General features: G+C 45.3%; 38 protein-coding genes and 2 tRNA genes. 8 read left to right on the forward strand and 32 right to left on the reverse strand.

Features of this window, described 5'->3' with window-relative positions; genetic code table 11:
- Nucleotides 1–35 precede the first annotated feature (35 nt).
- Nucleotides 36–109: transfer RNA gene (locus tag DWW91_RS08885), tRNA-Arg, on the forward strand.
- 37 nt (nucleotides 110–146) lie between these two features.
- Nucleotides 147–220, forward strand: a tRNA-Arg gene (locus DWW91_RS08890).
- A gap of 64 nt (nucleotides 221–284) precedes the next feature.
- Here DWW91_RS08890 and DWW91_RS08895 read toward each other — a convergent pair.
- The 31 genes from DWW91_RS08895 to DWW91_RS09045 all read right to left on the reverse strand — a co-directional run bounded on the left by DWW91_RS08895 (nucleotide 285) and on the right by DWW91_RS09045 (nucleotide 44260).
- The gene (locus DWW91_RS08895) at nucleotides 285–1571 is read right to left on the reverse strand and encodes an ATP-binding protein (protein ID WP_122327499.1); all 1287 of its coding nucleotides are present in this window, start codon (nucleotides 1569–1571) and stop codon (nucleotides 285–287) included.
- A gap of 9 nt (nucleotides 1572–1580) precedes the next feature.
- On the reverse strand, nucleotides 1581–2180 hold the full coding sequence (locus tag DWW91_RS08900; RefSeq protein ID WP_122327532.1) for a DUF4157 domain-containing protein: 600 nt from the start codon (nucleotides 2178–2180) through the stop codon (nucleotides 1581–1583).
- A 25-nt stretch (nucleotides 2181–2205) separates the two neighbouring features.
- Entirely contained in the window at nucleotides 2206–6369 is a 4164-nt protein-coding gene (locus tag DWW91_RS08905) for a contractile injection system tape measure protein (RefSeq protein WP_122327500.1), read from the reverse strand.
- Nucleotides 6356–8599, reverse strand: coding sequence for a hypothetical protein (locus DWW91_RS08910; protein ID WP_122327501.1), 2244 nt, complete (start codon nucleotides 8597–8599; stop codon nucleotides 6356–6358). The genes DWW91_RS08905 and DWW91_RS08910 overlap by 14 nt, the downstream gene beginning before the upstream one ends.
- A gap of 30 nt (nucleotides 8600–8629) precedes the next feature.
- Nucleotides 8630–9316 carry a hypothetical protein gene (locus DWW91_RS08915; RefSeq protein WP_007656714.1) on the reverse strand — a complete coding sequence of 229 codons (687 nt, stop codon included), beginning with the start codon at nucleotides 9314–9316 and terminating at the stop codon, nucleotides 8630–8632.
- Between the two features lie 5 nt (nucleotides 9317–9321).
- Complete coding sequence (locus tag DWW91_RS08920) at nucleotides 9322–12486, reverse strand: hypothetical protein (protein ID WP_233584442.1); 3165 nt, start codon at nucleotides 12484–12486, stop codon at nucleotides 9322–9324.
- Nucleotides 12487–12623: 137 nt separating this feature from the next.
- Nucleotides 12624–13043 carry a GPW/gp25 family protein gene (locus tag DWW91_RS08925; RefSeq protein WP_007656712.1) on the reverse strand — a complete coding sequence of 140 codons (420 nt, stop codon included), beginning with the start codon at nucleotides 13041–13043 and terminating at the stop codon, nucleotides 12624–12626.
- Between the two features lie 6 nt (nucleotides 13044–13049).
- Complete coding sequence (locus tag DWW91_RS08930; RefSeq protein ID WP_010803126.1) at nucleotides 13050–13352, reverse strand: PAAR domain-containing protein; 303 nt, start codon at nucleotides 13350–13352, stop codon at nucleotides 13050–13052.
- An 18-nt stretch (nucleotides 13353–13370) separates the two neighbouring features.
- Nucleotides 13371–15146, reverse strand: a complete 1776-nt coding sequence (gene vgrG, locus DWW91_RS08935; protein ID WP_122327503.1) for a type VI secretion system tip protein VgrG — start codon at nucleotides 15144–15146, stop codon at nucleotides 13371–13373.
- 4 nt (nucleotides 15147–15150) lie between these two features.
- Nucleotides 15151–15813, reverse strand: coding sequence for a hypothetical protein (locus DWW91_RS08940; RefSeq protein WP_007656705.1), 663 nt, complete (start codon nucleotides 15811–15813; stop codon nucleotides 15151–15153).
- Between the two features lie 34 nt (nucleotides 15814–15847).
- Nucleotides 15848–16027, reverse strand: a complete 180-nt coding sequence (locus DWW91_RS08945) for a hypothetical protein (protein WP_007656703.1) — start codon at nucleotides 16025–16027, stop codon at nucleotides 15848–15850.
- Nucleotides 16028–16038: 11 nt separating this feature from the next.
- Nucleotides 16039–16506 carry a phage tail protein gene (locus DWW91_RS08950; RefSeq protein WP_007656700.1) on the reverse strand — a complete coding sequence of 156 codons (468 nt, stop codon included), beginning with the start codon at nucleotides 16504–16506 and terminating at the stop codon, nucleotides 16039–16041.
- 1 nt (nucleotide 16507) lies between these two features.
- Nucleotides 16508–16969: a phage tail protein gene (locus DWW91_RS08955; RefSeq protein ID WP_010803130.1), complete on the reverse strand. Its 462-nt coding sequence runs from the start codon at nucleotides 16967–16969 to the stop codon at nucleotides 16508–16510.
- Between the two features lie 46 nt (nucleotides 16970–17015).
- Nucleotides 17016–18584, reverse strand: a complete 1569-nt coding sequence (locus tag DWW91_RS08960) for a phage tail sheath C-terminal domain-containing protein (RefSeq protein WP_122327504.1) — start codon at nucleotides 18582–18584, stop codon at nucleotides 17016–17018.
- Between the two features lie 32 nt (nucleotides 18585–18616).
- Nucleotides 18617–20386, reverse strand: coding sequence for a phage tail sheath subtilisin-like domain-containing protein (locus tag DWW91_RS08965; protein WP_122327505.1), 1770 nt, complete (start codon nucleotides 20384–20386; stop codon nucleotides 18617–18619).
- Nucleotides 20387–20411: 25 nt separating this feature from the next.
- Nucleotides 20412–21191 (reverse strand): hypothetical protein, encoded by a 780-nt coding sequence (locus DWW91_RS08970; protein WP_122327506.1) that lies wholly within the window; start codon nucleotides 21189–21191, stop codon nucleotides 20412–20414.
- A 15-nt stretch (nucleotides 21192–21206) separates the two neighbouring features.
- Nucleotides 21207–21743 carry a Pvc16 family protein gene (locus DWW91_RS08975; RefSeq protein WP_010803134.1) on the reverse strand — a complete coding sequence of 179 codons (537 nt, stop codon included), beginning with the start codon at nucleotides 21741–21743 and terminating at the stop codon, nucleotides 21207–21209.
- Between the two features lie 191 nt (nucleotides 21744–21934).
- On the reverse strand, nucleotides 21935–22210 hold the full coding sequence (locus tag DWW91_RS08980; RefSeq protein WP_044214445.1) for an HU family DNA-binding protein: 276 nt from the start codon (nucleotides 22208–22210) through the stop codon (nucleotides 21935–21937).
- A gap of 84 nt (nucleotides 22211–22294) precedes the next feature.
- Nucleotides 22295–24592: a hypothetical protein gene (locus tag DWW91_RS08985; RefSeq protein WP_233584443.1), complete on the reverse strand. Its 2298-nt coding sequence runs from the start codon at nucleotides 24590–24592 to the stop codon at nucleotides 22295–22297.
- A gap of 13 nt (nucleotides 24593–24605) precedes the next feature.
- A complete protein-coding gene (locus tag DWW91_RS08990; RefSeq protein ID WP_122327507.1) occupies nucleotides 24606–27494 on the reverse strand; it encodes a hypothetical protein in 2889 nt (962 codons plus the stop codon).
- Between the two features lie 124 nt (nucleotides 27495–27618).
- Entirely contained in the window at nucleotides 27619–28365 is a 747-nt protein-coding gene (locus DWW91_RS08995) for a DNA-binding domain-containing protein (RefSeq protein ID WP_122327508.1), read from the reverse strand.
- Between the two features lie 261 nt (nucleotides 28366–28626).
- The gene (locus DWW91_RS09000; RefSeq protein WP_122327509.1) at nucleotides 28627–31416 is read right to left on the reverse strand and encodes a hypothetical protein; all 2790 of its coding nucleotides are present in this window, start codon (nucleotides 31414–31416) and stop codon (nucleotides 28627–28629) included.
- Nucleotides 31417–31465: 49 nt separating this feature from the next.
- Nucleotides 31466–32425, reverse strand: a complete 960-nt coding sequence (locus tag DWW91_RS09005; protein ID WP_007656681.1) for a FimB/Mfa2 family fimbrial subunit — start codon at nucleotides 32423–32425, stop codon at nucleotides 31466–31468.
- A 56-nt stretch (nucleotides 32426–32481) separates the two neighbouring features.
- Entirely contained in the window at nucleotides 32482–34071 is a 1590-nt protein-coding gene (locus tag DWW91_RS09010) for a DUF3868 domain-containing protein (RefSeq protein WP_122327510.1), read from the reverse strand.
- Nucleotides 34072–34082: 11 nt separating this feature from the next.
- Entirely contained in the window at nucleotides 34083–34619 is a 537-nt protein-coding gene (locus tag DWW91_RS09015) for a DUF3575 domain-containing protein (RefSeq protein ID WP_122327511.1), read from the reverse strand.
- A 619-nt stretch (nucleotides 34620–35238) separates the two neighbouring features.
- Complete coding sequence (locus tag DWW91_RS09020; protein WP_122327512.1) at nucleotides 35239–36480, reverse strand: site-specific integrase; 1242 nt, start codon at nucleotides 36478–36480, stop codon at nucleotides 35239–35241.
- 233 nt (nucleotides 36481–36713) lie between these two features.
- A complete protein-coding gene (locus tag DWW91_RS09025; protein ID WP_233584444.1) occupies nucleotides 36714–38609 on the reverse strand; it encodes an AraC family transcriptional regulator in 1896 nt (631 codons plus the stop codon).
- 8 nt (nucleotides 38610–38617) lie between these two features.
- Nucleotides 38618–38842, reverse strand: coding sequence for a 4Fe-4S dicluster domain-containing protein (locus DWW91_RS09030; RefSeq protein ID WP_010803143.1), 225 nt, complete (start codon nucleotides 38840–38842; stop codon nucleotides 38618–38620).
- Between the two features lie 44 nt (nucleotides 38843–38886).
- Nucleotides 38887–40428, reverse strand: a complete 1542-nt coding sequence (locus DWW91_RS09035) for a DUF6850 family outer membrane beta-barrel protein (RefSeq protein ID WP_122327513.1) — start codon at nucleotides 40426–40428, stop codon at nucleotides 38887–38889.
- A gap of 4 nt (nucleotides 40429–40432) precedes the next feature.
- Nucleotides 40433–41605, reverse strand: a complete 1173-nt coding sequence (locus tag DWW91_RS09040) for a DUF4876 domain-containing protein (RefSeq protein WP_010803145.1) — start codon at nucleotides 41603–41605, stop codon at nucleotides 40433–40435.
- A gap of 30 nt (nucleotides 41606–41635) precedes the next feature.
- Nucleotides 41636–44260, reverse strand: coding sequence for a TonB-dependent siderophore receptor (locus DWW91_RS09045; RefSeq protein WP_122327514.1), 2625 nt, complete (start codon nucleotides 44258–44260; stop codon nucleotides 41636–41638).
- A gap of 152 nt (nucleotides 44261–44412) precedes the next feature.
- On the opposite strand from DWW91_RS09045, the gene DWW91_RS09050 reads away from it, so the two are divergent.
- The 4 genes from DWW91_RS09050 to DWW91_RS09060 all read left to right on the forward strand — a co-directional run bounded on the left by DWW91_RS09050 (nucleotide 44413) and on the right by DWW91_RS09060 (nucleotide 46877).
- Nucleotides 44413–45528: a helix-turn-helix transcriptional regulator gene (locus tag DWW91_RS09050; protein WP_122327515.1), complete on the forward strand. Its 1116-nt coding sequence runs from the start codon at nucleotides 44413–44415 to the stop codon at nucleotides 45526–45528.
- Nucleotides 45529–45723: 195 nt separating this feature from the next.
- Complete coding sequence (locus DWW91_RS09055; RefSeq protein ID WP_122327516.1) at nucleotides 45724–46128, forward strand: LytTR family DNA-binding domain-containing protein; 405 nt, start codon at nucleotides 45724–45726, stop codon at nucleotides 46126–46128.
- 71 nt (nucleotides 46129–46199) lie between these two features.
- On the forward strand, nucleotides 46200–46337 hold the full coding sequence (locus DWW91_RS27810; protein WP_010803149.1) for a hypothetical protein: 138 nt from the start codon (nucleotides 46200–46202) through the stop codon (nucleotides 46335–46337).
- A gap of 12 nt (nucleotides 46338–46349) precedes the next feature.
- On the forward strand, nucleotides 46350–46877 hold the full coding sequence (locus DWW91_RS09060; RefSeq protein ID WP_122327517.1) for a contractile injection system tape measure protein: 528 nt from the start codon (nucleotides 46350–46352) through the stop codon (nucleotides 46875–46877).
- Nucleotides 46878–46993: 116 nt separating this feature from the next.
- Here DWW91_RS09060 and DWW91_RS09065 read toward each other — a convergent pair whose 3' ends face one another.
- A complete protein-coding gene (locus tag DWW91_RS09065) occupies nucleotides 46994–47737 on the reverse strand; it encodes a NigD-like protein (RefSeq protein ID WP_010803150.1) in 744 nt (247 codons plus the stop codon).
- A gap of 226 nt (nucleotides 47738–47963) precedes the next feature.
- Here DWW91_RS09065 and DWW91_RS28305 point away from each other — a divergent pair, with 226 nt between their 5' ends.
- Nucleotides 47964–48086, forward strand: coding sequence for a hypothetical protein (locus tag DWW91_RS28305; protein ID WP_255420027.1), 123 nt, complete (start codon nucleotides 47964–47966; stop codon nucleotides 48084–48086).
- Between the two features lie 265 nt (nucleotides 48087–48351).
- On the forward strand, nucleotides 48352–50775 hold the full coding sequence (locus tag DWW91_RS09070) for a DUF4906 domain-containing protein (RefSeq protein WP_233584445.1): 2424 nt from the start codon (nucleotides 48352–48354) through the stop codon (nucleotides 50773–50775).
- Nucleotides 50776–50894: the final 119 nt, after the last annotated feature.

Consider the following 50894-nt stretch of genomic DNA (forward strand, 5'->3'; position numbering starts at 1 on the left):
CATTCGAGATTACAGTTTAAACAGAAATAAAGATTGGCCGCGTAGCTCAACTGAATAGAGTAGCTGACTACGGATCAGCCGGTTACAGGTTTGAATCCTGTCGCGGTCACTATCCGAATTAAAGTTTAAACAGAAATATAAAGATTGGCCGCGTAGCTCAACTGAATAGAGTAGCTGACTACGGATCAGCCGGTTACAGGTTTGAATCCTGTCGCGGTCACATAAAAAGAAAAGCGTTGAGATACTATCATTTCGACGCTTTTCTTTTTATACCTACCTTCTTATCATTTCAGTTTTTCCTTTTGCAGTGCATTTTTTAATATAAGTTTATCCAGAGATTGATTTTTCTGATTTACTGTTGCTAATGCACACCGTCTGACTACGTTGGCTATCGAACCTCCCGAAAGTTCTGTTCTAGCAGCCATGGTAATCAGGTCTTCGTCTACATCCTCCGGCCAACCTTTCAGCATCTTTCGCCATATTTCAGCGCGTAGTTCTTCAGTCGGCATTGGAAAGTAAATTACTGATTGGAAACGGCGGGAGAATGCTTCGTCGATGTTCGAACGTAAGTTTGTTGCCAGAATGACTATGCCGGGGAAGTCTTCTATACGCTGTAAGAGATAAGCCACTTCCTGATTGGCATGGCGGTCATTGGAGGTGTTGGTGGAAGTACGTTTGCCAAACAGGGCGTCTGCTTCATCAAAGAAGAGAATCCAGTTCCTGTTTTCAGCGAGATCGAATACTTTTGCCAGATTCTTTTCCGTTTCCCCGATATATTTGGAAACGATCATGGATAGGTCTATCCGGTATACATCCATATTATTCTTCTTACCCAGCAATGTCGCTGCGAGTGTTTTCCCTGTACCTGGAGGACCGTAAAACAGCGAACGATATCCGGCTTTTAGGATACGCGACAACCCCCAGTCTTCCATGATGATCTTGCCGGAAGAAATCCATGTATTGATCTCTTCCAGTTCAGTCGTCACCTGGTAGTCCAGTACCATATCTTCCCAGTCCAGTTCTGTGGTGATACGTTTGGCAGGGAAGCCGGTGGTATAATCGGGCTTATATTCTACATCGAGTTGTACGCGGCTCAGGAATTCCTCAGATACACGGAGTTGGCTGCTGAGCAGCGGCTCTCCTTCGCCTGCGCCTTCCAGCCGCAGGATATTTTTTCCGTAGAACCAGTGGCTTTTTGAGAACATATGGATGACCTCCTTCCGCTTCTCCACGTCCTCCCCGGCAAGGATGAATGAAGCGGTTTCACCCGTAGGAAGGAATCCTCCGTGCGACAATCCTTTCCAACCGCCGAACTCGGTGTACTGGCGGTCAAAGTTCTTGTTCTGCACAAAGAAGATGTCCAGTATTTGCGGACAGATATGGGGCATCAAGGCAAGCATAATAACGATTCGTTCTTCAAAATTGGTGGCCGTTTGTCCCGTCACCGCCTCCATCCAGCCGTTTCGGGGCGGATACACATCCTTTAGCTGCTTGTACTCGGACTCCTGATGGAAGTAAAGCTGGATGGCGACAGTTAATACTTGGTTGAACCATTCGATATACTCACGCATAATTCTTCATTAAAGACTGTTCGCTTTTGCGCCCATCATGTCGGCTTCGTGTTCCAGTGCGACATTGTCATTCACCGGCATTCCGCCTACTTCGGTGGTAGGTTCCACACGACCGGCCATCTGCTGGGCCACGTGCCATGCCTCATGGGGCAGGTGTTGTTCCTGTCCCGGAGCTACATGGATGTCTGTACCTTGTGTATAGGCGAGCGCCTCTACTGTAGCCGGCTTGTCCGAATTATAATGTACCTTTACATCATCCATCGCGAGGCCGGAAAGTTCTTCCACGCCGACTTTCAAGTGGTCGGGCATGCCGGTTTCATTCTTTTTCTGAACGGGAGCTTCAAACCGGCCTTGCAGGGCGGCTTCGTCTTCATCTACTTCGCGCTGGACTGGCTGTTCGAATTTACCTTGAAGCATGTCTTCTTCATCCTCTTCCCGCTGGAGAGCTTGATTGAACTTGCCTTGCAGGGTATCTTCTTCGTCTTCTTCCACCTGTTGCAAGACCGGGTTCATCGGACGGTTATCCACGAATTGCATTGTGCCGCCACCATCCAGTTTCTGCTGGATGGTGCGTGCTGTCTTCTCTTGATATACTTTTTCAGTTGCCATTTTATATATTTTATGGTCCGTCAATTTATTGGAATTTTTGTTTCTCGTGCCACATGACCTGTACATATTTCTTTAGCCACGGGAAGCGTATCTGCCTGAAGCTCCACGGGATGGATTCAAGCAGGATGTCATGTGTCTTTTCTTTCATCGTAAGCAGCCACCGTTCCTCCTGCTGTTCCAATGTACCACTGCGGGCAAGGAAACTCTGGCGGAAGCCCCTTACCGATGTGCCGTCCATACTTGGCCAGTTAGCCTTTATGCCTGCCACCATGGAGTCGACGGTCTGCTTTTCTTCACTGGTAAGAGGCAGCTGTTTCGGGATCGGTATATGTTGGAGCAATCCGACAAGTAGCCGATTGAAGACCAGTTCTGTTTCTCGGTATTCCCGTTCCTCTCCGTAGACGATATATTGAAGTAGGAATACGGCGCGGATTTTCAAAGCCGTATTCCTGAGCGATTTCCGTTCATCATCCAGATAGTCGAGTATAGCGAACAGTCGGCTAAGCCAGGGGGCGAGCAGGCAAAGGCCTGCATTTTCCACCAGAAGGAATTCCGGAGTTTCTGTCGCTTCGTCCGTTCCGACTCTCCCGTCCTTTGACAGCTGCAACATCTCACAGAGTTGCAGCAATAATTCCTCCTTCACGACTTCCTTCTTTTCCGGCAGTGACTGCACCCATGAACGGACCGTTTCTTCGGGACCTCCATATATCCATTCATCCGTACGGCTCTTTATGATGTAGGTAGCCAATGCCTGTCGCAATTCGCTCTTCTGAAATGTATTCCTTTTTGACAAGTGTTCCAGAATCTGCCGGAAAAGCTCTGCGTCGGAAAGAGAAAGGCTTGCCGCCAGACGCAGCCAGTCTTCGATATCCAGCCATGCTATCCATTTGTCCGGCGGCAACATATTTTGCGATACCGTTTTTTGTATATATTTCAGCAATTCTTCCGGTTGGAAACGCATGTAATTGCGCAGCCATCTTTTTCGGGTATCTTCCGGTAGGCCGTTGTCCGCGATCTTCTCCAAAGGTAACGAGATATTGGATTTACCGAACAGACGGGAAAAGAAAAACGCTTCCATTTCATCCGGTGTCTGCCTTTTCCAGTCCGTTTCTTTAACCCATGACAGCAACGCCCGGATAAATCCGGTGACAGATATCCTGTCGGAAGGACCATCAAGAAACCAGGAAGTCAATCGTTGGAACACACCGGCTTGTTCGAATCCGGCTGTAGTAGACAAACAGACTGTCCATCTCTTTGCCATTATCTGGTCCGAAACGAAAGCAATCCGTTCTATTTCAGACAGGTTGGCATCCTTCTCTAACCAAGTCAGCAACTTTTCCGGTTGTTGGTCTATCAAGAAGTTGACAGATTGCTGGAATGTCGCATCACTGTTGCTTGCATTCGACAATATTTTGTTTATATCGTCTGAAGCCATGTTGTTTTCACTACTACTCATATTTGAAATAATTTTATTGGTAAATGATATCCATAATATATTATTGTGATAATCTGTTTTGCCGGTTTGTATGAAATAAAAGAAGGCAAGGAACTTCCCTGCAATCTCGTTAGCTGTCAGTGTTCTGCCTGATGTATCGCGGTCCTGCAAGTAAAGCAGCAGAGTTTTCGAGAGTGCAAGCGGCAGGGAAAGACTGCTTCCGACAATCCGTGACAATTCCTCCTCCTGATGTTGCAGCTGCTCCATCAACTGCGATAATACGGAGGTCTGGTAGAAATCCGTCTTCGCCATGCCCTGTAGCATAAGCGGGGCAGGTACATATCCGGCAATTGCCGTTATGTATTGACTCTCATGCGGCAAATCGCGGAGCAGGTGTATCCACTTCGCCGGTTGTTCCGTTATGGTGTGTCGTAACAAACCGGATTTATTCTCATAGGGTATGGAAGTGTCATTCAGCCATTCAATAAAGCCATCCGCTGTATTCCAACGACTTTTAAACAGCATTTGAACGGCATTTGAATCGTTTTCCGCTTGTCGCAGCCATTCCTTGTAATCGGTTTTCATAAGCCGGATTTGCCGGGATTCATTATCCACCAGCAGATGTAGGATTTCTTCTGTGGCAGGAGAGTCCGTATGTCCCATCTCTCGCCAAAGAGCAAGAATGACTTCCGATATTTCTTCTCTGCCAACAAGGTCTGCGAATAAAGAACGGATATATTCCACTACCGGTTTCTTATGTGTATCTTGTAACCGTATCGTTTCGACCAACCATACAAGCAGGCGAGCTTTCAAAGGTTTTGTACCTCCTTTCCAATAAGAAGACAAAGCACGTTCGTGTGCTATCAACCCATCGAAGAGGGACAATAACAGGGCGGTATTTTCGATTCCTACCAGCCGGACGGTGGACTGTCGAAGTACTTCTTCCCATATCGGTTGGCTTATCAGGCGGCAGAGGGAGTTCGATAATCCACATGCATGGAGCTGTCGTACCGCTTCAGCGTAATCCTTTGACGATTGTTCCAGAAAACAGACAAGTAATTTGCGTTTTATATCATCTGTCACGACAGACACTGATAATATTTCTTGTAGTCTCTGAATACTCCATCTTCCGCTCTGTTCGAGACCTAGTCCTTTTTTTATTTCCTTCAAAGGCTGGGAGGCGGATAATCGGGTAACGATTGCTTCATCCTCCTTGCCTGTCAATTCCTGATAAAACAGATTCAACAATTGGTCGAATCTGTTTGGTAGCCGGTAGTATCCATTCCGAATCCACAGCAGTACCGATTGTCGGAGCAGAAGTTCCAACTGAGTTTCGGTTGTGCCTTTTAACCAATCACTTTCTTCTGAAAATTGTTGCCGCAGGTAATTCCTCATCACTTCTACTGCTTGCAGGGTGTTAAAAGAAAGAGCGGCAAGCATACAGTTCATTGTATCAACCTCGATCAGAGCAGCTACAATAGCTATTCCTGTCATATTTGGGGTTATTCCCAATCGGAGCCATTGGATGAGTCTCTCCGGTTGTTCTTTGACGATTGTGCGGATGAACATTCGTTTGTCCGCATCGCTACATTTAACATCTTGTAATATATCCATAATGTCTGTCGGATCTTTCAAACCGGACGATGCTTTATCTTCAACGGACAAAGTGTTTTCCTTTGTTACGGCTGGTTGGTGTAGCAGGGACAACTGCAAGAAGATGCGGTACAGTTCCTGACTGAAATACCCGTCATGCGTAGGCGAACCATCCACACGGTAGGGTTGGAGATAGTAGATAGTATTCAGTACATCGATATAATAAGTCGGACCAAACACTTCCAGAAGGAAGCTAACGGTCAACTCCGCCTTCGAAAGGTAGAAAGAGTAGTTACGTTTACGTATAAATATCAGCAGCCGATGATGCAGGTGGTTAGTAAACTCCGCCTTGCCACCGAACATAGCAATGCCGTTATAGGGATAATAGCGTATCAGCCACTCATACAGATAGTGCCAATAGGGAGGCAGGTCCACCTCGGCGTGCTCCTCTGCTTCCGTCACCATGATTTGTTTGACGGATACGCTGTCGAGCAGTTCCGCCATTCCCCCCAGAGAGGCATCATCTGTTGCTTCATGGATGAAACGTACGGGAATACCAGGTTTTGCCTCCAGCAACCGGGTTAGGAAGCGATGTTTTCCATGCAGACCGGCGGAGGGTTCGGATAGTGACGCGGCATAGATGCGGAGAAGCACGTCCGCATTGTTCGTCTGCCAGAGCAGTCGGTGAAAGACGCGTTCCTTCTCTAAGCAGAGACTAGCTATCCGGATGATATACTGCTCCGGTGCGGAGTGGGACAGTAGCCAGCCTAATTCTTCCGACAAGCTGAAATCTTCATCCGCCCATTCTGCTTTCGGGTAGCCGTATTCCAGATAGAAGAGCAGATTGTCCAGTCGGGATCCTCCGTTTTCCTCCGTTTCGCTCTTCCTTTGGAGCCCCCCTGTCGGTAACGCCTTCAGCAATACCTCTTTCAGTCGCCTAGGAAATTCCCGGTAGAAATATTCTTCGGGGATGCTTCCCAGATCCAACTCCAGTTGTTCTATTTCGTATAATACCTTTTCCTTGTCGTAGGTTGAAAGGCATTCCTCCACCACTTGCTCGAAGCAGTGGCGGCAAAAAACATCCCAACCCGCATATAGTTCGTGTGCGAATTTTTCATCCGGAGTGGTAAACTCAAACGATATGTTGTCAATTCGTATCATCTAACAATTGTTTATATTCAGCTTTTTCCAATATTTCGTCTATATGGCTTTGGAGGATTTCCGCATCATCCTTGTATTGTCTCGCCAATGCTTTCTTCCATAATAAATAGCAGTCTTCAAACTCCTGCATAGAGGCAGTATCCAGCCAATAAACCGTGCCTGTCAGATGAGCCGGTAACAGGGAACGTAACAGTTCACGACACGATTCGCGGAATCGGGGGGCATGAAAACGTGCTGTCCATCCCGGTAATACCAGTTGTAATGTGAACGGACGTTTGATGTCCGACAATACAGGTTCTATAATATAAAGCGTTTCCGAGGCACGGTTCAACTCCAGCAGGTAACGGCGCAGGATATTGGCGAGCAGGTTCAATTGTTCTTTGTCATCTGTACGTCCCAGGTTCATCCAACTCTCTTCTTCCCGGTCGTGGAATACAAGCATGTATTCATTCTCGGCAGCCTGAACAATGCGGTAATTGTCCAGGCAGATGCCACCACGGAATAAACCGCTACTGATGAAGTTATGGTTGAACACGGGCAACTCCTTCCGCAGCATGCTATATTGTTCCAGTTTTTCTTTTTTATCTTCCGGTAAAAGCACAGGATAGACTACCTGTACATTTTCTGTATAGGACATTTTCTCATAGATAAGTCTGGACGTCAGTTTGTCACGGAACCGTTTGTCTTTTTCGTCGGTTTTCATCAGAATGAGATTGTGTCCGGGTAAAACGTTGCCTACCGGCCGGTTTTCATTCCGGTTGATGCCCATCATACGGCAAAACCATTCCTTTACCACGATGATATTCTCTTTTCCGTCCGAATCGGTTATATTTCTTGCTCCGGCACGGTTCTTTGTGAGACGTGCTATGTTTTGTAAGAAATCCATACGCCGGTGCAGGGTTTCTTCTTTAGTTTCACCGTATCCACCGTATTCTTTCATCCAGTCCGGATAGCTTTCCACTCCATACAGCCGGTCAAGAAAATCCAGGTAGCGGCTTTTCCGTTCATAGATAACCTTTGCCGGAAGTTCTGTTCCGTTTATTATCGACAATAACCGGGGAAGTTTCTTTACTTCTTCCAGTCCGTCTTCAATCACCTTGTCGTACAATTCCAGATAGGTTTCAAAAGAGGATGAACCGTCCTGATTACACGAAAACCGATAGCAGGCGGGAAAGTCTTTTGCCAGGGGATAATGGGAGAATATATCCCGGTATGTACCTTGGGGGATTCCCCAGTCATATCTCTTTTGCACGTTTTTCATCTCTCGGTTACGTCCTTTCGTATGGTAGAAGCTTTCCAGTAATGCCCGGAATTTCTCCACATCCACCCGCATAACGGACCGGCCACAATGGATACATGCCGTGAGTTCTTCTTCTTTCTTCGGAATTTTGAGGCTGAACCCCTGTGTGAAATAGCTCAACGGCTCGCCTTTCTTCATCAGGTAGCAGGTGCTGAAAGACCGAATGCCATCCACCGCACGCAGTTGTCTGTAAAGTTCGTATTCCGTATTTTGTAGTTCCGGTATTTCGACATGTATGGCATCCGCCGAACCTTCCAACCAGTTCTCGGGAGATATACCGGCTGCTGTCTGATCATCCGGTGTCAAGATACGTACTGCACCGGACAGGTAACATAGGATGGTCCAATATACTTCAGCCAACATGAGTGTAGCGTCTTTGCCCGGTTCTATCTCAAAATCAGCATGAAATTCCAACTCTTCCGGTTGTGAGATTTCAATCCGGTCAAGATGTTCACACAGGTTCCGATGGCTTTGATAGATCGTTTCTATCTGCTGCCTGATTGTTTCAGGATTACCCTCGAACGGAGAAAGGACGGCTCTGATGGTATAGCCTCCGGTGGCCCGATCAGCATCCAGCCAGATGTTTTCCAGATCAGGGATATGGGAAAAGAACAGTTTCCGGTAATCTTCAGTAGTGACAGGAGCGGTGGTATAAACCTCTACAGGACGGTAAAGTCCAAACCATTCCGGATTAAACTCTCCGTTCTCCCCTGTCAGATAATCCTGATGGGGGAAACTGAGTTTGTAGTCGGTTTCAGCTAATGCATAGGAGGCTATGTCCATCAACGTCACGCCAGGGTCATGGACATTATAATCGGTCCACACCATTCCTGACATCCGTTGTACGTCATCCAGCATTTGCTGCCATAATCCGGAGTAGAGACTTTCGCCTTCTTCCAGCTGCTTGATATAGGGTCCTTTTTCATCCATAATTCCCGTGTTCCTGATGATTCGTTCGTCTTATCCTTTGTACATCTCCACAATCCGACAGTGCAGTTCTCCGGATGGAAGCCGCTTGTTGGTACGTATTTGCAGGTGGAGTTTCTTTTCCTGTTGCAACCAGCGCAAACGGATATTGCCGGACCATCCCCACCAGTGCTTCTCCGGCGATTCGATGCGCTGGTCCATATAATTCAGCCAGATGGCAGTAGCGCGTGTCAGCCTGCACAATCCGGTTCCTTGTTCCCGGAAAGAAGCATGGATGCTATACACACGGCAACCGAAGCCTTCGTGCGAAATGTCCACCGGCAGGTCGTACCACTGTTTGTTGGCTGGAAAAACCAAATAATCATCTCCTGAAGGTACCGGCGTTTCCCCACCTTCTATATGCAGACTACCGTACAGGGTAACGTTTTTGTCCTGCCTCAGGCAAAGTATCATTTCATCTTTTCCGTTTTTAAAAAGCAAGTCTTTTTCCGGCGTGACACTCAACTTCCATGCTGCAGGTTCCCCTATAGCCGTATGAAGGTCGATGTCGAGCTTCCCGTCCTGCGGAGGATAAAAAGCCCAGCCATTCCCGGTGCGGATTACCTGCCCGTCGTCCACTATATTCGGTACGGAGTCTATCAGCTCGGCAAATTGCTCCTCGGTGGGAACATCGCCTTTCTCGAAATAGCTTTTCAGCGTCTTTCTGTTTTTCTGTTCCATATTCATTATCCTATTATGAAGTTTCCTCCGATTTCTGCTTCCTCGATACCGTCGTGAGGAGAAAGCGCTTCAATCTTTTTTATATCCGGTAGCAAAATGCTCCAGGGCATGTCCCCTTTAATGAGGATGTCTTCTGTGTTATAGTCCACATGGGGCAGGCTCTTTCCGTTTACTTCCAAAAGCGACAGCCGCATCACATCCTCGTGGTTCGCCAGCCTGGCATGCATCTCCTTGTAAGAATAGCTTTGCCGGAACGTGGGGAGATCACCTTTCCTTTGCCATGGTGCAAGGTAGTTCCATACGATTTGGGTCAGTTGGCGAAGTGTCCTGGCTTCATCCTTCACTTTGTCCCATAAAACGACTTTGCAACGGACCTCCATTCGCAGGTAGGAGGGATTGACTACTTTCAGCCGTACAAAGGGAGATACGTACCTCCGGATCAAACGTTGTATCTCTGCCAGTTTCCAGGGAGAAGAAAGGAAATAGCGGCTGTCTTCCATCCGGCTGAATACCATCAGGTTTACTGCCGCCGGATTTTGTCCCGGTGGGTAGCTGACACATTGGGCCTTGTCTATCTCCGGGAAATGTTCCAGCACGAGTTGTTCGTAGTCTTTCATTGTGACAGCACGGTGGCGGTTATGGAAGCGTGCGCTTTGATGTGCGGCGAACTGTGTTTCTGTTTCTTCCGGTGTACCACCAAAACCGGATAGAGGTTGGACGACGGAGGCTATCCGTTGATCCTCCTCTGCCATTTCCCGGATCGTTCCGGCTGGGAGTGGTGTGCCGTTGCCGTTTTGTGCTTTTACCCGGATGCAGTTCGTCCGGATGCTGCGTATGGCAAGACAGGCGGAAATGTCGCCCGTCACGGAGGCACGGAGCCAGATTCTGCCTTGCTTGTCCATCCGGTCATCGGTTACTTTTTCCGGCAGTTCGATTTCAATGAAACCGCTTTGTGTCAGCCCTGCGGTTTCTTCCGCTACCACCATTTCCACAGGGAGGGTTCCCCATCCCGTACCGTTCCACTGTTCCCATGCCAGTTGGGCCGACTGATCGGGTTGCGGAATATCATACGGTATCCTTTCTTCGGGCAGTACCATATCTACATACATTCTGATGGTCCGTTCTTCCTTTGCGTTCAGAAAGGCAAAGTACAACAAATGGTCTGCGGGAGATGCGGGCAAGAACGGCTGCGTCATGTTTCCGTCCAAAGGGAATGCCTCCTGGTCCGACAATGCCGTAATGTGCTCCAACCGTGTGGAAGATGTTCCGGTATCGGTCAGTGTGATTACTTCCGAAGCGATGTAAGATAACTCCACGTCCGCAAGCATCGGGACGGTAGGTTCTTTAGGCAGAGGCTTGCGTTTTTTCTCTTTGCAGCGGCTGTTTTCTATCATGATGGAGGTGAACCTATTGCGGTAAGCATCTGTACCAAAGCCTATAGAGGGCGCTTGCAGGGTAACCCGGAAGAAGCCGTCACGCTCACGGCTATATTCATAAGCGGCTTGTGCATCCGTTGAAAAGTCAAACAGGATATTCGCCTGGGCAAGTGAATGTTTTTCCTCGCTATCGGAGACGAACAGAGGCTGTTTGTTTCCTGTATAGGAATGCCACGAGCCACCTTTTTGGTATTCGGTTACCACAATAAATGAACTTGCATCTACGCCATATTCCTGATATAATTCGTTAAATTCCGCCTCCGTTCCGGCCATCTTCTTCCAGTGACCTTTCAAGCGGACTTCCTGCAAAGGTTTCAACTCTAGTTCTTCATGACCGAATAAGAACCATGCACCACAATCTCCCTGTATGCCGAATGGTGAAAATTGTTGTTCGGTATCCACTTCGCCTAATTCGTTGCAAAAGGTGAAGTTGCGGATGCCGATAACTTTCGTCTGTATCTCCACGGCTTCAAAATTCAGTTTTTTCGCCCACAGGTAAGGACTGTTTGTATTATTCGTCAGGATACGGAGAGCGGGATATTCTGTGGTTGCACCGTGTATTTCTTCGATGCAGGAAGCGGATGCTATGTCCTTGCTACCTATCGTGAAGGTGAAGCAAAGGCAGTGGCCGTCGATACGGCAGGTGGCGGACTGTTGTGTCCAGCCCTCTGCTGTGGATAGTTGCAGGAAGAAGCTGTTTTCGACAAGTATATTCGGTACAGGACTGTCGGCTGTCAGGCGGAAACGAATGTTGACCTCTCGTTCTCCTTCACTCAGCACCAACATGGGGGAGGTTATCTGCCAGCCAATACGTAGTTCTTCGCCATGAGCGAACAGCGATCGGGCAGTCGTTATATTCTGGAGCGGAATGGATTGCTTGTATAATCCGAAAGCCTCTTTTACGGAAGCATATACGGCATTTACCTCCGTGCATTGCATGGGGCAGATGTAGGCTTCTTTCTCCGTGCGGTAAATCAGGTCTTCTCCGGCAGCGTTCTGGCCGGCGGGGAACGACATGCCTTGGGGGAGAGTGAAGGCTTCAGCTTCGGCTGTCGGAGTGATGACAACGTAGGTGCGGTCTTGCTCGATAGCTTTCGGCACGGCGTGCAGGATGTCGCGGCGATAGATGCCGGGCAGGTCGGCAAGCCGGCTGTTGAAGGCATCGGCAACGTTACCGTAGTTTTTGAGATAGGCTATCAACAGGGACAGGGCCGGTTCCGTGTCACCGCTTTCTTCCGCCTGTTTCAGGTAGCGGTCGGTATTCGACTGAAGGTCGGTCACGGTACGGAGCATCCGGTAGTAGCTACGTTTGTCCGCTTCGTTTCCGTTGGGTAACGATTGCTCCAGGAGTTCTTTTAACTGTCGGGCTATCTCGACGGCGGAGTTGCTGTTGCTATCGGTTTGCCATGTGTTGTTCAGGTAGTTTTCCAACCGTACCACCCATCCTTCGATGTCTTTTTGCAGCTTTGCGGCATAGTAGATCTGCTTTGCGGTGCCTTGTGCATCAGCAAAGGTGTCGCCATAGCCTGACAGTTTCTTGCGTCGGATGTCGGCCATCACGGTTAGCACGTTGTTTGCCAGCAGGGGCAGGAGGGGACTTACCCGGCTCGCCCGTATCAGCCGGTGCAGGAGCGTACGCCAGTCGGCGGTCAGTGCCGGGAAGTCGTCTAGCCTCGCCAGATCGGCTTCGTAGTCGGTGCGGAGCGTGCCGCTGTGTTCGTTGTCCGTTGTCATATATATCGATCCTCTTTGAAAGACAACCGCCCCGATAGCGGGGCAGCTGTCTTTAGCATGTAGATTCACTCTGTTCCCGGTTGCTTTTTGTTAAACATCTTTTTCCAGAATGGCATATAACTCTGCATTTTTTATGGTTACACATTTGTTCCTTCGTTAATGTAGAACGGATAGACCATGTTGTTGCGGTTGTTGGTACGGATAACGGTATAAGTCAGCTGTATCAGCAACAATCCCTCGTCAGCCTGTTCCTCAAACGACACATCTTCCAGCGAGATGCGTGGCTCGAAGAGGATGATGGCCCGGGTGATGTCGTTGCGCATTTTCGTAATGGTTTCCGTAGTTATCGGCTCAAAGGCATACCGGCGAAGCGGACAGCCGTAGTCGTAACGGTTCACACGCTCGCCCGGCGATGTGCTGAACAGTATGCGCAGGCTTTCCTCGATGTCCTGTTCGTAGGCAGACATCTTTATACCACTGTCCGTCAGTTCGGGCGGAAAGCTCCATCCGCGCCCCAGGAACGCATCGGCATTCAACAGATTTTTCTGTTCGTCCATATTCTTTTATCCTCCTATCATTACCGTGGGGCATCCTATCACTATTGTACCTCCGTGTGCCGTGGAGTCACCCATACGTGCGGCAGGTTTACCACCTATCATAACCGTGGACGAGCCTTTCACAATCGTGTCCGGCGGACCGACGCAGACACACATATCGCCTACTGTTGCGGCGGGCATTTTCCCTATCAATACATTGGGCACACACGGACCTGTTACGGGGCCACCCACATGTGGTATCGGCGAGGGAAACGCCGGGGTCTGCATGGGGCAGGTGTGCATATCAGTTATTCTTGCTGCCGGTGGCATATTATTCTCCTTTCTTTTTTAGTTTATCATTACCATGGCTCCTTTCACGGTGGTCTGACCGCTGGCGGAGAGTTCCGCCGTAGCATTGCCTTTTACCGAGGCACCGATTTTTGCCTGCACTTTCACGTTCAATCCTTCCAGGCTGACGTCCTGCTTGGCAGTTCCGCTGAGCTTCATCGTGGCATCCATATTGATGTTGCCTTTAGCTTTCATCGTGATATCTTTGGAAGACGAGAGCGTAATGCCGCCCTTGTCCATCGTGATTTCGTTCTTATTTTCGTCGGTCAGCTTGATATGCTTCCCGTCATCACTCATCTGCACCGTGTTCTTGCTGGGGGTAGAGATCGTTATCACTTTCTTTTCCTCGTCAAACTCGATCCGCATCTTCTCGCGGGTGACAATGGCTTTGGTGTTGTTCTTCGCCTCGTATTCGTAGGGAGGCTTGTGCTTTTGGCCGTAGATCGAGCCGAGGATGACAGGATGGCCGGGGTCCTGATTCATGAAACCCACCAGTACCTCGTCGCCCGGTTCAGGCAGAAAGAAGGTGCCCATGCCTGCGGTGGCGTACATCGTGGAGAGGCGTGCCCAAAGCAGCTTGCTCTTGCCATCCATCCACGGCAGTTCTATCTGGATACGGTATTCTTTCAGAGGGTCGCCGTCCAACTTCCGGACTACCGCAGCATGCAGTCCCTGCAATCCGGGAAGAAAACCTGCTGCGGAGGGAGATACCACGTCCGGCTCGTCAGTAATGTTCACAGGCGATATGCCTGCACCTGCTTCGATTGTCCATTCGTTGTCCTCGATGGTATGCGTCACCGAACCGACGAACAAATTACCGTTAAACCGATTGCCAAAGCCTTTCAACTCAATGAGGCAACCCGGTTTCGCCTTCGCAGAGCCGTAAAAGCTGACAGAACCCTGGTAGCGGGCCAGTCCGGCTTTCAATGCCATGCCGTCTGCCCATTGCTTGAGTGCCTTTTCGTCCGTCGGCGCGTCGGTCTGAAGCAGCAGGCTATCACCCGAAGCGATGTTCTTAGGCTGTAAATCTCCCTGCTTGTTGAGTGAGGGCGTGGAAGCGGACACTTTGACTGCCTTCTGCGTTTTGGGGCACCACGATACTGCCTCGTACTGTGTGAACTGATCGTCTGAGGAGAGTTCGAGATCGAAGGCGGTGATATCCGTGCCGTAAGTAACTGTTAGAACGGGAGATGCGTTTACTTCCGGTTTCTTCACTTTAATCTTACTGCCTTCGGTGTAAACGAACAGTCCGTTGGCGTCGGCACGGGAGAGGGCAAAGTCCCAGTCAGAGCAGTAATACTGCACCAGTGTAGGGTGCTGGTAACTCGTAGCATCTACATCTACACTGCCATAGGCGGCGAGCACTTCCTTGATGATGTCATTGTCGTTCTTCTTCTCGAAGATGCGGTTTTTGCGTCCCTGCGTTGCGGAATAGGTGTTGTTGCGGCACTCCACCACCATACAGGAGCGGAAGTCTTTGTCTGCGAGGATACGCAGTCCGATGATTATGCCTTCAAACAACGTTTCCTCCTTATTTACGCCACCTGCATCCAGTCGTATGGTGTTACCTGGTTTGAACAATGAGTCGTCACTTTCATCGAAAGTCTGCTTGTCCATGTTGCCTGCGTTAAACTTGAGTGTCGCTTTACCGATTCGATTCAGTTCCAGCCGCACGGTAGCAGACACTAACAAATAGGTGTCTTTCAGTTTCGTTCCGTTGCAATAAACGGAACAAGATAGTACACGGTCTTTATTTACAGAGGGTGATTCTGCCATATTCTTATGCTTTTTTTAACATCGGCAACAGAATTTCCGTACCTGCCGGTATATTTCTGTAGCCGTTCAAATTATTAAATCTTGCAACTTGCCCCACCAGGAGCGGGTCGCCGTAAACTTCGTAACAAAGGGCAGACAATGTCTGTCCTTCTTTCAGTGTGACCAGCCGTGACACATCGGGCGAATGTTTGGAGAAATGCTTCTTCTCCTCCTTTTGGCTGCAATAGCCCGTCAGCGTCACTTTCAGTTCGGCACGGAGCGGGATGCTGTCCGGATCAAACAGGGAATATTCCGTTTCCAGCGTCTTGAGTTGGCCGAAAAAGGTGATGTCACCGTATTGTACCTTAACGAACGAAGGGCGGTGTCCTTCGGTGTTGTAATCGTAAAGCCGTTGTTCGAGTTCGTTTACCGCATCATGCACGGGTTTCTTCTCGTCATCGTCCTCCATGGCGTTGGTCATGTCGAATAGACAATCGAAACTGAAGGTTTCGGGCTGGTAGCGCACATAAACGTTCGATCCGTTCAGGCTCCCCAACTGCTTGTCCTCTGCATAGCGGATCCCTTTGGAGAGCTTTACCTTGGCCGGGTTGACAGGCAGTTCCAGCGCGGATTTACATTCACTGTTGAAATCGCCGTCCGTATAGGCTGTAATGATCATCTTCCCCATGTTACACCTTTTTTATTATTTCCGTCTCCTGTTGTTACCGCTCATTTCTTTTCCGTCGCTGTCCGACAGGCCAGCCAATTCTTTCTTCTTTGGATATCCTATCCAATATGCGGTCTTCTACCTTCCGGAGAATTTCTTCCGGAAGTTCAGCTTCCGTAACAACGCGTTTCTCTACCACGGTACGGATACGCATTTCCTTGATGATAACAGCCATAATATCAAATATTAAATTTTTATACGATCCATCCGGTTACAGCTTATTATGACCGATTCTGTGGCCAGACCACTTTTTTCGGCATTTAAAGCATCCAGGTTCCACTGTGTGGGATAGGCATGCGAACATTTCCATCCCACCAGGGGATTTCCGTCTTTCCCCAGCAACTTTACAATCATATCGTATGGAATCATTCTCTTGCCCTTGTCAGCCTGTAAGCATTCATCTACCCATTCAGTGAAAGTATCATCACTCTCTAGTGGAACAGGGCGTTTGAGTGTTATGGTTCCATATTTGACTCCACCAGGCATTTTAATCCACATTCCTGAATCACTGGGTTTTTCTTCGGTACTCAGCTGCATATTCAGACCGGACACTTCCGTAAATGAGGCCTGGAAGCGATCAAACTTACTCTGAAATTCCACCAGAAAGTAGAAGTTCACAGGAAGTGTCCAGTCTGCTGCAGCGTTGTCTGCCATACTACTTGACAGTTACTCCTTCGTGTGCCAGAATCAGGGTTTCTATTGCCGCCGTGTTGCCGTCGGCCTTGAAACCTTCCACCGTAATTTTCTTGGGCCATGCATTGGTCAGTTCCCAGGTCTTCACAGGTTTGCCCGATTCGTCCAGCAAGCTGATCGTTACCGTTGCACGTTTGATCGTATTCAACTTGATGCTGTTAATCCAGTCCCACATCGCCTTGTCATCTTTAAAGATGCCTTTCTTCAAGGTTACGTCGCTAGCCTTTCTCATTCCCGGCATTTTCTGTTTAGTGAAAACCGGACTGTCGCCTGCACGATATTCTATCATATCATATTCTGTTTCAAGACCTGATACTTCGCTACATGAAATATCTCCTACATCAGTAACTGATACCTTGAAGTAAAAACTCGGTAACGGCCACGCCTGTGTAGTCCCGCTTTGTGCTGCTCCATCTTCTGCCATAATATTCTATTTTTTTTATTGTTAATTATTTAAATCCCGATTAATCTCAGCTTTTTTGCATCTGTTGCTGGAAGGTGATTTCGATGAACTCTGCCGGATGCGAGATAGCAACCAGCACTGTGATGCGCATGATACCTTCCAATATATCTTCCGCTGTCATGGTGTCACCAAGTCCGACATGTACTTCATAAGCATCTTCGGGACTGGCACCGGCCAGTCCTCCGCGTTTCCACACGCTGCGCAGGAAATTCTCAATCATGCACTTCATGTTGATCCATGTATTGGCATCATTGGGTTCGAACACGTAAGCACGGGCAGCATTTTTAACTGATTCTTCCAGAAAAGTCATTGTACGGCGTACATTAATATAACGCCAGTCCAAAGAATTTCCATTCAATGTACGTGCACCCCATACTTTGATACCTTCGCCAACAAAAGACCGGATAGCATTGACTGCTTTCCCGTCCATCGGCACATTCATCTCTTCCTGGGTCTTATTATCGATCACTTCCGAAGGCTTATTCACATAGTTGACCGAAACGTTGGCCGGTGCTTTCCATACACCACGTGTATTGTCCACCATTGTATAAATGCCTGCCATAGCAGCAGAAGGAGGTAACAGGTTCAAATAGTCTTTCACCTTCTTCGCCAGTAGCTGGTATTCCGGCCAGTTCTGCATCAGGGCATTGTGGAGGTCATTCTCTATTTGAGACAGTTCATTCTTTGTGAGAGGAACTTCTTGCGGAGTTTTCCCATCTTTATCCAATACCGTTTTTGTCCCTTTTTTGATAGCAGATAAAGCGTCTTTTATAAATTTATAAACATCTGAATCTACATTATAAAAAGGTGCTAAACTGAATGTATCCGGATTAAAATTCTCAATATCCCATGTCAATGTTTTTCCTGTAATATCATTGTCTGAGAGTACAGATGTTTCCAACCACGGATAATAGGCTGCCGCATACGAAATATTATTGGTACCAATTGCCTCACGAAATGTTTCTATCGGTTTATCTATAATCTTATTCCCTTTTTTCAAAGGAATATCCAGAAGAACAAAATACTTTTTACTGTCACACAGATTCAACAGGTCAGTATAGATGTTCATACAAGTATCTACATTCACCGCTTCAGGAACAACCAGCATAGTTATGTCCTGTACTTTCTTGATATTGGAAAATATGGTTTCTTTGCTTTTATCCGTATAAACGTCTGATAAATTCTTTTCGTAATTGCCAATAGATATTACATAACAAGTACCGCCACCATTAGCAAAAAACATTACCATATTGTAATATAAGGTGCATAATTTACTTTTCAGTGTTGCTTTCAGACCGCCATTTATTGTCGCATCATAAACTGATAAGGTTTTATCGGCCTCCTCTGTTTTTATGACCGACAGTGTAAACTGCGGAGTCGGGGCACCACCGAAATACTTTCTATATTCCGTTATCGATGAAATTCTCATCGGTTTGAAATCCAAAGAGTCCGTTCCGTTCAATGCCTTTTCTGTAAGGCCTATGAACACAGGAATAGCTGTTTCGGCTTCAACTATAGAATTAGGGAAAGCGTTCTTCTCTTTGATATAAACGCCAGGGGTTTTGTATTCTCCCATGATCTTCGATATTTTAGTTCAACAATCGGTTATTAACTCTTTTGTGCCTGCTGCTGGAAAGTAATCTCAATAAATTCCGCCGGATGTGTAACGGCGACCAATACTGTGATTCGCATGATGCCTTCCAGAATATCTTCAGCCGTCATAGTGTCACCAAGTCCGACATGTACTTCATAAGCATCTTCAGGTGTAGCTCCAGCTAATCCACCACGTTTCCATATGCCACGCAGGAAATTTTCTATCATAGATTTCATATTGATCCAGGTACCGGCATCATTCGGTTCGAACACATAAGCACGGGCGGCATTCTTCACGGATTCTTCGAGGAAAAGTAATGTGCGGCGTACATTGATATAACGCCAATCCAAGGAATTACCGTCCAGCGTACGTGCTCCCCATACTTTGATACCTTCACCCTGAAAGGCACGGATCACATTAATGGCCTTGCCGTTCATCGGGGCATTTAAATCTTCCTGTTCCTTGTCGTCTATGTTTTCAGCCGTACTTTCCACGTAGCTTACAGATACATTTGCCGGAGCTTTCCATACACCACGTGTATTGTCTACCCTGGTATAGATACCAGCCATAGCAGCGGAAGGAGGGAGGAGGTTCAAATACTTTTTCAATCCCTTCATAGCATATTGGTAAAGAACAGAACCATTAAATAGAGCCTGGTGGAAACCGTTTTTATCCGTCACATAACGAGAAGAGAATGTAATAACTTTCTTTTCCGGAGTAGGATCTACCGCAGAGATAGTTTCAACAGTTGCTATTATCCCTTCCCCTAAATCTTTTTCCAGAAGTTCCTTTGTTATTATATCATACGCATATTCCTTTCCTCTGATTGTCACCTTCTTGTCCTTTTCAACTTCTATGGACTGGAACATGAACTTTTCTATTATTGCCTGGAGATTTCGATCTACATCGGAGAATTTGTCTCTATAGGTATAGAATGTCTCCGACCATGTAAACATTTCACCGTCAATACCCCTGTCGCCCAACACTGAAGTATTCAGCCATGGATAGTAAGCTGCCCCATAAGACATATACTCACTGCCGATACTTCCCTGGAAGGTTTCCATCCGGGTATTCAATTGATCGTTATTGGGATATTTAGGCGCTACATCCAGAATTGTAAAACGGTTAGCCATTTCCCCGCAATGTTTCAGCATATTCTGTTGTATGTTAGTACAAACACCTGTATTCTCTACTGCTTCCGGAACAATAATCATTGTAATTTCCTGTTCTTTCTCTAAATTTGTCAAGGCAGTGGTTACTTTTGTATCATCCAATGTATCTTTGCCATACGTTCCGACAGATACAATATAGCATGTTCCACCGCCATTGGCAAAGAATAATGACATATTGTAGTACAAAGTATATAAATTTGTTCCGTCAAGATAAAAGGCATAGCCGACAGGCGTATCTGTAAGATCCTGTTCATTTTCATCTTTCGCTGTAGCTGTCTCACCTGGAGGACATATACAATATTTGCAGACCTTGGATTCGGGTTCCATTAATTCCTTCGCTAATACCTTTTGGGCGTCTTTTGGGGCTTTAGACAAATAAAAGTATTGTTTTATATCCACCGTGAAACTCAGCTCCGGTGCCCCACCAAAATACTTTATAAACTCCGTCATCGACGAAATTTTCCATGGCTTATTCTTCAAGTCATCGTTTCCATTCATCGCTTTTTCGGTAATACCGATAAATGCGGGGATGGCGGTCGGTGCTTCCACCACCGAGTTAGGGAAGGCGTTCTTCTCTACGATATAAACGCCGGGTGTTTTCATGCTTCCCATGATTATTCGTTTTTAAGATTAATAATTATTGTTCTCTAATAACACAGACCTCTCTTACGGTATAAGGAGATTCTGATTGGTATTTACCTATTTGCGGCGGTGAAATGAACCGACTTTCCAACCGTGTACCAATGAAAAGTTGTATTGTAATGTCGTAATGCTCTTTCAGTCTTATCCGCTCTGCAGAAACAATTCTCCATACATTTTTTCCCAAAGTTGTTTTCTCATACTTTTCCGGTGGACAGAAAGCCATTATGTTTTCACGACTTTTCAGGTTGAGCTCTTTTCCACGCATGTCATTCTCATCCCTGAATACACAGAGATATTCCCAATAATAAGCGGGTGAACTAAACCGGATGGTGAATTCCGGGTACCAGAGCATTCGCAATTTCTCCGGTGCAGTTTCCACCGGTTTCAGCGTTATACGGCAGAACTCATCTTTCAGTTTTTGCCCGTTCGTTTCCTTTTTCCAGACATAGTCGGCATTCACTTCCACAACTCTGTTTTCTATATTGAACTTGTACAAGCTCCCCAAATCATATCCCTTATTCTCTATCTGTTGCAGAAAACAGGGATCCTTCACAATCATTGACAACTCCAGTACATCTTCATCCATAAATCCCGGCAAATCATCGAGCATTATCCATTGCCACTCGTTCGCGGAGACTGCTCTAAACATTACTCCCCGCCGTTTCATCAACTCTTTGGTCTCAGGCGTCGGCTGCAAACTCACAAATCTGTTTACAGACGGATTGTAGTAATCGTGTTCGATACGTATCGTGGCTATAGCAATATATCGGCTCATCTATTTTCCTCTGTTCTATTTTGTTAAACGCACATTCGGTTCACGGGCAATACTGCTGCTGCCACTGGCTTCTTGCGCATCGATGGTCAGGCGACGCAGCTTACACATTACAGACGGGTAATATTGTCCGCCCAGTGTAGTCCAGAAGTTATTGATGTCCTGTGCGGACAGTGTTACGATTTCTACCGTATATTTCTGCCCGTCCAGTTCAAAAAAGGGATGCGACTGAATGAAAAGTAACGTTTCAGATAAGACGGATAATGACTCGGCATAGCGTTTTTCATCATATACAGCGGCTAGCATCAAATCCAGATTCAGCAACAGCGACGGATAATTTCGCATATACTCCGAACCGCTACGACTGAGACCAGCCGAGATCCCTCCGGCGGCTTCCCGCTCTATATTGACTAACGAGACAATCAGCTTGCAAGGTCTTTCTTCCGGACCGTTGCCTATAAAACCCGCTTCTGCCACACCTTCAGGCTGGGGAAACCTTTGCCGTAAATACTCATCCAAACGAGCAGCAAAATGTGTCAAAATCTTTTTTATCATGGCTTCTTTAGATTTATTGAAGCGGAAAGGTATAAAAAAGGCTGAAAGAAACGAAGAGAAATCCGCAGACGACAGAAAATCGGTGATGAAATGCATGAAAAAGGGCATGAACAGAAACCAGTAGTAAAACCGGAATTCATTCATGCCCGTACAGAGTTGGAATTTAAGACTATCGGTCAAAGGCCATTTTTTTACGTATTCAGTTTCTGCAGCAACATTTTGCCGGGTCTGAACTTTACACTTCGGCGTGGTAATATCGGAACCGTTTCTCCGGTGCGCGGATTCCGGCCTTCCCGTTCGGTTTGTTTCCAAAGGTTGAAGCACCCGAATCCCTGGAGTATGATGCCGTTACCTTCGTTCAACTCTTCAGCTATTACTGTTTGCAACGCTTCCAGATGCTCGCGACACTCCTTCTGCGGAACAGAAAGACGGGCGGCTATTTTATTTATCAGATCTGCTTTATTCATATATCCAATTCTCCCTGGTTTAAAGAAAGCCCGGTAAAACAAGTCCACCAGGCTTTCATAAGTTTATAAAAACGGACAGTTCATTCACGGTACGACAACTTCGGCCGGTTTGGTCGTTACAACCTCCACTACGTATTTATCAGTAGCGTCGAGCTTGTTTGTCACAGTGATCTTACCGCCTGTCTGAACATTGCCGATAGCCGTTTTGACTTTACCTGTGATGATTGTCTGCTTCCAGCCGTTGGCTTGTGTCGAACCGTTTCCGGCTTTGGTTTCAAACCAACTGCCATCTGTTGCAATATCGACTCCTTCCGGCGAAGAGACGGTCAAGGTGAAAGAGTTATCTTCCACATCTGCCAGACTTACTAACGGAATACTGCCTCCTGTACCTCCGGTCATGTTGACCGTGTTATCGCTGCGGGTTCCCATTTTGAAATCGTCCTGCGACAAATCTTTCAAGGCCGGGTCTTTCAATACGACTTTCACTACAGTCTCGCCCTTGGAGGCAGTCGAAGCGAAAGTAACGGTTGTAGTAGCAGGGAGCGGTGTTTTGACAGCCGGAAGAGTCAGGGTATAATCGCCTTCGGCAGTAGTAACAGGACCGTCTGCCTGTAGCCAGGTATCTCCTGACTTTACGGTTGCTGTACTGCCCGTTGTCTCTGCCTTGCTGTCCGGATCGATACGTGTTTCGGCTACGGCATGCAGTTTGATCGTCTGGGCTGCTACATTATATATAGTAGCGGTCAGTGTCGACGGGTCGAACTTATTATAATTACCTTCGACGGTTGTCAGGCTTATGACAGGACCCGGTGTGGCGATTACCTTGATCTCTTTGTTCATGCCACTGGCCGGATTGGTCAGGCGGATAATGATATCTTCCTGTTTGCCGTTTCCCAGCACTGTCTCATCCACCTTATAAACATATTTGGTTTCCTGCGAGGCGGCTTTTGTTACAGGGCCGCTGTTCTCTTCGTCTTTGACCAGCCATTTAACGGCAGTCGCCGAGTGGTAAACCAATTCGTCTTCCAATTCCGTATTCGAACCCATTGTGAACGCAAACTTGCTACCGTTTGCTGCTAGGACGGAGACACGTCCGTCGCCCATGACATAAGCATCCTGGCTTTCGGCTGCCAGAAGCGTTACCGGCGTTTTCTTATCGAACTCATTATCCGGTTTATACGGATCGAGGTCGCCTGGCTCATCCCATTCGGCAACCTTGAGGTTGAAGTCCAGATGGTATTTGTCCGCTTTCGTTATAGCGATCGTGTAGCGGTGGTTGTATGCTACTTCGATATAAGTACCCACGCCGTTAACCATCTGCTGGAAAGGAATCTTATAGGAAACATCCGTACTTTCAGTCTTGTTGACGGCATATTTACCTTTCAGCATCAGATAGCCGTTATCCTCTTTCGGGCTGGGGTAGGTATAGAAAGCACCCTGTGTGAGACTGGTGGTTCCGGCCGCTTCGTCGTCAGCCTGCTGGTTTTCGGCATCAATTTCCCTTTCCGGGTAAGTGATCAGCTTATCGGCATCCGTTACCAACGTCTTGATGGGGAAGAACTGGGCTGCGCTCTGGCCTCGTCCCATCGAAATCTTCTCGACCGTGAATTTTGATTTTTCCGCATCATTGATAACATCGAAACGTGCCACCATACGCGACAGTTTCAATCCGATCTGGGTACGGGCGGAAGTTCCGAAATCAGTCAGGTCGAGTGGTGTCGTGTAAGCGCCCGACATCGGCAGGGGAGATTCCAGCACGTCGTCGACAGTCGGAGGATCAGTTGTTACATCGATCAGCTTCGTGTGCAATGTTTTAAACTCATCCTCGGTAGGGATTCCTGCCGTCACGACATTGTCCGGCATGCCGGGTTTACTCTGTTCGAGCGATTTGAAATTATTGAACAGGGTCACGGCATCGCCATCTGTTTTATATAACTTACTACGGTTTGCCACGCAATAGAGTTTTATGAATAATCCTTTATTGAGTTTCAAAAGTCCGGAGGTCGTACCTGCGTTCACGTCACCTGTCAGATTGAAGCTGTATGCCTTTCCGTTGGGTAAGGTCACAATGTCAGCCTCATCGCGGAAATAATGAAGTTCCTGGAACGTATAGGTACCATTCTCTTCTTTCGATCCGAAGACATATACATCCAACGAATAGATATAATTCTCTACAGCTGTCGCAATCTGTTCGCCGGCTTTTGTACCGGGAGCTTTCAGGACCAGATTATTTTTCAGTGTCAGAAGCACTTCCCTGCGTGTAGGATCATCCGTCCCTCCCTGATCGGGAGGGGTCGGATTTACTACCTCATTTTCCTCGGAACAACCGGCGAGGATGAACAGGCCGGTAGTGAGGATAGAAAATAGATATTTTATATTCATGTCCTGTCAATTATTATTGTTTTTTCAATGTGATCGTTCTGCTTCCGCCATTCGGAATTGCACTGGTGATCGTGATCGTTATGTCTGCTGTTTCATCGCTATTTCCACAACCATTTTGTGTAAATTCGATTGCAGCAGTTCCGCCTTCAGCAATTTCGGTAGGCGATTCCGTATGATTCAGCCAGGTCGATGTATTTCCTGTGTAGGCAATCGTACTGCCCTTGTATCCTGTAACAGCGATTGCAATAGGTACATATTTATGAGTATTGTCAGATGCGCTCGTATAAATCACATTTATCTGATCCTTATTACTTCCGTCCAGCGTAGCGGCATCATTATCTGCACCCAGTGTAAACGCCGGTATCGGGTCTAACCAGGTAATCGTCAGCGTCGCATTACGGCTTTCAGCGCCTGCTGTTGTATTTTGGGCGATGACTTCCGTTGTTGCGGCTGTGAGTGCAGTGGCATTGTTTACTTCAATTTCATAAAGACCTTCACCTTTATTGGAAATCGTTAATCCGGAGGTTGTCTTTTCGAGGAAAGTCATTGCTTCCGGACAAGTTACTTTGATCGATATCTTACTGCCGTTTGCTTTGTACATGCTGGCTGTTGAAGCATAATCGGCGATAACCGGTGCTTCATTGAAATCACTTTTCGCCCCACCGGTGGCTTCTGCAAACTTCGGTTTGCTTGCTGCCTTGTGCATAGTAACCGTCAAGACTTCGCTTGTATTCAGCTTATTGGTGAATGTGATGTCGAAGTCTGTAAAGTCAGTGACTCCGCTGGTTGCTTTGACAGTATAAGTCATAACGCCATCGGTAACCGTTTCACCATCTATTGTCAGCCATTTACCGCTGGGGATATTGGCTGTTGCGCCTTCCGGAGCAGCGATCTTCAGGTTGTATGTGTTGGCTGCCAGCAGGTCGATATCTGTTTCTACCTTATAGGTCGAAGCATCCGAATGACTGATTGTTGCATACGTGGAATTATTTTCCAGTGTGGCGGATAATCCTGCAGCTACCGCTGTGACCGTCAGAGTTGTTTCGGCAGACGCTTCCTCGCTGTTCTGGAATTTGATTGCGTATTCATTACCGTCAGTCAATGCCTTTGCCACCTTGATCGTAAAGGTCGAGTAATAGCCTTCTTTTACAGCTTCGCCTTCCTGTACAAACTCTCCGTTTTCCGGCAATACCAGCTTGGTGCCTTCGATACACATCGCTTTTACTTTAATATAGCTGCCTACAACATTATACATATTGGCTGTAAACAGGTTATAATCGACCGTATTTCCGGTGCTGCCGTCTCCGCCTGTTGCCAGGGTCGGTTTAGCTTTCGGTCCGTAGAAAGTAAGTGTTGTCCAAAGAGCCGGATCGTAAGAGGCAGCTTCGTTGATGAAGACCACATTGACAGGCAGTTCGCCTGTCGCTTTATCTACAGTCATTTCGAAAGTAGTGTACCATACACCGTTCTCTTCTTTATATTCAGGCTTAGCAATTTCCAGCCAGTCGGGAGAGGCTGTTTTTGTCTCGGCGGCCGATTTTTCTACACGCACTTTACCGGTAGCGGCAATCGTTGTTTTAAATACGCTGCTTTCTTCTACGGTAAATGCTGTTTTTGAATCATTGATTGCTACCGGGATATTACCGGTTGTTGCCTCAAATCCGGTAGCTGCTTCAAACACCGGAGCATCATTATCCGGTTTCACTACAATACCGCCGCCCGATGTCCAGTCCACAACTTCAAAAGTACCGAATATATTACTCTGGGTCACATCCGTGATACGGAGTTTATAGCGGTTGTTGGCAGCTATCGCGATATATTCACCCTTATCGGCTCCTTCGGGGGTGCGGACGATAGGCACATGGTAAGTGACGTCTACCTGTTTGGAAGTTGCCGGACTTTTATACGTACCGTCAATGATCAGGTAGGTCTGATCCGTACTCAGGTTAGGGTAGGTGTAGAGCGCACTCTCGGTCAGACCTTCGTTGGCCCCGGCCAACTTGTCGAACTCGACGGCGGCATAGGGGGTGAGGGTTGTTTTCAGATCGGCTTCTTCTACCTTTTCAGGTGCCGTTCCCCAAAAAGCACCGACTTTACGGCCCTGTGCCAGCGTCAGTTTCTGAATCGTGAGGTTCGACTTGGAGGCCGTGTTGTCGATATCGAAACGGGCTACGATACGTTTCAGGTCGATATCGACTTTAGAGACACTGCCGCTGATCTTGGTCTGTCTCTCACTGGTCATCAGAAGCGGTGTAGCGATGATACCGCCGGTAGCGGCATCCGTACCCAGCACTTTGGTGAATGAGGCGCGGAAAGCAGTTTCGGTAGTTGCTGCTGCCGCATTGTTAATTTCAAAAACACCATCTCCGTTATCGGCCGTAGTGGCAGCAACCAGGGCACCGTTCCATGCGGTTTTTGCCGTACCGTCTTTCTGGTAAAATTCCCCGTCAGTCGTGGCATGACCTTGTGCGTCGATAGCTCCGTTGTTTGCGATGCAAAGGAGTTTGATGTAAGGCAATCCTTTTAACTCGTTCGGATAGATGGAGGCTTTCCATCCCGTTCCGGCGTCCTGCTTTTTGAAGTTGGTCTTCGGGTTACCGGAGGCGTCTTTGTCTTCTGAATCGAAAGCGGTGCCTTCGTCCCAGGTTTCCATGTAGTAGTAGCTGCCGGCTTGTCCGGTAGCAGAAGCGAAGAGATAGACCTGGAGTTTGTCTATCTTGTTTTCACCTTCAGAAGCAGTCGCCTTGGTATACTCCTGGCTCTCTCCGGTTCCGCTGAAGACGATCTGCAACTCGGAACGTCCGGCAATACCACTGGTGTCGCCTCCGTTTGTTTCATCGTCTGAACAGCTTGCTCCCAGTCCCGCGAAGGCAAGGAGCAGCATTAAACTTTTTACGTTCATGTTCGTTTGTTTTTTTGTTAAACAATATATGATTAATAAAATTTCGGGTTTTGTACAGGGTGGTTGTACAGTACTGTACAAGGAGGTTGTATAGCGTTGTACAATCACTCTGTACAGGGTTATACTATTCGATCTCCGGACGGTCGCCGCCACCTCCACCGCTTTCGCCAACATGGACCTCTACCGACGCCGAACGGGGGTCTTTGAGCAGCGTGCGGCCGCTATATTGGGTGGTGACGGTCAGTTCGTATTTACCGTCTTTCAGGTCGGAGGGGAGCAGCAAGATCAGTTCCGACGGATTGTTGGTGGTTATCTGGTCGGCATCGAGTTTAATCACGGCTTTGTCTTCGCCGGTCAGGGTAACGCCTATCGCTTCGTTGGTACCGACAACTTTGAGGTTGGCACCGCGCACGAAGAAGTTGCGTCCCGGTGTCATGGTACCGTCTTTCAGACCCGTCTTCCGGTCTTCCGTTCCGATGATGTACATCACGTCGGCCTTTTCGCCCAGGATAGCGATCGACGTTTTGGCACTTTCCTCACGAACCACCTTGTTCTGGGTAAAGGCCACGTAGATGCTGTTCTTTTCGGGATTCCACCGGCCATCTTCTGCCAGTCCCAGCAGGCGGGGCACGGCGTAGAACAGTCCGGTGTTGAGTTGCCAGCCGTTCATCAGCAAACGGGCACAGATGCGTTCGAAGAGAGTAACTACGTGTACGATCGTTTCAGGTCGCAGGCCGGTGTCTTCGGCACGCATTTCTTCGTAGATCTTGTTGATGTCGGCTTTACCGGTGGTTTCAAGGATAAAGATCTTGTCTTTGGGATCAGGGGTCACCGTATTGGGGGCCATCCATACTTTCAGTGTATTTGCCATATCGTTTAATATTGTGGTCCGGCACAGATAAAGTGCCGGACCGGTTTATACCAGTGTTTTATTTGTTTCAATTTCATATATAAATGCACACGAAATGCGGCACAACCCTTTGTCGGGGGCTGTGTAACGATCGGTGCATCTGTTATAGGTTACAGATGCGATTGCTAAAAAAACAATCCCATCATGTCAAAGAACACTTTTGTCAGAAATATAGCTGAAGCCTATTTCTGTTTACTTTCAATTAGTTGCCAGGTACTTATACTATTGTTTGATACAACGTACTTGACGCCTATCTGTTTTAGGATCGTATCCAACAGCGCCACTACTACTTCCAACAAACATATAGTATGCTAAACTCTCATTGTATTCATTTGATGACCAATGAGTGTGAGCTGTATTGAATACTTTGTTATTTTTTAACTCTTGATATCTACTTCCTGTATTCGTAGTAGGAAATGTACTATTTACCCCTACGATTTTAAACCATTCCGTATGAGTCGGTACACGCCATCCAGAGGGACATTTAGATGATAAGTTACTATTCCATTGACAACTTTCATCTGCATTTACTGGAGCAATATAATATCCTGAATATTTCCAAACATACTGACCTTTATAATCGCGTGATACATTTATGGAATAAGTGGCTGTTTTACTTTCATCCGACTTGTTTTTCACTCGGATGGTCGTAGAACCGGTATATTTAGCTGTAAATGTGAGTCTATTACCATTTTGAGAGATACTGGCAATATTGCTATTTTCAATCGTATAAACGAATCCGCCGGCAGGAGGTGTAACCGTAACATCTACCGATGTTGAATTTTCATTCTTTATATTAGCCAGCGTTCCACTGGTAGAACTCAACTTGGGTGCTGTAAATCCGGTGGGGATTACTTTTATTTCTTTATTTTCTCCGTTCGGTATCTTATTCGTTAGCAGGATAGTGGCCGGTTTCATGACACTACTTGTATTCGTACTTATTTGAGTAATCAAAATACTGCCATCTCCTTTTATTTCAGGGGTTGTAATATTGAACCATGGGGCGCCGCCTCCCCAGTCTTTTACTGAAGCCTTAACTCCTATAGCTGATGAATGTACACTAATCGCAGTGTTTCCACTGGTTGCAGCCTGTAGGGATATTTCATTATTTGCCGTAATCTCACTACTCAGTAAATTGATTGTAATCGCCGTTGTCAGATCGCTTATTCTGTTGTTTTGAAAAACAACACTACCTTCGCTATCACCAATGCCTGTATTTAATGATTCTTCTTTTATAGTAAGTTCGTAGGCGTTTTTTAATAGGGTTGTTTCAGTATTTTTTATCTCCAACCAGTCCGGTTTGCTTTTGATCGTTATTCCGTCCGGGCAGGTTATGCTTACATTAATTTTACTATCGACTACTTTATACATAGTTGCTTTTTGTTGCTTCACATCCAATGTATTGCAATTACCGGGAGCCTGCTGAATATCGTTTAATAGCGGTGAAGTGACTGCTTCAACAAACAAAACAGTTTCCGCCCCATTCATCGTATTGGTAAATCTTACAACGACGCGAGGAAAACGGGGTTTGTCATAATTCTCTTTTATAGTAAATTGGTAAGTGCAAACGGGTATGGTGGCTTTTGTTGTGTTTGTAATTGAAGGCTCAGAAATTTCCAGCCAATCGTATTGTTGCGACTCCGGACCGCCAGCATATGTTTTTTGTATATTCAATGCTGAATTGGTCTTGATGTTGATATCGATACTACTCCCAGTCTTGACCGACATATTGATGGTACGGGTATCCGGATCGTATACGGTTTCATCGGTGAATGTGGGAGGGATGGCCACGTCAAGTTCTCCGCTACCGTCTTCCGGTTTGTATTCGTCGATGTTTCCGTCATCCGCCCAATCAGCGACTGTTAATGTGAAATCCAGATGATAATCGTCTGCTTCGGTGATGCCGATCGTGTACCGGTGGTTATTATTTATTTCGAGAAAAGAGGAACTGCCATCAGCCGCCTGCTGTGTAAAAGGTATCTGGTAAGAAACCTCTTTGCTTTCTGTTTTATTTATTCTGTACAATCCTTTCAATGTGAGGAAACCGTGATCGTTTTTAGGCGAGGGATAAGAATAGAAAGCACCAGTCTGCATACCCTTATTCGCTTTTTCTCCGCTGAAAGTACGTGAGGGACAGGTGATGAGTTCAGCTGTGGCAGCTTCGGGAACCGTGCCGTAAATGCGTATAGGGAAGAAGGTCGCGCCGCGGCGGCCGTTGCCCATCGAGATCGATTGGATGGTGAAACGGGAAGTTTCCGCATTATTAACGATATCGAAACGTGCGGCGAGACGGGTGAGTTTGAATCCGGTCTGTACCCGGGCAGAAGAGCCGAGATCGGTCAGGTCGAGCGGTGTTGTCTGTGCGCCGCTCATAGCCAGCGGAGTGCACAGCGTATCGCCGGGTACCGTAGCCGACAGCAGTGCGGTATGATAGGTTTTGAAAATGCTTTCCGAAGGTTGTCCGAGTGCCACTATTTTCGCGGGATTATTGCCATCTGCTTCCGATAAGACCAGCGGTGTGAAGGCAGCATCGGTCAACGGTGTACCGTCGCCGCTGGCCGGGTCGACCAGCATCGTGTTGTTGGCGATGCAGTACAGTTTTACGAACAACCCCTTTTTCACTTTGAGCAGTCCTGTTGTCGTTTCGTCGTTATCGCCGTCTACCGCCAGTTGCAGTTCTTCAGCTCCCGCAGGCAGTGTAGCTTCTGCTTCTGCACGATAGGCGAAACGTTGGAGGAGGGTGTAGTTGTCACCGGCTTCGCTCTCGGAGGCAAACACATAGACATCGAGTGTTTCGATCGCATTCTCATCCGCCGTGGCAATGGTTTCCGCCTTGGTGGCGACCGGCTTCAGGGCCAACTTGTTTTTTAAAGTGAGCAACACTTCACGGCGTCCGGCATCATCGGTTCCGCCCGGCTCCGGCTGATTGCCGCCGGCATGTTGCGTCTCTTCCGAACAGCCTGCTAAAAAGGCTGCCAGCATGAGGGTGGTGCATTTTGTCAATAGTTTCATATTCACCTTGTTTTTAAGTATGTTTTATTGTTTCTGTTTTAATATTCAATTATCCGATCGTTCCGCCTTCATCCCAGTCTGAAGCCGTAGCCTGCGTCACAATAATTTTGTCATCGTATACACTTACCAGAAGATCAAATTCCTGCTCCATATTGGTATCCATGTTGACGGATTGTTTATTGAAAAAGAGGTTCAGATCCAAATCCTTAACGATCTGTTCTCCATCCTTCCAAAGGCTCCATAACTGGTGGGTGGAAGCGGTATAACGGAAGGTGACGAACTCTCCGATCACTTCTCCGTCGTAACTCAAAGCCGCCCTTGTCTCATGGTAGGTGATACCGCCTGTGATACGGGGAATGATATATTGCCCGTCCCCCGAAGGGATCGTAGCCTCATTGCCTCCGGTAAATCCGTAAACAGCCGGAATCCCTTTGAGCCGCATCCTGAAAATGCCGTCTGCGGGTGGTTCGCCTGTCATCCACCGCACCGTCACAGAGAGGACGGCATGGGCGTGGGACAGGTAAACGCGTCGACGCCGGGTCGCCCCGTTTTTCAGGGTGAATGCGGTTGTCCCGTAATACAGACGGCTTGTATTGCCCCGGTATCCGGGAGGGATACCCGTCTGTTGGGCACTGAGTGTCATTTCGTTCATATTCATATCATTTTCATTTTGAATTTGTATCGTTTCGTTGGCATTGCTTTCGTCCGAGAGGTTCCCCCAGAGAACCAATGTATAATCGCCGTCGGGCAGGTTGCCGTTCCAGCCTGCTACGCTGTCGCCTTTGAGGGTGATAGTGGCCAGCAGGTTCCCTTTTGCGTCGAAAAGGTATTGCCGGAGGTTGTCGACATAAGTCGGCAACGTATTTTCGGTGCTGCTACCCGCATACCAGTATTCCATCCTGACATTGTAAGGACAGACGGAAGGTTCGTCGCCAAATGAACAGCCTGAGAGCATGGCTGCCAGTATGCTGCATATCATCCAAAACCTTCCTGTCTGTATCCTTCCCACTACTTCGTATTATTAATATTAATCCAGTATGAATTTCTATTTCTTTTATTCGTCTTCTATTCTGTTAATCCTTCGGCAAATTGCAGGTTTCTGCGTGCCTTGCGGGGTTCAATCCCTACGGCTTTCCGGAACCAGACTGTCGCCCCTTCCGGATTTCCTTCCATCAGCATAAGCACGCCCAGATTATTCCAGGCACGCGGGTCGGCCTCTACTTTGCGGAGATATCCCCATGCCGATTTCAAATCGCCTGTCAGCATTACGGCGGAGGCCGCGTTGACGTTCGTTATCACATCGTCCGGGAAATGGAATGCCGCCACTTCGTAGACTTCGCGGTATTGTTCCGTTCCGGGACGGTAATAGCGGGCGACACCATACATTTCTTCCAGGCTCAGCAAGTCGGGATGGATATAGATCATCTCCGATGCTTCTTCGGCATTAAGGGCACGAATGCGGTATTCCACCACGAACTCGATACGCCTGAGCAAGGGAAAAAGCCTTTTCAGCATGTCTTTATAAGGAATGCCTCCCTGCAAATTCATCAACTGTTTTTCGCGGCCACTGAAAATGCCAAACCGGCGTATGATGTCGAGGGCTGCCGTATAATAAGAGGGTTTCGTGCTTAGCAGCAAATCTTCCAGGCCGTTCCAGTCTTCCGCCACGGATGAGACGTCGAACAGGCGGGCGGGGATGCCGTACGCTTTTTGCACATACCAGGCAAACAGCCTGGAACGGTCGGCTGCCAGCTTTTCATTATCTCCGTAGTTTCCGTCGGGCGAAGCATATCCTTTCACTTCTATACGTTCCAGTTCGGAGTAACCTTCGGCCAGGACCGGAAGCAAGCTGGCGTCGATCTTGCCGATCTCTTCCCGGTTGTTTTTAAAGTCGGGATATACTTCATCTTTGCCGAGCGGATAATCTATATAGAGGGTTGTGCTTTTGCTGCGGTGTTTGTTCTCCTGCTTCGGGTCGGGCGTGAGGAACGAGACCATCGACGCATAAGTATTGACATCTGCCGTGTTCAGGGAAATCTGTTCCCGCACTTGACGCGGGACATGGTTGTCTCTTTGAACGGGTTTGTCCTTATGCGATTCTGCATTGAGTGCAGGAATGGGGTTGTTTTTTGCGAGTTGTACAGTGGAAACCGACAGGTTGCGTTTCAACGTATCTACTCCCAGCAGTTGCAGGTCGCAACAGTCTTTTATTTCCTGGCGGAGCAGCAGGGAGGCCTGTTGCATCCAGGAGGTATAAGGAATGGATATCCGGTAACGGACATTTTTGGAACCGGTCCGGTTGTTATCGAGTAATATAAGATAAGGAATTTCGCGGTTCTCCGCAGAGGTTGCCAATGCACGTTCGCGGCGTTCAAAACGGAAACGTTTACCACCGGTGATCACAACGGAAGGTAATGTAATCTTTTGGGAAGAACCTTTCTTTCCAGCCAGTTCGGGGGTAAAGATAACGGCTGCCAATGAGTTAACATGTACGCTGTTCAAATCCATCTCCAGCCAGAGATGCAGACTGTCATTCTTCACGGTGACCGATTGGGGAACGATACGTATGCCTTCGGCTGCTATTTTTCCGGTAAGTCCGGAAAGACAGACAACGACGAAAGTAAACATTATTATATGTAGCAGATAATTTTTCATAAGGATAATCTTTAGCGCAGGAAGTAAATGATGGAGAATCCGAGACGGGTGGGACCTATGTAGCTGCGGGTGTAACTTCCTTCCCGTTCACCGCAATCGGCGCAACGGAATTTGTTGTATCTCATATAAGCATATCCGGCACCGATTATCGCTTCCAGTCCCCAACGTTCGCCCAATGCCCAATGGTAACCATATGTAACGCCACCACCATAGAGATCTCCCCGCAATATATGGTCTTTTAATCCGGATATAAAAGGTATTTGCCCGATGTTGAAATGTCCCCAATGTCCGTGTACACCGATAAAATGTCCTTCGAACTTACGACAAAACCAATAACGGACTTCGGGTTGAAAGAGATACATATTCAATTTCATGTCATTGCTAAATTTCCAAGCATTGTATGCTCCCCATAAATCGAGTGTGATCTGACGAGTGATTCCGAACTCAACGCCGACGTTCGGAGTTGTGGTTGCCCAGAATAATGTGTTTGTTTTCAGTGCGGTTTGCTGAGCGTGTATACCAGTAGGTAAACAATAAATAACAAACATTAGTATGTGTAGTTTTCTTAGCATATACCCTATTTATATTTTGATGGAAATGCGTTCCGTCTATTCGTAAGAGTTGGAACAGTCTTTCGTGCCAAATTCGAAAGGCTTTGATATTAATGACAATCCAATAGGATACGGAAGGGGAGGAATCTCCTGCTGTGAAACAATTCATGAAACAAATGGTCTTATTTCAAGATGGAATGGCTGATTATTAAGATGATTTGTGTGAAAAGTACGAGATACATCTGGGGCTTGTATTTAAAAGTTCAGAGATATGAATAAAATAACCGATTACAGAAAGGATGCAGATGAAAATCAAAGCAAGTTTGATGATCGGTATTGTGAAACAATCTGTAAACAACTGATATGCAGTAATTAAGATATCTATTTTAGTTGTAAAAAGAAGCAATTAGCTTCCTGGGAGAGTACAGATGAACACTCTGCATTTCCTTAATAATTGTATAATATTCAGGTTAATATTGAATATTATAGGTTCTTATGTTCAAAATAATATAGAAAACATTTGCTATTAAAGAAAACGTTACTACTTTTGTGACGTGTTAACATCACAAAGGAATATCCATTCCAACTATTACGAATAGACGGAATGGTAATTTACCTATAACATCCTCTTTTCGAAATAAGATTCAGCATGTCCGTTTCCTACAATTACTTTTCTATTAGCTCTATCCAATTTTGAATTATCAAGTGATGCTATATAGATGCGTGTAGTGTTGACGGAAGTATGCCCCATGCAATCGGAAATGACTTCCTCAGTTACTCCTTTGAGTTTAGCGATGCTTGCCCAACTATGGCGTGCCACATAGGTAGACAGGTGAGTGCCTATTTGATTTCCTAATATGTTAAGCCTTTTATTTTGTAGACGGAGGGCACTGTCGTATTCCTTCCAGGAGGCATCGGCATTTTTTAGCACCGGGAAAAGATAAGGTTGTCCGGGTTGGTGATATTTGCGTATGATTTTCAACATGACGGGAAGAAGTTCCACTTTAAGTACTTGGCCGGTTTTTCTTCGCACATAGATTAACTTATTGCCATGGATATTAGCCAAAGTAAGGTGAGCCAAATCTACAAAAGCCATCCCCCTGACAAAAAAAGAGAAAAGGAAGAGGTCGCGTGCCAGGCTGAGTCCCGGAGCATTCTCCAGGTTCAGGGCCTCCAGCTTGTGGAGATACTTTTCCGTTATAGCCCGTTTCTCTGTCTTATCGATCTTTGTATTGATGTTCCTGAAAGGAGAAGGGCGCTGCTCAATGACCTGTTCCCTGACGGCGAAGTTCCATACGGCTTTCAGATTCCTGCAATGGAAAGCAATCGTGTTTTTAGAGAGTTTCCTGTCTGTGAGGTATTTTTCAAAGCTGATGATAAGATCTTCGTCCACGTCCTTAATGGGAATATCTTCTCCCTGGAGGAAGTTGCGGAATGTTTTGTGAGTGTTCTGATAGTTACGAATAGTGGTCCCTGACCGCTGGCCTCTTTTCTTCTCAATGACCAGTTGAATGTATTCCAGCCATAGGGTGTAATACTTGCGGTTCCGGAAATCGTGGACAATCCTTTCGGCAGAGCACTCTTTTGTGTCTTTCAGATGCTGAACGATTTCCTCCATCTCTGCCAGGTTCCGTTCGAGTGCTTCTTTGATAAGCATCAGTGCCTTGATACGTTCGTTCCCTGCATCCGGAGGGATAAGAATGGTTTGCGTTGTTTCTATCCATTCCTGTTCTGTTAGTTTAAGATCCAGCACGACCCTTTTCACAACGCGGTTATAAATGATTTGCAGGAACAAGGGCATTCTTTTGCCGGGAATGGCAGAAGTTTTTCTTTTTACTTTTACTGATACATTTGTCATATAATTCTATTGTTGGTGGAATAATATAACAAATGTAGCTGTTAGATAGCCTGATGAGATATAAAAACAATTGCCGTCTGCTATTGCAAACGACAATTGAATAAGAAAGGATAAGTATGTAGTAAGGGATAGTTCTGCCATAAAAGTAGTTTATGGATATGGATTTATAACCATAATGCGGGTAGATGACAGATTTTGTTTGTAAACGGTACGTTATGGCGGTTAAGTTGCATTCAACAGAGGACAGTTTCCTCCGGATTTTGTTTCTTGGGATGCTGTTTCAGATACTCGTTAGGAGTAAGGCCGGTCTTTCGTTTGAAGTTACGATAAAAGGCATCGGTAGAGGCGAAGCCTGCTTCTTCGGCTAAATCGGATAATTTCTTTCCGGAATGGATCCGCCCAAGTAAATAATCAATACGGAAATCATTGATCCATTGGTTGTAGTTGTTTCCATAGCAGGTATTAATACATGATGACAGATATGTATGATTAGTTTTCAGCATTTCCGCCAGTGATTTAAGTCTTATGTCTTTATTAAGGTATAGTTTTTGGAGACGGACTTTCTCGTAGGCGGCATGGTAGAGTTTTTCTTCGGGGGTAAGAGATTTCTCTTTCTCCGGCGTAGCTGACGACTCGAGTTGTTCTGCTTCTTTTTCCTGTTTCATGATAACATCCAACCGTTTCTTCCGCTGATAACAAATGTAACCGACAGCACATATAAGGAAAAAGAATAAGATTGCACAAGTTGTTGAAACGACAACCATACGATGCGAGTTGGCCAATAAGGTTTCCTGTAGCTTGTTTTGATGCTCTAAATCGCTAATTTGCAGTCGACTTATAAAGTTTTTACTTTCACGTTCTTTGTCGGCTTTATTAATGATTTGCAGGAGGGAGTCCCGAAACATCAATAAATCAACAGCTTTTTCATATTGCTTGGTAGCCCGACAAAAAGAACTGTAGCGAGCAAGGGCATCCACTTGTTTTTCCATGCGACTGGGATCCTTAGCTGCCTTTTTCATCAAAGGCTCTACTAATAAAAAAGATTTACCTGCTTTTTGATAGTCACCACTTTGTTGATATAATGTAGCTAAAGAAGAACAAGTAGGTAAAAAATAAAAGGGGAGGGATGCTTTAATGTTATTCTTTTGAAGACGTTTAGCTTGATTCTGAAATTCTCCCATTGCTTTATCTAAAAAAACAAGGGCTGAATCTATATTGTGTTCCGTAATATATGTATCCGCAATATTGCAATTAAGAATCATTCCACTCCCGTTTTTTTTAGTCTGATCAATCTTTGTCAAATAGAGACGAGCGCTGTCAGGTTTTTGAAGTTCTAAATAGCACATTGATAATAAGGAATAAACAGAAGGAACGAATGAGATCATGGAATCTATGCCTATTTCATTTATATAATCCACCATCTCGGCATATTGTTTAGAATCAGTGAAGAACTTTATTAATTGTCTTGAACATTTATTTCTCAAATCTATAAGATGGTTATCTATTGCTAACTGATAAGCTTCTTTACATAAAGAAATCCCTTTTTCCTGATCTCCTAATATTCTTAAATGATTAGCTATAGTGAAAAGATCCTCTATTACAAGTTCAAGTTTGTCTGCTGCACGATGCTCTGCAAGCAATTCAAACCAAATTGGTAAATATTGTTTGTGTAGTCCTCTTCTCCCTAACAAAATTGCTTTTATTTTCTTTATTTCCCATTTCTCTTTTTGTGAAAACGAATAAGTAGTCTCCAGATTTTCACTTAGTTGAATACCCTTTGTATCTGCATCAGGTTCTCTCTGCTCACTTAATTTTTTATACAAACTGAGTAATCGCAATAATATTTTCTTTTTCTCTTTTTTTGAAATAAAAGGAAGACCTTCTAATAAAATACGTTCTTGTTTTTGTATTCCACCTGTTTCTTTTTCATCCCGACAGGATATTCGGAGCAAGATTGCCGCTTGTTGTCTGGATGGTAGTTTTTGTACATCATGCCATAAAGAATCAAATGATGAAGATAAAATAGGCGTTATTGCCAACTCTTTATCCAGCATATCGGTTTTGTTCTGAATTTGATTTGTACAGCCAATGCACATGAAAATAAAAAGAAACAGATGAAATGCTTTCATAGATCTGATTAAGTCAGTACAATAGCATCGGAAGCACAGGCATCAGCGCAATCACCACACCAATCACATTCAAGCTGACTGCAAATTATTATTCTTTTATCTTTGATACTAAGTAGTCCGATTTTACATGCATCCACACACTCGCCACAGACATTACATTTTTTGTAGTCAATAGTCCACATTGTTTTTGGACCATCACCTTCACTAATTGTTTTCCCTTCGTTGTTTTTCATTGTTTTGTTATTTTAAAATTGTTTGCCAAAACTACACATTCTATTTAAAATAACAAACCAATATTAGCTGTTATTTTTTTTGAATCGGTATAAATCGTATTATCAGGCGTCTTTTCAAAATCAAAAGCCAACTGAATGAACCAACGAAAAGATGTTGATCGTGTATATGTAATAGAAGAATGTAACCCCCAACGTGACATTGTTTCATAATCGAACACCTGTTGTAATCTACTGTGACTCTGCCATAACGTAATTTCCGGAGCACTTTCATTGGGTGATAATTGTTTTTCATCCATAATCGATCCTCCACCTTTTCCATACTGACCTCCCAGAGATAAATCGAGGGAAGCATCCGGCAATAAAATATTTTGAACAAACGTAGTATGGACTGTAAATCGATGAATCGGTTGCGTGTATTCCGCCGGATAAAACAGCAGAGCCGTTTTTGCCTGACGATACGTAATTCCTGAAAGGATAGAGAAACGGGAATGCCAGACATCACGCAACTGATAATATCCGTAGGTCAGAGCATACCGGCTTGTGCGTCGGGTAGAACGAAGTAACCTACCGTCCGATTGCCAGGTATTGTATTCCACCTGATGTTGTAACGGGTCAAAGTTATCAGCATGATTAAATGTAGCCAACCATTCCCATTCATGCCTGTGGTCAGGGCATACTTTTTGCAGTTTACCTTTGTACTCCACCTGCCAGCTATCTGTTTCGCCTTCTTTTTTATTTTTTATACGGTCACTCTCTACGGTCTGCGAAGCAGCACCTCCGCTAATATCTTGATATAATTGGAAAGAACCACTGTTGAAATGAAGCTGTAAGGCTCCGCCAACCTCCTGTCCTGAATAATACCAGTTTACATTTTCACCCCACGATAAGGTTTTAAAGAATCCAAGGGGATAAGCGACCAGGACAGGATAAGTGGTATGACTTCCCATATTCTGGTAATTAACGGTTTCCTTTCGGCGGACATAAAGCAGAGAGGCGCCCAGGTGCAGGTTTCCGTACAAGTATCCTACTCCCGGAGTAAGTCGCCATTCCATCCACTGATTTTTATTTCGTGGATCAGTGTCTTTTGCAGTCAGTTGTACCCGATAATCTGCTTTTGCTCCCAACAACCAGCGCGGATGGACCGGCAGGGAAAAGCCACCGGCTAACTGATACTCTTCCGAACGCTGTTTTCCACTAATGGAATCACATAAGTTCACGGCTTGCCAGTAATCGCCTGTCATCCCATTCCAGTTCTGTTGCCGATTCTGAAACTGTGTATAGCCTATCTTTCCATAAATCGAAACTTTATCCACCGTTTGAAATGATTCGCTATACACAGAATATATATCTGCTGAAGCCGGAATACTGACGTTGCCAAAATTCCCTTTATGATGGCTATAACTCGCTTCCGCCACTGAGAAAGAACGGAAACGGTTGAACGACAATCCCACAGGATTAGTCCCGGTCAACCAGTAGTTTTGTCTGTACACTTCTTCTGTAGAAGGTATAGATAACGTATCGGTTTGAGCGGAAACCGTCATTGATAACGAAAGGAATAATCCGAACAGTATTTCCCGGCTTCTCATGCCTTTATTTTGTTTTTAGAGTAGCTAAAGTTACTTCCATATCTTCGGCTGAATTATTCGTGTCCTGATAAACAGCACGTCCGTCTGTCGTTCCTGTTTTCTTCCGGATAATCGACCGGCCTGAATACCGGTCGCCTGGAATATAGCATTTCCCATTGTCGAGCCCATTAGGTACTCGTTTAGGAGAATTGACATCCTTCACGCATTCTATACAGTCTATTACCCATTCCTGAGGAACCATCAGATAACGTTTTTCCTGATTCGACGCTTTGGGCCGTGGTTTACGGTTATCCGGGTCCTGCACATATTCTTCCGGAGAATCCTGCAAACTGAACACCATAAACGTAGGACCAAAAACAGGGAGGGAATACATCACCAATGACGGATTCAGATTGGCAAGCAACGTCATCGGTTTTACACCGGCTGCAATTGTTTGCCGGTCAAGAGAAACATCCCAGAATCCCCAATCGACTCCGGACAGGTCTACGGAATTGGCATGCTGATATTCGCCACTCGTGTGATCCACCGCATTCGTGGCGATGGTTATTTCTTCTCCCGGTGCCAAAGGATATTCCTTGCCACTTCCCGGAAATTGCCAGGTCAGATCATTTACCGGAATCCGTTTCATATCCGTATAGTTCATCCAAGGGGATTCTAGATTATTACCCGGATCTACAATACCGAGACACAAACCATCCAGATAGATTGTCTGGTCCGAATTATTATATAAGGTTACATACTGGTCATCCTTATATTCTTCATTATTTAATCCCTTGCAACCACCAAAGTAAATCTCTTTAATAACGAGGGCACTGGTTTTAGCCAACGACAGAGGAAGTTCTATAACCCCTTGCGCTTCATCCTGGTCAGAGAGCAGCGATAATGATTCTATTCTTCCGCTAAAAACAAGCCCGGAAGCAGCCTGATAATGTACCGAAGCAGCGTAGTAACCAGGTTCAACACTAAATAAAGCTTGTCCTGTCGATGAACAATGCAAAGAATACACCGTTCCCTGATCTTTGTTGGTCAGTGTTACTTCCATCTCTTCATAAGGCAACGTGGAATAACCTTCGGGAGGTAACAGCTGAATATGAACACTGGAAGAACGATTCCCATCTTCCGAACAGGAAGCAAGGAAGAATACTAAAACAAGTAATAAGTAAAAACCTTTTTTCATTTGATATTTGTTTTCGATATTAAAACTCTTTTAAAACCGGATCGTCATCTCGGCTCCATAATATAAACCGGGATTTTGAATCGTATACTGTTGTGTACTGCGGGTATATTTCTTTGGATTCGATTGTGTGAAATTATTGGCACAAAAAGCCACCGATACATAGCGGCCTATATTTTTCGTCACCCGGAGATTCAGCAGGAAATAAGGGCCGAACGAATCCTCCTGATACCGGGTCTCTGTCCCTGCATCCAGCACCAGGTCTGCGAAACGTTTATCGTTTGCCATTTCTGGAGTGAACGGATGCTGTACGCCTTCGCTATCCATATAATATACCGGGTTAAGATGTTTATGGTGCTCGGTGTCGGTCATCGGATCTCCATCTATCCGGTTTCCGTTATCATCAACCAGATAAACGGGATTATTGTAATTACTCTCCATGCCACGGCGTTGTTTATCCATCCATACGGCTTGTAATGTCAACGTGGTGATCAGACCGATGCGGGGTAATTGGGTAATGAACTGGAAGCGGGTATTGAATTGTTTCCATATCCGCAGGTTGGAAGCAAAGTGGTCCGATTCGTAAATGCCAACGTACGGATATGATTTGCCACTAAAATCTGCCTGTGGATATATAGCCGAAAGGGCGGTATTCTTTTCATGCAGATTCAGATAGCTGCCGCTGATAAGCAGCGATGTGTGCAAAGGGTTCCAATGTCCTACGTCGAGCGTATATTCAATACCTTGTTTCAATTGCTCGATACCATTCTCAGGAGAGGTGTAAGTGGCAAAAGTCGCATGAGTAGTGTAGGAGAGAGGCTTCCCGTTGTTCACTATGCCATCGGAGGTCAGTTCGGGATGTTCTCCCCTGCCGATCAACTGATCGTAACGGCGGTATGTAAACGGTTCAGCTTGCTCTGTCGTGCTGAACCCGTTGCGAAGATGTTCCCTGAACCATACGACATCGGCTGTCATTTGTCCGAGTCGTAAATTAAGTCCCAATTCTAATTTCCGGTTTACCGGCAGGCGCAGATCAGGATTAAAAGTCCGGCCGGTCACGAAAGTATGCATTACGGTCAGCCGTTCGCCGTTCTCTATGTCATTATAAGTGAAGCAGTTTTGATCGGTATAGGATTTGTCCGGATATAAATACGCCAATACGGGCATCTTATGCATCAATCCCCAACCGGCACGTATACTGAGATGTTTCAGCATAGCATCGTCTTTCCGTTCCACCAGGATTTGCCTCACATTGATACGCGGGTCTGCTGCCGGAGCATAGTGTAACGCCTTTGTTTGCAGTTTGGTAAGACGTACACCCAGCTGTAGCTCAGTCCGCATCTTTCCTGAATGGAAAGTGACTTTATCTTCAGTGAAGGCTGTATATTGATGTACGAAAGGAATGCTGCTAAAAGAGCGGGTACGCATCCGGAGCATTTCCAATGTCGGACGGAGCGGATCAAACCGAATGCCTTCTCCACGGTTACCTTCCGTTCCTATTTCCACACCTGCCATGAAATGATTATATACATTATTATATAGCGTATTCCTGAGATTTGCCGTAAGTGAAGCATCCGCAGATAAAGGTTTCCCTTCTACCGAAAGGTCACTGAAATAGTTGGGTGCCAAAAAGACGTCCGCCTGTTCACCCGGCAAGCGGGTATAAGTAGTAACTTGCTGCGTTCCCGAATAGTATGTGCTCGATTTGTTCTTTTGACAACTGTAAGTCAGCCCGGCATGATACTCGAGATTCGAAATCCAGGATTTGTTCAAATCCCACCGGCCGTTTGCCGAAAAGGAGAAACCTCGGTTGAAGGCTTTCTGATATTCTCCGTCAATCGTATTACGTCCTCCGCCTCCTTTATCCTGTATCCAGTATCCCCGCAAATTGGTACGGAGTGTTGCTGTTTCAAAATCTTTCGCATGAGCAATTTGAACACCTACCCGTTGAAATGTCTGTTCCGGTAACCGGGGATCTTGTGATGAAAGTGCATAATCTGCTCCCAGATGGAGAATGCCTCCATGAGTTCCAATTTCCATTCCTTTACTTATGGAAGCCAGTTTTTCAGTAGCCGTGAAGCGGAGTCCCACTGCATAGGGTTGCACCCCAGCCTTTGAGTTTACGAGTACTATGCCGCTGGTAGCATCCCCATAGCGGGCAGAAGGTACACCGCGTATTACCTCTACAGACTCGATGGAAGCCGGAGAAATCGAACGTACATCAAATCCGGAAAGGACCGAACTGTTAAAGAGACTGCCTTGCCCTTCAAGCCCGAGCTGCTGCATATTCATATTATTGTTCATTCGCATTCCATCCACCAGTATGGCTGTTCCCAATGCATTTGTCGTATTCTCGTATGTAGCACTGCGGATCGTAAAAACTGCCGGAGAATTCAAATCGGGATTGCGGGTAAGTACGCCAGGCAATAATTGGGACAGATCAGACAGGTCGGTAGCTTGTATATGGCGGATCGCATCCTGACCAATCAATGAACTGGTACCGGGGGCATCAGGCTGGGTTGCTGTGACAACCACCTCCCGAAGCCGGACGTTACGGAGAGTGTCGGATGGTGCCAATTGTTCTTGCCCGTTAATTATCAACGAACAAAAGATGAAAAATAGTACCCCTAAAGCTTTCGTACAACAAATCTTACTCATCTTCTCACCTTATAGATAACCTAGCATTAAAGCCTTACGGCAGCACAAAATAAGTTATTTTATTTTGTACAATTACTGTCTGAGGATAAAAAAATCAAAGAAAGCTGCATTTCTCAACTTTAGTCAGTACATTTGTGACCAACAAGTTTATTATGTCATTACTACTATTTAAGATATTAGTTATTTGTACCTCCTTACTCGCCTGGGCTGTTTTAATCATTGCCGGGATTTGTTTGCTACAATATAGCAGATATAACAAAAAGGTCATACTTTTAACTTCCATAGCATGGGTTCTTTGTTTAGTTTCTTTTTATAATAGCTGGTATGAAGGACTCTTTCTTTTCAAAAAGATCGCTCTTATTCCCAGCGTGAACAGTTGGGCTTTCACATTACTTACTCCTTTGTTTTACCTGTATTTTCGTTTCAGGATAACTAACCAGTTACCCGATGCACGGCAATGGAGACGGCATCTGCTTCTCCCTGGAGTCTTGATCGGCGTTTATATCGGGATGACTTTGTTCAATCCGGTTCCCGATAAGCTAATTTATAGCTGGTCTGAATTCGGACTCAATAGTTCTGTCTGGTGGCCCTATTTCCGTATTGGTTGCTATTTATCTTTAGCTGTACAATTATTAGTTTATATTCCACGTATTTTGAATGGAGTAAATGATGATAATACTCCACAAATGCAACTTATTAGAAAGGACTTATTCTATCTTTTATGTTTCTATCTTATTTCTATAATAAGTATGTTTACTTCCTGTTATGTATGTAATATTCTATATAATATATCAACTATTTTTATAGGTGGATATCTGTTGAATCAATCTGTATTTTACCGGACTGTAAAACGTAAAATAGTTTTTTATCTATTACCCCATTTTTTCACCAAAACCAGACAGAAGAACGAGATCCCCATTCCACTTACTCCGGAAAAAGAAGAAGAGGAGGTGATCCGTTTATTAAAATCACCCAAATACTTGCATAATCCTAATTTGACACTTAAAATATTAGCAAGTGGACTGGGTATGAATGCGACTTCGTTAAGTTTATATTTCAGTCAGCAGTTGGGAATGCGTTTCCCTGAATATGTAACCGCTCTTCGTTTGGATGAAGCGGAGATATTACTTTTGAATTCAGATATAAAGGTGATCGATGTTTCTGAATTAGTCGGTTTTCAAACGTCATCATCATTCTATCTGGCTTTCAATACCCGACATCATATGCCTCCTTTGCAGTGGAGAAAGAAAATGAAGGCGAAGTCCTGACAAAGGTATTCTCAAATTATATATTTCTTTCTTAAATCGTAAACTTATACCATTTGATATATAATCATAGTCTCTTGTTAATCAATTAAATATATGTAAAATTAAATAAGAAATCCATTGGAACTATCCGACACCCTTTCCTAGTACCTTTGTATACATAACCGGGGCCCATAAGCCTCTTTAATATGATACAAAATGAATACACTCAACTTTGAAGAACGGACATTACAGGAGGCTACAGCCAATGTTGTAGGAGGTGTGGATAGAAACGTAGTGGATAGTATATTTATCAGAATACAGGATCACTTCCGAAAAATATTGTTTAGTGATATCCTCTATATAGAAGCATCAGGCAGTTATTGCACTTTCTATTTACAGGCAGGTGCTAAAGCGACAGTTGCATACACACTGACGGATACAATGCAACATCTGTCGAAAGATTTGTTTATCCGGGTACATCGTTCTTATATTGTCAACAAGAATCATGTCGTTGGTTATATCGGTAATATATTTTATATTGGCGATCAAACGGTCCCTATCGGCAGACAATATAAAAAAGATGCGTTATCTCGTTTCAATATGTTGGGAACAATTAGTTGAATAACAGATCTAAAAAACAATTGAATAAAACGAAGATTGTAACCTAAATTGTTAATATAAGAACGATAATTATGGTAGAACAAAAACAAGATACTACAGATGCTTATGCGATAAAACTTGATGCGCCTGCTTTTTTGGAAAACAACAAGGATGAAGTCGAACTTGAAACTATAGAATTCACATATGATAAGTTAGAACGTAAACAATAAAAAATTATTACAATGGAAAATTCAAATGCACAGATTTTTAAAGTGAAAAATGCCGGGATCGTTTTAACAACTCCCTTTTTACCAATGTTTTTTTATCGGTTAGGATATTTAGCGGATTCCCGTAGAGAGTTTATTGATAAAGAAAAGCAGATTCGGGGAATTTTTTTGTTACAGTATCTGGCTACATATTCATTAGAGGTAAAAGATTCTGAATTAATGTTATTTAAGATAATGTTAAATTATCCGCTATCCGATCCCTTGCCTTGCAATATTGAACTGACAAGTAAAGAAACTTCTTTAATTGATGAACTGTTGAACAGCCTAAAGATAAATTGGAGTAAAATGAAAAATGTTTCTAATAGAGGCTTTCAGGAAACATTCCTGAGACGGGAGGGAGTATTGGAGGATATGTCAGATTATTGGAACCTGAAAATGGAAGAAAAACCTTACGATGTTTTGTTGGATTCAGTTCCCTGGTTATATTCAATGGTGAAATATCCTTTTCAGGAAAAACTTATACGGGTTAATTGGAGAAATTGATATTCTTTCTAATATAGAAAAAAGACATTATTATATGTAAACAAAAATGCTATGTCTCACTTAAGACATAGCATTTTTGTTTTAGCAGATTTAATCTGCTTCGTCTGTTACACTATTCATTTTAAATTCAGCACACTTTTATCGCCTGTAATTTCTACTTTTGCAGGAGTAGATTTACGAGTGCAGTAGTCAAACTCTGCCGATTTATCGCCGCTGAACGATTTCCATTTCAGTTTCAGCTTAACAGTCTTACCTTCTGTGTCCGGCAGTTCATCCAGTTTGAAAGCGACCAATCCGTCACCTTCCGTTCCGTAGACATCTCCGTAAGCATTGTGACGAAACTCTACTTCATAAGGATTAGCCGGATCTTTACTTACCAGTAAGTTTACGAAATGAGCCTTGCTACGATCTCCCCACAATGTTCTGAAACGGAGTGTCAGGTAGCCATCTTCTGCAATTGTTACCCAGTCCTTAATCATTTCTACCGGGTCTGTTCCATATACAGAATCGTTATCCACTCCCAGATCCGGAGCGATTTGTTTTGTCAGAATACTGTCTATCCAATTAACATGGACAGCTTTAGTATAGCCTTCACTAGGTTCGTTTACCACACTGAAATTGACCAGTGCTCTAACTTCTTTATCTCCGTAAGGCGAAGAAGTCAGGTTTGCCGGTAATAATGTTGTTGAGTCATCCAATTGCAGGAAGAATGAGTTATCACTAACCGGTTTTACTGTCACAAGGGCGTTTGGCGTTAGATACCCATAATAATAGTTATCATCATCATCCAAACAAGATTGAAAGGTTAAAGAAGTAAATAAAACTCCCGTGGCCATTAAAAATAATTTCAACGTCTTCATAGCTTAATATCACTAAATTATTAAATGTTTATACCAATGAAGATGGATAAGAGCCTGAAAATGCTGCAAGAGAAGTTGATAAAATATATTAATAGAAATTTATACACCTATTGTATCTCCTGATCAAAGAGAAAAGGTATGCCTTGTAGTCCTGCGAAAGATTGTGCCACTTTTTCATGTGCCTGAACGTGATTGTTAATGTGCGTAAAAAAAGGAAAGAGAGTATATGAAAAATACGGTAAAAATAAAAAGCGGAGAGTTTGAACGACAGTTTGAATCTCAACGGGAAGCGAAAAAAGTGAAAATACCTTTCTTTTATAAGAAAGAGAGTCTGTATCAAAATGATTGATAATCTAGCGTTATCAGCGGCTAAAGTAGCAACTTTTAACGACCGGGGCAAGGTTTTCAGGTAGTATTTTGCTACAATTTGATAATATTGAAATAACGCCATCCTTTTGGGCGTAGAAGTTTTTTGATTTACTGCAGAGTGTAATGTGTTGAAAAACAACGATTACACGGATAGCGTCAGTCCCAACTCTCTTTCTTATAAAAGAAAGAGATTCTGACGAAATGTTAAAACGGCGCTTTTGATGTAGTAAATTAATGATAAAAGGATGGCAAGTATAGGACAAAAATTAGAAACGAAAGGAGTTATTATGACACTCTTATCACTGGTATTAATAAGCACAGGTTGCGAAGACAAAATCGACTCTCCGACGGTAAATCCGTCGGAAGGAAAGACGGTGGAAGTAACGCTCAATCTCGGTATTGCCGACGAAGAAGACGGGGAAGGAGCAACCGCTTCGCCGACCAGTAAGGCAGGTAGCAACAGCCGTTCGGCTTTGGAGGCCGTTCCTGTTTATGGTATGCAGACCAAATCAGGAACAGATATTCCTGACAAACTCTACAATCTGGAAATCTGGCAATATGATGGAAGTGGAAAGCAGATTGGCGGTAAAGCACTAGGTAACGTCACTGTCGGTTCAACTTTTACAGCTAGCCTGAAGCAGGCAACCGGATGCAAACTTTTGCTTGTCGCCCGGGGGGCTTCCGCCGATTTCGGATCACTATCCGGTAAAACATTATCTGAAGTGCAGAACATGACAGTGAAAGCGAAGGAAAGCAATATCAATGCCATTGCGCCCAATGCTATCGGTAACAGTCTGGCCAATATGACTTATTACCTCTATTTGGAAAACGTCAATATCACCTCCGCCGGTAAAATCGAAAGTCCGGCAGGCCAAGACGTCCGCCTGTTGCTCAAACGGCTGGCCACAAAAGTAGAATTAAACTGGACTTTTGCCTCGGACATGACTCAAAAAGGCTATACCCTGAAAGAAGTCAAACTCTGTCAGGTTCCTGCCCATTACCGCTTGATCCCTCGAACAGAAGAGACCAAATGGGGCAACGTCTATCCGAGCTCCGTTGCCGAGTTTGTCGATGTTTACCGCTTGACAGGAACAGAACTGGATAATGCCAACAGCGCGAAGACCGTTTGGATTCCCGCCAATGCCCGCGGCATATCTTCCTATTCCAATTCCCCTTATTACCGTAATAAGACGAACGCCAACCCAGCAGCCACTTATGCCGAGTTTGTGGTAGACAACAGCGAAAAGAAAGAACGCCTCTACTACCGTGTCTATTTAGGCGGCAACGAAACCGACGATTTCAACCTACTGGAAAATACCAACTATCATTGGACAGTCAATATCAATAAGGCCGACTATGTCAACGACCCACGCATCCAGTTGCTCGACCAGACACCGGTAAAAAGCACCAATGAACAACCGACTTCCAACTGCTTCATGATGCTTCCGGGTACGAACATCTGCTTTAACCCCTATAAACATGAAGCGGGAGTGAATGGGTGGAATACCGAACTGACAACCGATGGTTCGATCAAGGATGGAAAAGAAATTAAAAAGGTGAAAATACTCTGGCAAAACAAAGATGCCGGAACCAGTGGTGAACTGGTAATGGGTTATCCGATAAGTGAGAGTGACCACAGTAATCTGGTGAAACTCACGAATGGAGATATTGCGAAAGATGCACGTATCCATCTGAAAGTACCCGTTACCAACGGAGGAAACGCTTTGATAGCCGCATATGGTACGGATGACAAAATCGCTCTCTGGAGCTGGCATATATGGGTTTCAGATTACGTGCCGGCATTACTTGGGAGTTTTACTGCTGGTGATGCTACTAGCCGGACCAAGGCTATCGAAGCAGCTCAGAATACCACCCGGGGCGGAATAGTACATACTTATCAAGGTGCCAGCTGGACACAAGAGTCGGGTGCTTTCTATAAAAAAGTCATCATGGACCGTAACCTGGGTGCTATCCGTGCTGTCCCGGCATTGGAAAGTGATCTGGAGTCGGCCCGTACGTATGGCGTTCTTTACCAATGGGGGCGTAAAGATCCGATGCCAGGTTCGGCCGATGGCTCTTATGAAGAAGCCAATACGATCTTCAATGCTGACGGATATACGATACCGTTAGGCAAGGAAGATGGAGGAAGTCTGGCGAATTCTATTGCCAACCCATCTACTTTTTATCGTAAGATGTATTTAGAGAATGGATTATGGGGACCGTCAACGAAGACGATCTATGATCCTTGTCCGAAAGGGTGGAAAGTGCCGGATTTCTACAACGCTACAAATTACACAATGTTTGATGGCTTTGCTTTTGGCAGTAATCTGGCGTTGGTGAACAATAAAAAATGGCTTACATCTCCGATAGCTGAGTCAGCTGCGGTGATAAAGGCAACCAACGGGCTTTTATACTTATATCCAGGAGAAACGTATGCGGACTATTCTTGTAAATCTGTCTGGTTTCCGATGTATTGGATGAGAGAGGCTGGAACAGGCCTGTTGAGAACAAGTGCCGCTTGTTTTGTGATGTATTCTGCGCATGAATCATCGAAAACAACATACGTTTACTATACGGAAATCAAAGCGCATGGCGCTTTGATTCTGACAAATGATGATAAAGCAGTTAAAGCTTACGGCATGTCTGTTCGCTGCATTCAAGAGAAATAAATTAGACTCCGGCTCTATGCCGGACTAAATAAACAACATTAGTATTAACAATTAAACATGAAACATCATGGAAGATTACAACAAAGAGTATTACTGGGAATTTTATCTGCGTGATAACC

It is taken from the genome of Parabacteroides sp. AF17-3 (assembly GCF_003635445.1).
Classification (GTDB): Bacteria; Bacteroidota; Bacteroidia; order Bacteroidales; family Tannerellaceae; genus Parabacteroides; species Parabacteroides goldsteinii.

Bases quoted from the DNA above. Each gene is read 5' to 3' on its own strand.
- DWW91_RS09055 (WP_122327516.1), top strand. From the start codon at position 45,724: ATGAATACACTCAACTTTGAAGAACGGACATTACAGGAGGCTACAGCC.
- DWW91_RS09065 (WP_010803150.1), bottom strand. From the start codon at position 47,737: ATGAAGACGTTGAAATTATTTTTAATGGCCACGGGAGTTTTATTTACT.
- vgrG (WP_122327503.1), bottom strand. From the start codon at position 15,146: ATGGCAGAATCACCCTCTGTAAATAAAGACCGTGTACTATCTTGTTCC.
- DWW91_RS08985 (WP_233584443.1), bottom strand. From the start codon at position 24,592: ATGAATATAAAATATCTATTTTCTATCCTCACTACCGGCCTGTTCATC.
- DWW91_RS09020 (WP_122327512.1), bottom strand. From the start codon at position 36,480: ATGACAAATGTATCAGTAAAAGTAAAAAGAAAAACTTCTGCCATTCCC.
- DWW91_RS08920 (WP_233584442.1), bottom strand. From the start codon at position 12,486: ATGACAACGGACAACGAACACAGCGGCACGCTCCGCACCGACTACGAA.
- DWW91_RS09015 (WP_122327511.1), bottom strand. From the start codon at position 34,619: ATGTTTGTTATTTATTGTTTACCTACTGGTATACACGCTCAGCAAACC.
- DWW91_RS08995 (WP_122327508.1), bottom strand. From the start codon at position 28,365: ATGGCAAATACACTGAAAGTATGGATGGCCCCCAATACGGTGACCCCT.
- DWW91_RS09040 (WP_010803145.1), bottom strand. From the start codon at position 41,605: ATGAAAAAAGGTTTTTACTTATTACTTGTTTTAGTATTCTTCCTTGCT.
- DWW91_RS09000 (WP_122327509.1), bottom strand. From the start codon at position 31,416: ATGAAACTATTGACAAAATGCACCACCCTCATGCTGGCAGCCTTTTTA.
- DWW91_RS08895 (WP_122327499.1), bottom strand. From the start codon at position 1,571: ATGCGTGAGTATATCGAATGGTTCAACCAAGTATTAACTGTCGCCATC.
- DWW91_RS08965 (WP_122327505.1), bottom strand. From the start codon at position 20,386: ATGGGAAGCATGAAAACACCCGGCGTTTATATCGTAGAGAAGAACGCC.
- DWW91_RS09025 (WP_233584444.1), bottom strand. From the start codon at position 38,609: ATGAAAGCATTTCATCTGTTTCTTTTTATTTTCATGTGCATTGGCTGT.
- DWW91_RS09010 (WP_122327510.1), bottom strand. From the start codon at position 34,071: ATGAAAAATTATCTGCTACATATAATAATGTTTACTTTCGTCGTTGTC.
- DWW91_RS09035 (WP_122327513.1), bottom strand. From the start codon at position 40,428: ATGAGAAGCCGGGAAATACTGTTCGGATTATTCCTTTCGTTATCAATG.
- DWW91_RS08925 (WP_007656712.1), bottom strand. From the start codon at position 13,043: ATGGACGAACAGAAAAATCTGTTGAATGCCGATGCGTTCCTGGGGCGC.
- DWW91_RS09050 (WP_122327515.1), top strand. From the start codon at position 44,413: ATGTCATTACTACTATTTAAGATATTAGTTATTTGTACCTCCTTACTC.
- DWW91_RS08900 (WP_122327532.1), bottom strand. From the start codon at position 2,180: ATGGCAACTGAAAAAGTATATCAAGAGAAGACAGCACGCACCATCCAG.
- DWW91_RS08980 (WP_044214445.1), bottom strand. From the start codon at position 22,210: ATGAATAAAGCAGATCTGATAAATAAAATAGCCGCCCGTCTTTCTGTT.
- DWW91_RS08960 (WP_122327504.1), bottom strand. From the start codon at position 18,584: ATGGGAGAATACAAAACCCCTGGCGTTTATATCAAAGAGAAGAACGCT.
- DWW91_RS08970 (WP_122327506.1), bottom strand. From the start codon at position 21,191: ATGAGCCGATATATTGCTATAGCCACGATACGTATCGAACACGATTAC.
- DWW91_RS08940 (WP_007656705.1), bottom strand. From the start codon at position 15,813: ATGGGGAAGATGATCATTACAGCCTATACGGACGGCGATTTCAACAGT.
- DWW91_RS08930 (WP_010803126.1), bottom strand. From the start codon at position 13,352: ATGCCACCGGCAGCAAGAATAACTGATATGCACACCTGCCCCATGCAG.
- DWW91_RS09045 (WP_122327514.1), bottom strand. From the start codon at position 44,260: ATGAGTAAGATTTGTTGTACGAAAGCTTTAGGGGTACTATTTTTCATC.
- DWW91_RS08945 (WP_007656703.1), bottom strand. From the start codon at position 16,027: ATGGCTGTTATCATCAAGGAAATGCGTATCCGTACCGTGGTAGAGAAA.
- DWW91_RS08975 (WP_010803134.1), bottom strand. From the start codon at position 21,743: ATGATAAAAAAGATTTTGACACATTTTGCTGCTCGTTTGGATGAGTAT.
- DWW91_RS08950 (WP_007656700.1), bottom strand. From the start codon at position 16,506: ATGGCAGACAACGCTGCAGCAGACTGGACACTTCCTGTGAACTTCTAC.
- DWW91_RS08905 (WP_122327500.1), bottom strand. From the start codon at position 6,369: ATGATACGAATTGACAACATATCGTTTGAGTTTACCACTCCGGATGAA.
- DWW91_RS08955 (WP_010803130.1), bottom strand. From the start codon at position 16,969: ATGGCAGAAGATGGAGCAGCACAAAGCGGGACTACACAGGCGTGGCCG.
- DWW91_RS08915 (WP_007656714.1), bottom strand. From the start codon at position 9,316: ATGGAACAGAAAAACAGAAAGACGCTGAAAAGCTATTTCGAGAAAGGC.
- DWW91_RS09060 (WP_122327517.1), top strand. From the start codon at position 46,350: ATGGAAAATTCAAATGCACAGATTTTTAAAGTGAAAAATGCCGGGATC.
- DWW91_RS08990 (WP_122327507.1), bottom strand. From the start codon at position 27,494: ATGAACGTAAAAAGTTTAATGCTGCTCCTTGCCTTCGCGGGACTGGGA.
- DWW91_RS28305 (WP_255420027.1), top strand. From the start codon at position 47,964: ATGAAAAATACGGTAAAAATAAAAAGCGGAGAGTTTGAACGACAGTTT.
- DWW91_RS09070 (WP_233584445.1), top strand. From the start codon at position 48,352: ATGGCAAGTATAGGACAAAAATTAGAAACGAAAGGAGTTATTATGACA.
- DWW91_RS08910 (WP_122327501.1), bottom strand. From the start codon at position 8,599: ATGGATGAAAAAGGACCCTATATCAAGCAGCTGGAAGAAGGCGAAAGT.
- DWW91_RS09030 (WP_010803143.1), bottom strand. From the start codon at position 38,842: ATGAAAAACAACGAAGGGAAAACAATTAGTGAAGGTGATGGTCCAAAA.
- DWW91_RS27810 (WP_010803149.1), top strand. From the start codon at position 46,200: ATGGTAGAACAAAAACAAGATACTACAGATGCTTATGCGATAAAACTT.